Annotated in this window: 52 protein-coding genes (2 of these 52 only partly in view); 17 read left to right on the forward strand and 35 right to left on the reverse strand. The window is 58.7% G+C overall.

Annotation, left to right across the window (positions count from 1 at the left end; all coding sequences use genetic code 11):
• On the reverse strand, window positions 1-76 hold the beginning of the coding sequence (locus tag L53_RS08110; RefSeq protein WP_034813984.1) for a helix-turn-helix transcriptional regulator. 260 nt of this gene lie to the left of the window's left edge; only the first 76 of its 336 coding nucleotides appear in the window; the start codon lies at window positions 74-76; the stop codon falls past the left edge of the window.
• 54 nt (window positions 77-130) lie between these two features.
• Here L53_RS08110 and L53_RS08115 point away from each other — a divergent pair, with 54 nt between their 5' ends.
• The 4 genes from L53_RS08115 (at window position 131) to L53_RS08130 (ending at window position 3,310) form a co-directional block, all read left to right on the forward strand.
• Window positions 131-577 carry an SRPBCC family protein gene (locus L53_RS08115; protein WP_034813986.1) on the forward strand — a complete coding sequence of 149 codons (447 nt, stop codon included), beginning with the start codon at window positions 131-133 and terminating at the stop codon, window positions 575-577.
• Window positions 578-662: 85 nt separating this feature from the next.
• Window positions 663-1,364 (forward strand): VIT family protein, encoded by a 702-nt coding sequence (locus tag L53_RS08120; protein ID WP_034813988.1) that lies wholly within the window; start codon window positions 663-665, stop codon window positions 1,362-1,364.
• A 95-nt stretch (window positions 1,365-1,459) separates the two neighbouring features.
• Window positions 1,460-2,215, forward strand: coding sequence for a Sir2 family NAD-dependent protein deacetylase (locus tag L53_RS08125; protein ID WP_034813989.1), 756 nt, complete (start codon window positions 1,460-1,462; stop codon window positions 2,213-2,215).
• Window positions 2,216-2,326: 111 nt separating this feature from the next.
• The gene (locus L53_RS08130) at window positions 2,327-3,310 is read left to right on the forward strand and encodes a hypothetical protein (RefSeq protein ID WP_034813991.1); all 984 of its coding nucleotides are present in this window, start codon (window positions 2,327-2,329) and stop codon (window positions 3,308-3,310) included.
• Between the two features lies 1 nt (window position 3,311).
• Here L53_RS08130 and L53_RS08135 read toward each other — a convergent pair whose 3' ends face one another.
• Together L53_RS08135 and parC are read right to left on the reverse strand one after the other, a co-directional pair.
• Window positions 3,312-3,917 carry a hypothetical protein gene (locus tag L53_RS08135; RefSeq protein WP_156947858.1) on the reverse strand — a complete coding sequence of 202 codons (606 nt, stop codon included), beginning with the start codon at window positions 3,915-3,917 and terminating at the stop codon, window positions 3,312-3,314.
• A 93-nt stretch (window positions 3,918-4,010) separates the two neighbouring features.
• Complete coding sequence (gene parC, locus L53_RS08140; protein ID WP_034813994.1) at window positions 4,011-6,245, reverse strand: DNA topoisomerase IV subunit A; 2,235 nt, start codon at window positions 6,243-6,245, stop codon at window positions 4,011-4,013.
• Between the two features lie 127 nt (window positions 6,246-6,372).
• On the opposite strand from parC, the gene L53_RS08145 reads away from it, so the two are divergent.
• On the forward strand, window positions 6,373-7,056 hold the full coding sequence (locus L53_RS08145) for an extensin family protein (protein WP_034813995.1): 684 nt from the start codon (window positions 6,373-6,375) through the stop codon (window positions 7,054-7,056).
• Window positions 7,057-7,060: 4 nt separating this feature from the next.
• On the opposite strand, the gene L53_RS08150 is transcribed toward L53_RS08145, so the two are convergent.
• On the reverse strand, window positions 7,061-7,246 hold the full coding sequence (locus L53_RS08150; RefSeq protein WP_034813996.1) for a hypothetical protein: 186 nt from the start codon (window positions 7,244-7,246) through the stop codon (window positions 7,061-7,063).
• Between the two features lie 147 nt (window positions 7,247-7,393).
• Between L53_RS08150 and L53_RS08155 the strand changes: the two genes are divergently transcribed.
• Window positions 7,394-8,008, forward strand: a complete 615-nt coding sequence (locus tag L53_RS08155) for a glutathione S-transferase family protein (RefSeq protein ID WP_034814363.1) — start codon at window positions 7,394-7,396, stop codon at window positions 8,006-8,008.
• Here the strand turns inward: L53_RS08155 and recO are convergent.
• From recO to rpoZ, 8 genes are read right to left on the reverse strand one after another with little or no spacing between them, the layout of a single operon-like run.
• Window positions 8,005-8,736 carry a DNA repair protein RecO gene (gene recO / locus L53_RS08160; protein WP_034813997.1) on the reverse strand — a complete coding sequence of 244 codons (732 nt, stop codon included), beginning with the start codon at window positions 8,734-8,736 and terminating at the stop codon, window positions 8,005-8,007. The two genes, L53_RS08155 and recO, sit on opposite strands and share 4 nt — an antisense overlap.
• Window positions 8,733-9,680 carry a GTPase Era gene (era, locus tag L53_RS08165; RefSeq protein WP_034813998.1) on the reverse strand — a complete coding sequence of 316 codons (948 nt, stop codon included), beginning with the start codon at window positions 9,678-9,680 and terminating at the stop codon, window positions 8,733-8,735. Before era ends, recO begins: the two co-directional genes overlap by 4 nt.
• Window positions 9,677-10,432, reverse strand: a complete 756-nt coding sequence (rnc, locus tag L53_RS08170; RefSeq protein ID WP_084333245.1) for a ribonuclease III — start codon at window positions 10,430-10,432, stop codon at window positions 9,677-9,679. The genes era and rnc overlap by 4 nt, the downstream gene beginning before the upstream one ends.
• Window positions 10,429-10,839 (reverse strand): holo-ACP synthase, encoded by a 411-nt coding sequence (gene acpS, locus L53_RS08175; RefSeq protein WP_034813999.1) that lies wholly within the window; start codon window positions 10,837-10,839, stop codon window positions 10,429-10,431. Before acpS ends, rnc begins: the two co-directional genes overlap by 4 nt.
• On the reverse strand, window positions 10,836-11,579 hold the full coding sequence (locus tag L53_RS08180; RefSeq protein WP_034814000.1) for a pyridoxine 5'-phosphate synthase: 744 nt from the start codon (window positions 11,577-11,579) through the stop codon (window positions 10,836-10,838). Before L53_RS08180 ends, acpS begins: the two co-directional genes overlap by 4 nt.
• A complete protein-coding gene (gene pyrE, locus L53_RS08185) occupies window positions 11,579-12,160 on the reverse strand; it encodes an orotate phosphoribosyltransferase (protein WP_034814001.1) in 582 nt (193 codons plus the stop codon). Before pyrE ends, L53_RS08180 begins: the two co-directional genes overlap by 1 nt.
• Window positions 12,150-14,408: a bifunctional (p)ppGpp synthetase/guanosine-3',5'-bis(diphosphate) 3'-pyrophosphohydrolase gene (locus L53_RS08190; protein ID WP_084333247.1), complete on the reverse strand. Its 2,259-nt coding sequence runs from the start codon at window positions 14,406-14,408 to the stop codon at window positions 12,150-12,152. The genes pyrE and L53_RS08190 overlap by 11 nt, the downstream gene beginning before the upstream one ends.
• A gap of 8 nt (window positions 14,409-14,416) precedes the next feature.
• Entirely contained in the window at window positions 14,417-14,767 is a 351-nt protein-coding gene (gene rpoZ, locus L53_RS08195; RefSeq protein ID WP_034814002.1) for a DNA-directed RNA polymerase subunit omega, read from the reverse strand.
• A gap of 154 nt (window positions 14,768-14,921) precedes the next feature.
• Here rpoZ and L53_RS08200 point away from each other — a divergent pair, with 154 nt between their 5' ends.
• The 7 genes from L53_RS08200 to L53_RS08230 all read left to right on the forward strand — a co-directional run bounded on the left by L53_RS08200 (window position 14,922) and on the right by L53_RS08230 (window position 23,254).
• A complete protein-coding gene (locus L53_RS08200) occupies window positions 14,922-16,388 on the forward strand; it encodes a M20 family metallopeptidase (RefSeq protein ID WP_084333249.1) in 1,467 nt (488 codons plus the stop codon).
• A gap of 588 nt (window positions 16,389-16,976) precedes the next feature.
• Entirely contained in the window at window positions 16,977-17,996 is a 1,020-nt protein-coding gene (locus L53_RS08205; RefSeq protein ID WP_034814003.1) for a DUF2804 domain-containing protein, read from the forward strand.
• Window positions 17,997-18,320: 324 nt separating this feature from the next.
• Window positions 18,321-19,463 (forward strand): quinolinate synthase NadA, encoded by a 1,143-nt coding sequence (gene nadA, locus L53_RS08210; RefSeq protein ID WP_034814004.1) that lies wholly within the window; start codon window positions 18,321-18,323, stop codon window positions 19,461-19,463.
• Between the two features lie 67 nt (window positions 19,464-19,530).
• The gene (locus L53_RS08215) at window positions 19,531-19,998 is read left to right on the forward strand and encodes a hypothetical protein (RefSeq protein ID WP_034814006.1); all 468 of its coding nucleotides are present in this window, start codon (window positions 19,531-19,533) and stop codon (window positions 19,996-19,998) included.
• 3 nt (window positions 19,999-20,001) lie between these two features.
• Complete coding sequence (locus L53_RS08220; RefSeq protein WP_084333251.1) at window positions 20,002-21,540, forward strand: L-aspartate oxidase; 1,539 nt, start codon at window positions 20,002-20,004, stop codon at window positions 21,538-21,540.
• A complete protein-coding gene (gene nadC / locus L53_RS08225; protein WP_034814008.1) occupies window positions 21,537-22,394 on the forward strand; it encodes a carboxylating nicotinate-nucleotide diphosphorylase in 858 nt (285 codons plus the stop codon). Before L53_RS08220 ends, nadC begins: the two co-directional genes overlap by 4 nt.
• Window positions 22,395-22,444: 50 nt before the next feature.
• Window positions 22,445-23,254 carry an SDR family oxidoreductase gene (locus L53_RS08230; RefSeq protein ID WP_034814010.1) on the forward strand — a complete coding sequence of 270 codons (810 nt, stop codon included), beginning with the start codon at window positions 22,445-22,447 and terminating at the stop codon, window positions 23,252-23,254.
• A 6-nt stretch (window positions 23,255-23,260) separates the two neighbouring features.
• Here the strand turns inward: L53_RS08230 and L53_RS08235 are convergent, their stop codons facing one another.
• The 9 genes from L53_RS08235 to L53_RS08270 all read right to left on the reverse strand — a co-directional run bounded on the left by L53_RS08235 (window position 23,261) and on the right by L53_RS08270 (window position 34,483).
• On the reverse strand, window positions 23,261-24,340 hold the full coding sequence (locus tag L53_RS08235; RefSeq protein ID WP_233347662.1) for a cell wall hydrolase: 1,080 nt from the start codon (window positions 24,338-24,340) through the stop codon (window positions 23,261-23,263).
• Window positions 24,341-24,764: 424 nt separating this feature from the next.
• Entirely contained in the window at window positions 24,765-27,452 is a 2,688-nt protein-coding gene (ppdK, locus tag L53_RS08240; RefSeq protein ID WP_034814374.1) for a pyruvate, phosphate dikinase, read from the reverse strand.
• Between the two features lie 204 nt (window positions 27,453-27,656).
• Window positions 27,657-29,858 (reverse strand): glycine--tRNA ligase subunit beta, encoded by a 2,202-nt coding sequence (glyS, locus tag L53_RS08245; protein WP_034814011.1) that lies wholly within the window; start codon window positions 29,856-29,858, stop codon window positions 27,657-27,659.
• Window positions 29,859-29,943: 85 nt separating this feature from the next.
• Complete coding sequence (locus L53_RS08250) at window positions 29,944-31,809, reverse strand: caspase family protein (RefSeq protein WP_034814013.1); 1,866 nt, start codon at window positions 31,807-31,809, stop codon at window positions 29,944-29,946.
• A 70-nt stretch (window positions 31,810-31,879) separates the two neighbouring features.
• Window positions 31,880-32,776 (reverse strand): glycine--tRNA ligase subunit alpha, encoded by an 897-nt coding sequence (locus tag L53_RS08255; protein ID WP_034814014.1) that lies wholly within the window; start codon window positions 32,774-32,776, stop codon window positions 31,880-31,882.
• A 72-nt stretch (window positions 32,777-32,848) separates the two neighbouring features.
• Entirely contained in the window at window positions 32,849-32,986 is a 138-nt protein-coding gene (locus L53_RS16990; RefSeq protein ID WP_156947859.1) for a hypothetical protein, read from the reverse strand.
• Window positions 32,987-33,063: 77 nt separating this feature from the next.
• On the reverse strand, window positions 33,064-33,702 hold the full coding sequence (locus L53_RS08260) for a tRNA1(Val) (adenine(37)-N6)-methyltransferase (RefSeq protein ID WP_156947860.1): 639 nt from the start codon (window positions 33,700-33,702) through the stop codon (window positions 33,064-33,066).
• 89 nt (window positions 33,703-33,791) lie between these two features.
• Window positions 33,792-33,998, reverse strand: a complete 207-nt coding sequence (locus L53_RS08265) for a DUF2007 domain-containing protein (protein WP_034814018.1) — start codon at window positions 33,996-33,998, stop codon at window positions 33,792-33,794.
• The gene (locus tag L53_RS08270) at window positions 33,995-34,483 is read right to left on the reverse strand and encodes a hypothetical protein (protein ID WP_034814019.1); all 489 of its coding nucleotides are present in this window, start codon (window positions 34,481-34,483) and stop codon (window positions 33,995-33,997) included. The genes L53_RS08265 and L53_RS08270 overlap by 4 nt, the downstream gene beginning before the upstream one ends.
• A gap of 167 nt (window positions 34,484-34,650) precedes the next feature.
• Between L53_RS08270 and L53_RS08275 the strand changes: the two genes are divergently transcribed.
• On the forward strand, window positions 34,651-35,682 hold the full coding sequence (locus L53_RS08275; protein WP_034814020.1) for a polyprenyl synthetase family protein: 1,032 nt from the start codon (window positions 34,651-34,653) through the stop codon (window positions 35,680-35,682).
• On the opposite strand, the gene L53_RS08280 is transcribed toward L53_RS08275, so the two are convergent.
• The 4 genes from L53_RS08280 to L53_RS08295 are packed head-to-tail and all read right to left on the reverse strand — an operon-like array spanning window position 35,676 to window position 40,639.
• On the reverse strand, window positions 35,676-36,737 hold the full coding sequence (locus L53_RS08280) for a glycosyltransferase family 4 protein (protein WP_034814021.1): 1,062 nt from the start codon (window positions 36,735-36,737) through the stop codon (window positions 35,676-35,678). The two genes, L53_RS08275 and L53_RS08280, sit on opposite strands and share 7 nt — an antisense overlap.
• Entirely contained in the window at window positions 36,734-37,606 is an 873-nt protein-coding gene (locus L53_RS08285; RefSeq protein WP_034814023.1) for a 4-(cytidine 5'-diphospho)-2-C-methyl-D-erythritol kinase, read from the reverse strand. The genes L53_RS08280 and L53_RS08285 overlap by 4 nt, the downstream gene beginning before the upstream one ends.
• 18 nt (window positions 37,607-37,624) lie before the next feature.
• A complete protein-coding gene (locus L53_RS08290; protein ID WP_034814025.1) occupies window positions 37,625-39,382 on the reverse strand; it encodes a tetratricopeptide repeat protein in 1,758 nt (585 codons plus the stop codon).
• 51 nt (window positions 39,383-39,433) lie between these two features.
• Window positions 39,434-40,639, reverse strand: coding sequence for an N-acetylmuramoyl-L-alanine amidase (locus L53_RS08295; RefSeq protein WP_198019766.1), 1,206 nt, complete (start codon window positions 40,637-40,639; stop codon window positions 39,434-39,436).
• A 412-nt stretch (window positions 40,640-41,051) separates the two neighbouring features.
• On the opposite strand from L53_RS08295, the gene L53_RS08300 reads away from it, so the two are divergent.
• Complete coding sequence (locus tag L53_RS08300) at window positions 41,052-43,658, forward strand: ribonuclease E/G (RefSeq protein ID WP_034814026.1); 2,607 nt, start codon at window positions 41,052-41,054, stop codon at window positions 43,656-43,658.
• A gap of 96 nt (window positions 43,659-43,754) precedes the next feature.
• On the opposite strand, the gene L53_RS08305 is transcribed toward L53_RS08300, so the two are convergent.
• Window positions 43,755-44,162, reverse strand: a complete 408-nt coding sequence (locus L53_RS08305; protein WP_051607722.1) for a hypothetical protein — start codon at window positions 44,160-44,162, stop codon at window positions 43,755-43,757.
• Window positions 44,163-44,239: 77 nt separating this feature from the next.
• On the opposite strand from L53_RS08305, the gene L53_RS08310 reads away from it, so the two are divergent.
• Window positions 44,240-44,572, forward strand: a complete 333-nt coding sequence (locus L53_RS08310) for a hypothetical protein (RefSeq protein ID WP_034814028.1) — start codon at window positions 44,240-44,242, stop codon at window positions 44,570-44,572.
• A 74-nt stretch (window positions 44,573-44,646) separates the two neighbouring features.
• On the opposite strand, the gene L53_RS08315 is transcribed toward L53_RS08310, so the two are convergent.
• From L53_RS08315 to L53_RS08345, 7 genes are all read right to left on the reverse strand, one after another.
• On the reverse strand, window positions 44,647-46,881 hold the full coding sequence (locus L53_RS08315) for a 3-hydroxyacyl-CoA dehydrogenase NAD-binding domain-containing protein (RefSeq protein WP_034814029.1): 2,235 nt from the start codon (window positions 46,879-46,881) through the stop codon (window positions 44,647-44,649).
• Window positions 46,882-46,910: 29 nt separating this feature from the next.
• Window positions 46,911-48,116 carry an acetyl-CoA C-acetyltransferase gene (locus L53_RS08320; RefSeq protein WP_034814031.1) on the reverse strand — a complete coding sequence of 402 codons (1,206 nt, stop codon included), beginning with the start codon at window positions 48,114-48,116 and terminating at the stop codon, window positions 46,911-46,913.
• Window positions 48,117-48,142: 26 nt separating this feature from the next.
• A complete protein-coding gene (locus L53_RS08325) occupies window positions 48,143-48,571 on the reverse strand; it encodes a PaaI family thioesterase (RefSeq protein WP_034814381.1) in 429 nt (142 codons plus the stop codon).
• Between the two features lie 33 nt (window positions 48,572-48,604).
• Entirely contained in the window at window positions 48,605-48,889 is a 285-nt protein-coding gene (locus L53_RS08330; protein ID WP_034814033.1) for a hypothetical protein, read from the reverse strand.
• A gap of 1 nt (window position 48,890) precedes the next feature.
• Window positions 48,891-50,057 carry an acyl-CoA dehydrogenase family protein gene (locus L53_RS08335; protein ID WP_034814043.1) on the reverse strand — a complete coding sequence of 389 codons (1,167 nt, stop codon included), beginning with the start codon at window positions 50,055-50,057 and terminating at the stop codon, window positions 48,891-48,893.
• A 186-nt stretch (window positions 50,058-50,243) separates the two neighbouring features.
• Window positions 50,244-52,028 (reverse strand): acyl-CoA dehydrogenase C-terminal domain-containing protein, encoded by a 1,785-nt coding sequence (locus L53_RS08340; protein WP_034814045.1) that lies wholly within the window; start codon window positions 52,026-52,028, stop codon window positions 50,244-50,246.
• 115 nt (window positions 52,029-52,143) lie between these two features.
• Window positions 52,144-52,626, reverse strand: a complete 483-nt coding sequence (locus L53_RS08345; RefSeq protein ID WP_233347663.1) for a MerR family DNA-binding transcriptional regulator — start codon at window positions 52,624-52,626, stop codon at window positions 52,144-52,146.
• A 220-nt stretch (window positions 52,627-52,846) separates the two neighbouring features.
• Between L53_RS08345 and L53_RS08350 the strand changes: the two genes are divergently transcribed.
• Entirely contained in the window at window positions 52,847-56,224 is a 3,378-nt protein-coding gene (locus tag L53_RS08350; RefSeq protein ID WP_034814047.1) for a peptidoglycan-binding protein, read from the forward strand.
• A gap of 8 nt (window positions 56,225-56,232) precedes the next feature.
• Here L53_RS08350 and L53_RS08355 read toward each other — a convergent pair whose 3' ends face one another.
• Window positions 56,233-57,504: an amidohydrolase family protein gene (locus L53_RS08355; RefSeq protein WP_034814049.1), complete on the reverse strand. Its 1,272-nt coding sequence runs from the start codon at window positions 57,502-57,504 to the stop codon at window positions 56,233-56,235.
• On the reverse strand, window positions 57,501-57,671 hold the 3' end of the coding sequence (locus L53_RS08360) for an amidohydrolase (protein ID WP_034814051.1). 1,242 nt of this gene lie beyond the right edge of the window; only the last 171 of its 1,413 coding nucleotides appear in the window; the start codon falls outside the window, past its right edge; the stop codon is at window positions 57,501-57,503. The genes L53_RS08355 and L53_RS08360 overlap by 4 nt, the downstream gene beginning before the upstream one ends.

Consider the following 57,671-nt stretch of genomic DNA (forward strand, 5'->3'; position numbering starts at 1 on the left):
GCGCATCCATAATGCTCCGCCGGACCGGCGCGGCCAGCGCCCTGAAAATCAGGTCAGTTTTATCATCGCTTGACATGTTGTCTTTTTATAACATTTACTTGGATCTGGCAAGCGATATCGGGAGGCTGCGATGAACCTGAAATTCGAAGTAAGCGGGCGTATCAACCGCGCTGTCGAGGACGTGTTCGAGGCCGTTGCAGACCCCAAACAGCTATCTGGCTATTTCACGACTGGCGGCGCGAGAGGCCGCCTGGAGGCTGGCGCGACGGTCATATGGGATTTCCGCGACTTTCCCGGTGCCTTCCCCGTCAATGTTGTAGACGTCGAGGAAAACAAGCGCATCGTCCTGGAATGGGATGGAGATGAAACAGATGGCGCCAAGACAACCGTCACCATTCGGTTCGAACCGACCGAGGATGGCCGCACCATCGTCTCCATCGCGGAGGAGGGTTGGCCTTCCACCGATGAGGGACTCTCGAACTCGTATCGTAATTGCATGGGTTGGTCGCAGATGATCTGCGCGATGAAAGCGTGGGTCGAACATGGCATCAATCTACGCGACGGTATGTACGACTAGCACCACTGATCGGGACTGTGGCAGACCGCAGGCTTGACCTTACTGCCTATCTGTCGCCAGATTTGGTGCAATCGGGAGATATTCGATGGCCTCACCCTTTCCACTTGGCGAACACCATTACAGCCACCGCATCGGCTGGCTGCGTGCCACTGTGCTAGGGGCGAATGACGGAATACTGTCGACCGCCAGCCTGATGATCGGCGTTGCATCCGCTGCGGCCTCCACTGGCGCGATCCTGACCGCAGGCCTTGCAGGCCTGGTGGCCGGTGCGATGTCGATGGCCGCAGGGGAGTATGTTTCTGTCTCGTCACAGGCTGACACTGAAAAGGCCGACCTCGAGATCGAGCGCGCAGCGCTGCGGGATCATCCCGAAGCCGAACTGGTTGAACTTGCGCACATTTACATGAATCGCGGCGTCGAAAAGGACACGGCCTATGACGTCGCGCGTCAGTTGACCGAAAAGGACGCGCTGGAAGCCCATGCGAGAGACGAGCTTGGCATCAACGAAATTGTAGCAGCGCGGCCCATTCAGGCAGCTGTCAGTTCTGCGCTCAGCTTTTCCGTAGGCGCGGTCCTGCCTCTGTTGGCAGCCGTGTTCTCACCGGCGGATCTGGTCAAGCCTGTCGTGGCGGGCGTGTCCCTACTGGCGCTGGTCCTGCTTGGTATGGCTTCGGCCAAGGCGGGCGGCGCGGGCAAGTTCAAAGCCATTGTGAGAATCGTATTCTGGGGGGCTGCTGCCATGCTTGTCACCGGCTTGATCGGTGCAGCCTTCGGTACGGTCGTTTAGAAATTCGCGTGCTTCTTCCCAACGGCCCGTCTTTACAAATTCTTTCAAATCTTTAGCTGCTAGTGAGGGGAGGCGCAGACAGTAATGCATAGAAGATGCTCATGACGAATTCAGGCCAGCTCGCACGCATGATTTCAGACGCCCGCCGGGTGATGGTATTCACCGGAGCTGGCATCTCCACCGAGAGCGGCATTCCGGATTTCCGAAGTCCTGGCGGCGTTTGGAGCAAAATGTCCCCGATCTATTTTCAGGACTTCGTTGCGTCGCGTGATGCGCGCCGGGAATCCTGGCGGCGCGTGTTCAGTCGCGCCGAGGGTTGGACCGGCGCCAAACCGAATGTAGGCCACTATGCCATCGCCGATCTGGTGAAGCGCGGGAAGGTTAGCTCCGTAGTCACACAGAATGTTGACAACCTGCATCAGGATTCCGGTGTGCCAGACGATCAGGTCATCGAAATACATGGCAATGCGAGCTATGCCAAATGCCTGCAATGCGGAAAGCGCTACGAATTCGAGACGCTGAAGCCTCGCTGGGAACAAGACGAGGATCTGACCTGCATCTTCTGCACGGGCCTGCTCAAGAATGCGACCGTCTCGTTCGGCCAATCGATGCCAGAAGACAAAATGCTGCGTGCCAGCGAAGAAGCGCTACTCTGCGACCTTGTGATCGTGCTCGGCTCGTCACTTGTGGTCTACCCGGCCTCGGCCATCCCGATGGAAGCGAAACGCAACGGAGCGCGTATGGCGATCATCAATCGTGAACCGACCGATCAGGACCCGTTCGCAGACCTTGTCCTGCACACAGAGATCGGATCGCTCCTGACCGACACGATGGCTTTGCTGGACAAGTAAACTAGCCCCGCGCGCCTGCGATTAGAAGTTGAATTTCGTTCGCCCCATCAACGGGATAGAAACCTGCACGTGTTATCGTACCAGCGATCACGTGATGTGTGGGGGCTCAGAATGCGCAATATCGTACTGGCAACACTACTTCTGTCTGCATCAGCTTGCGGGAATGCAGGCGGAAAATCGATGCCAGCATCCACGCCGCTCGTTGTTATCGATGGTCAGTCTGCTGTGAATTATGGGCAAGTCACCATGGGTACGCCCTCTATCAACGTGTCAGACCTTCCTGCCCGACAGGAAGTCATTCGTACGAATACATCCTGCCGAACTCCTAGGGCCAGCGGGAATGCCCGCGCAGCCTATGTCTATACGTATAGCGGCGGGATCCGGACGCCGCTGCACCATATCAACCGAAAGGACACGCCAGAAGCGATTGCCGAGCGTAAGGCCATGATCCGGGAGAGGACAAAAAACGCCAAGACGGCCATGCAGCGCGAGGCGCTCGGCACGGCTATCGGAAATGCGGTAAATAACGCCCGCCAGATCGAGGTCCTTGTCACGGAGACCGATGCCCCGGTCTTCCTGTACCTCACATCCTATGACTCCGTCCTTTGGAACATTCAGCGCGCCCCCGGTGTAGATATCGACGGTGTGGTCATCAACTCCTATGAAGCGGGTGCCATTGCAAATGGAGTAGATGCCTCGCGAACGGGGATCATCTCCTTCGACAATTCACCCACTCGGAAATGTTACGTCTCAGCTCCGGGCCGCGTTATCCCGGTTGAGGGTCGGATCGCGTCAGCTAAGAAACTCAATCCGAACGTAGACCTCAGCCGATACGAGAAACAGTGGCAACAGGAATACCGCGACGCAAAACGGTTTTACGGTCAGGATATCAAGAACCTGACCGGCAAGCGACCGGAGTGGATCCTGGACAATGCGAGAGATGGCGAGTTCAACGCTATACTAGTCGGCCCGAAACCTACGGCGCCGTTCGAGGCCCAGGCGATCACCCGGCTGCAGATCCCGTCCCACATCACCCCGTTCTGGGGCACCCGCAAGGACGCCTATAAGGCTTTCGGCCTGAATGCGGAGAGCTGAGTCAGGATTTTAGTTCGGCAATCCCGTCCAGCACCTGCTGATGCAGGTTCAGCCACTCCGACCGGGGGTATTCCCCATCGAAGAAACTGTATTCGTACTGCTCGCCGGAATGCCCCAGCCACCAAGTGAAGCATCTGCGTCCCCTTGGCTCGCTATCGTAGTAGCAACTGAAAGCCACAGGGTTGCCCATGAGGGTAAACATCGTTGGGCTATCCTGTAAAAATATGTCGGCCGCTCCCATACCGACTGATCCGTTGCGCGAAGAGATAAATCCGTTTCCGGCATCCTGCATCTCGAACTTGGTCCAATCACGCGTCAAAGACAGGTCTTTGGCCCCATCACTTTGGGGAAAAATTCTCAGCTGGATGGAAACGTCAAAGTGATCAGCCGTCAGCTGCCTGCGGGGTGGCGTGTGGATTTCAAGCTGGGAGGCGGTCAGCACCAGTCCGTCCGCATTAGGACATAGCCTTTCAGAGGGCTGTTCCACGTCGGGAGATATGGTGTTTGGCTTATCCGGTGAATAAACCCGCACGCCCAGAAGACGGGAAGATAAGTCAAATCTGGCTTCGGCGATTACGACGGTACTTGCACCCGCCGTTTCGCACATTTCCACTCCGGGCTCCTGCTCGGAACCGCATGCAGCGACCAATGCGATCAGAACTGGCAGGAGGCCAAGCCGCCTCATGGGCATGCCCTCCGCCTAGCCGCTGAACGTGCCGCCGCGCGGGAAGCCCTTCGGTACGGCTTTGCCAGCCTGTGAGCGTTTGCCGATCCATTCTTCCCACTCCGGGAAGGCGCGGTGGCGACCGCCCGTCATGACAATCAGTCCGTCACGCTTGTCGAAGGTCATCAGGTCACGCAGCTTGAACTTGCCACTATAGGACTGCAGCTTGTTGCCCTTGCCGCGCGCCATCTCCGGCAACTCATCCAGAGGGAAAATCAACAGTTTCCGGTTCGATCCGACCACGGCCAGCATATCACCCTCAACCGGCACGCAGATGTTCAACTCACCCTTGCCGGTATTCACGGCCTGCTTGCCGGCCTTGCGGTTGGATTCCAGCTCTTTCTCTTCGACGACGAAACCATAGCCCTCGCTGGAAGCGACGACGCGTTTGCGGTCCGGCTCAAAGCGGAACATTGTGACAATGTCGACACTGTCTTCAAGGTCGATGGACAGGCGGATCGGCTCACCATGACCGCGTCCACCCGGCAGCTTGTCCGCCGGCAGCGTAAAGGCCCGTCCGTCGGATGCCATGAGAATAATCTTGTCCGTACTCATCACTTCTTCGGAAAGGTAGAGTTCGTCACCATCCTTGAACTTGGCTGATTCCGGATCGAGCCCGTGCCCCTTCATGCCGCGAATCCAGCCCTGTTGGGACAGCACAATAGTCAGCGGCTCCTTCGGCAGTGTGGCTTCCAGAGCGGCTGCGAGATCCACTTCTGCCATTTCGCCAAACGTCGCGCGGCGGCGACCGAGTTCAGAGTCAGGGTCGAAGGCCTCGCGAGCTTCTTTCAGTTCCTTGGAAACCTTGCTCCATTGGCGGCGTGTCGAGCCGATCAGCTTGATCAGGTCTTCGCGCTCTGCGCTGAGCCGGTCATGCTCGCCGCGAATTTCCATCTCTTCCAGTTTGCGCAATGCCCGCAAACGAAGATTAAGGATGGCTTCAGCCTGAATGTCCGTCAGACCGAAGGTCGACATCAACACAGCCTTGGGCTCGTCCTCATACCGGATTATGCGGATCACCTCATCAATGTTGAGATAGGCGATCAAATAGCCATCAAGCAGGTGCAGTCGCTTCTCGATCTTGTCGAGACGGAACTCGGCCCGGCGCACAACGACTTCGCGGCGATGATCGAGATAGGCCTGCAGCACATCCTTCAGGCCCATGACTTGGGGCGCGCCCTTGTGCAGCACGTTCATGTTCAGGCTGAAGCGAGTTTCAAGGTCACAGACCTTGTAGAGGCTCTCCATCAAGACTTCAGGCTCGACGGTTTTCGAGCGCGGCACCAAGACGAGCCGCACATCCTCGGCGCTCTCGTCGCGCACGTCGTCCAGCAGCGGCAACTTTTTCGCTTCGATCAGCTCGCCCAGCTTTTCGAGCAGGCGAGACTTCTGAACCTGGTAGGGAATCTCGGTGACGATGATCTGATAAGTGCCACGACCAGTGTCTTCGACTTCCCAGCGCGCACGCATACGGAAGCTGCCGCGACCAGTCTCATAGGCCTGAAGCATGGCCTCCTTGGTTTCGACGATGATGCCACCGGTCGGGAAGTCTGGTCCCTGGACGAAATCCATCAGTTCCGCCGTCGTCGCCTTGGGCTTTTCGATCAGCAGACGCGCCGCATCGATCAGCTCGGCAGCGTTGTGGGGCGGGATGGAGGTGGCCATGCCAACCGCGATGCCGGTCGCACCATTGGCGAGCAAGTTCGGGAATCCGGCTGGCAAGACAACCGGCTCTTCATCATTCTCGGCATAATTGGCGCGAAAATCGACTGCGTTCTCGTTGAGGCCATCCAGCAACAGCTCGGCGGCAACCGTCATGCGCGCTTCGGTGTAACGATAGGCAGCGGCGCTATCGCCATCAATATTGCCGAAATTGCCCTGGCCATCGACCAGCGGATAGCGAACGGTGAAGTCCTGCGCGAGACGCACCAGCGTATCGTAGATCGAGCTGTCGCCATGCGGGTGGAAGTTACCCATCACGTCGCCAACGATCTTGGCGCATTTGCGATAGCCGCCCTCGGGGTCAAGCTTCAGGACGCGCATACCGTACAGGATACGGCGCTGGACGGGTTTCAGGCCGTCGCGCACATCGGGCAGCGCGCGGGACGTAATCGTCGACAGCGCGTAAGCGAGATAGCGCTTGGAAAGCGCCTCGCTCATCGGCTCGTTGATGATCCGGTCTTCCGGCGTCCCGTCAATCAAATCGGACATTCTGGCCTCTTTGCAGTTCGTGCCACATTCTGGTGCAGGCCCTTGATTAAAGTCAGCGACTCAAGGGCCGGAGCACGTTAACACAAACGTCGCTTTGGTTAAGGAAAGGAAAAGGGCGCAGCTGCTGATGAGTGCAATCCGGGCATGGATCCTGTTGATAAGCCTGCCGGCGCTGGTGTTGCTGACCTTCTTCTGGCTGGCGCCTCCGCGCCACAATCCCTTTGCTCCGGTCGATTTGACCGAAACTCCCGGCATCGGGACATGGCACAAGCTGACCCGTGCCAAGCGAAACCGCGAAGTGTGTTTTGCCGCGCTGGACGATGCAGGCGTGCTGTACACACCGCTCGAAGACCAGCAGCTGGACGGCGGTTGCGGACTGACAAACGCCCTGACGCTGGACCAGACGCTGACGCCATATTCGGCGACGTTGCGCATGACTTGTGGTCAGGCGGCCGCGCTTTATTCTTGGGAGCGCCATATTGCTCGCCCGGCGGCAATCGAAATCCTTGGCTCGCCGATTGCGCGGATCGAGACCTATGGAAGCTTTTCCTGTCGCAATATCGCAGGCACACGACGGATGTCCCAACACGGGCTGGGCAATGCGATTGATGTATCGGGTTTCCGCCTTGAGGATGGCCGTCTCATCAGCGTCAAAACGCATTGGGATGCAGGAGGGGCGGAACAGAAATTCCTGCGACGGCTCCACAAGGGTGCGTGCGATTTATTCTCGGTGACGTTGGGGCCCGAATACAATGCCGCCCATGCCGATCATTTTCATTTCGACATGGGCGGAGGAAAAGTCTGCCGGTGACTAATCAGTCAAGGCATTTGAAGCCGTCTTCAGTGACTTCCTTCACGCGGCCTTCACCACCGCAGACGCGGAGCGCAGTTTCGGTATTTTCATACATGGCGTCGCGGCCGTGTTCGTCGGCATCGACGTGAATGCAGCCCGCAAGAGTAAGCGTGGCAATGGCGGTTACGGCAAAAACAGTTTTCTTCATGGCATCAGCCTTTTCGTCTGCACGGAACGCCCCAGTCCTCACCGGCCACCTAACACATCAGAAAATGAACGGCTTCTGAATATGACAGCCCTTGCGCGCGTTATCTCGCCGCGCAACAGTCAGCGCCACAAGAGGGAAGGAAACAGAATGAAATTGTATAATTCCGTAGGCCCGAACCCGCACGTGGTGCGCATGTTCATGGCGGAACGCGGCATCGACCTGCCCAAGGAAGACATCGACCTGATGGCCGGAGAAAACCGGCAGGCGCCCTATACGACCAAGAACCCGGCTGGCCAGCTGCCCGCTCTTGAGCTTGATGATGGCAGCATCCTGACCGAGATCACTGCCATTTGCGAGTATCTGGACGAAACCCAGCCCGGCGACCGCCTGATGGGGGATACACCCGAAGCGCGCGCCCAGAACCGCCGCTGGACACGGTGGGTGGACCTCAAGATCGTTGAGCCGCTGACCACAGCTTTCCGCGCCGCCGAGGGCCTGCCCATGTTCCAGGACCGGATGCGCTGCCTGCCGGAAGCTGCTGATGGCCTGAAAGCCTGCGCACAGGATGGGCTCGTCTTTCTGGACGAACAGATGGCTGACGGCCGTGAGTTTGTGGCAGGCAAGGCATTCGGCCTGGCTGACATACTGCTGTTCTGTTTCCTGGCTTTTGGCAGTCAGGTGGGCCAGCCCCTCAACCCCGATCTGAAACACATCGGAAACTGGTATGCGCGGGTCAGCCAACGCCCAAGTGTGAGCGCCTAGGGCCGCTTCAGCATGCGGCCCACCAGTCGCAGGCGCTCTGGTGGAATGCCCCGATTGAGACCCCCAAACAGACGCGCTTCCAAAAAATAGCCGGTGAGCTTCAAGCCATCGGCTATATCGGACGGCGCAACATGGGCTGTGGATTCGACAAGAAAAAGTGGCAGGCGAAGGAGGCGGTCGACATATTCCTCGGCCTCGGATCCTCGCACGGCCCGTCCGGTCTTTGGAGATACATGGGTCAGGCCATCATTCGCGCCGGACAACGCGCATGCATCCAGATCGAGCCCGAAGCCGAGCGCCGAGAGCAGGCCCAGTTCCCAGCGCACATAGAGCGCTGGCCAGATTTCCTGCGCCTCAATCTGGTCTAGCAAAAGCTCGGTAGCCTCAAACAGTGCAGAACCCGCGGCATCGCCTTCATCCAGTCCACCCCGCAGGATCGCGGTGATAGCCGAAATGGCGGCGAGGGCGGCTGGATCGTCCAATACACGCGCCGCTCGCTCCCGGCTGGCCTCGGCCACATCAAATCGACCCAGAGCCTCTTCAAGGCGCCCGGTCCAACTGAGGGAAACAGAATTTCCGGCTTCATATTGCGCGCGGCGCTTGCGCGAGGAACCGCCATAGACAAGACCGGACCGACGCCCGCGCATGCGGGTGAGAACGTCGAGGATGAGGCCACCTTCTCCAAAGCGGCGTGCGCCCAGGATTATGCCGTCATCCGACCAGTTCAAACATCAAACTCCAGGCCGAGCCCCTGGTAGCTCTCGCGGCGTTCCTGCCAGCGTTCATCCACCTTCACGAACAGGAAGAGGTGCACTTTGCGACCGAGCATTTCAGAGAGTTCTTCGCGGGCCTTGCGACCAACATCCTTGATCGCTGCGCCACCCTTGCCGAGCACCATGGATTTGTGATTGTCGCGGCCGACGACCACGACCTGTTGCACACGGACGGAGCCATCCTTTTTCTCTTCCCAGCTCTCTGTTTCAACCATCAGTTGGTAAGGCAGTTCCTGGTGCAGGCGCAGCATTAGCTTTTCCCGCGTCACTTCGGCGGCAAGCAGGCGCATCGGCAGGTCGGCAATCTGGTCCGGCGGGTAGAGCGCCGGGCTTTCGGGCATCCGTTTCGCGAGAGCCTTTTCCAGCGCGTCGACGCCTTCGCCATTTTCTGCGGAGATCATGAAGACCTCATCATAAACGCCCGTCTCGTTCAGTTCCGCAATGATCGGCAGGACCTGATCATGGGGAAACAGATCAATCTTGTTCAGGGCGAGGAAAGCTTTGCGGCCAATCTGCTGAAGTTGCTCGATGACCCGGCGATCATCTTCCAGAGATTTCTTCTGCGCACCATCTACCTTGCCTTCGCGCTCCGCGACCCAGGCCGAAGCGTCGATCAGGTGCACAATGGCGTCCGCATCGTCAGCGCCACTCCAGGCCGCCTTCACCATGGCGCGGTCGAGCCGGCGCTTGGCCGCAAAGATACCCGGAGTGTCCACAAGCACGATCTGCGTGCCGTCCACCTGCGCGACGCCGCGCACCGGGAAGCGCGTCGTCTGCACCTTGTGCGTGACGATTGCCACCTTAGTGCCGACCAGACGATTGGTCAGCGTGGACTTGCCCGCATTCGGCGCGCCGATAATGGCGGCAAATCCAGCATGGGTGATGGGAGTGTCTGTCATGGGGTTCCGGTCAGGCTTTCTAGGAGAAGGGCGGCAGCATTACGCTCAGCATCGCGCTTTGACGACCCCGCGGCAACAGCCGCACCCCGGTCGGCCACTTTAACTTCGACCTCATAAGTGGGTTCATGGTCCGGTCCCGACCGGCTCAGCACGTCATAATCCGGCAGTGGCAGGCCCTGTCCCTGGGCCCATTCCTGCAGCAGCGTCTTGGGATCCTTGGTCTGGGCCGGAGCCGCCTCGAATTGCGGCGCCCAACCTTTCTCAATGAATTTCCGGGCGGTGGAGAGCCCGGCATCCTGGTAGATTGCGCCTATAATGGCTTCGCAGGCATCGCCAAGGGTCGATTCCCGTTCGCGCCCACCGGCAGCTATCTCGCCATCCGACATGATAACGAATTCCGAAACGCCGAGATGGCGCACGGCATCCGCGCAGGCCCCCTTGCGAACAAGACTGTTGAGACGCGGAGCCAGATCGCCCTCACTCTCCATCCGGCGTCGGTCAATCAAGCGTTCGGCGATCACGAGGTTCAGGACCCGGTCACCTAGAAATTCGAGGCGCTGGTTGGACAGGCGGACTGACTCCGCAGAAGTTACAGCGCTTGGATGTGTCAGCGCACGGATTAGCGTCTCCGGGTTTTTGAATTTGTGGCCAAGAATGGACTCCAGTGTCCGGATATCCGCTTCGGCCAGTGAGGGTTGGCTCGCTTTTCCCTTCGACCGGAGGCGTGTGCGTTTGGGTCTTGCCGGTGTCATGCTGGCGTCACCGGCAAGGCTTCGATAATGACCTGGGCTTCCGCCCAGGGGTAATCATCCGTGATGGTCAGGTGAATAACCGCTTCATGGCCGGCGGGCATCATGGTGGCGAGGCGCTCCGCCGCGCCGCCGGTCAGCGCGAAAGTTGGCTTGCCCGTTGGCAAATTCACAACGCCGAGATGCTTCCAATGAACGCCGCGACGCGGCACACCCGTACCGAGCGCCTTTGCACACGCCTCTTTGGCCGCAAATCGTTTGGCGTACGTCTCAGCAGTCAGGCGACGGCGGCGCGCCAGCGCGATTTCGACATCGGTAAACACGCGTTTCTCAAACCGCTCACCAAATCGGGCAAGTGTCTTTTCCACACGCTCGATATTGCAGAGATCATTCCCGATACCGATGATCATGCGCGGGCCTCATCCATCAGTCGACGCATTTCCCGGATTGCGGCATCAAGACCGATAAAGATGGCCTCACCAACAAGAAAGTGACCAATGTTCAGTTCTGCGATCTCGTGGATTGCCGCCACGGGAGCAACGTTCTCAAATGTCAGGCCATGTCCGGCATGCGGTTCGACACCGCGCTTGCGCGCTTCTATCGCCGCGATCTTTAGCCGTTCGAGTTCTGGCGCCGCGGCCTCTGCACCGCCTTCGATCCATAGCTCAGCGTATTTGCCCGTATGGAGTTCGACCACAGGTGCTTGGAGCACTTCCGCAACCGCAATCTGAACAGGGTCGGGTTCGATGAAGAGTGACACCCGCGCGCCAGAATCATTGAGGCGGCGAACCACGGGCGCAATTTGGTTGTGCAGGCCCGCGACATCGAGCCCGCCTTCAGTCGTACGCTCTTCGCGCTTTTCAGGAACAATACAAGCTGCATGCGGGCGGAACTTGCAGGCAATCTCCGTCATCTCGTCTGTCGCAGCCATTTCGAGATTGATCGGAAGGCTGGAAGCCGCACGGATGGCCTCCAGATCGCCATCGCGTATATGCCGCCGATCCTCGCGCAAATGGATCGTGATGCCGTCTGCGCCGGCCTGAGCAGCAATTTGCGCCGCGCGCATCGGATCGGGATGATCCCCACCGCGCGCATTGCGAATGGTTGCAACGTGATCAATGTTCACACCAAGGCGCAACGGGCCTGCCATCAGGCGAGGCCCCTGGAGCCAGGCTTGACGGCCTCCATCGCGGCAAGATCTGGTGGCAAATCATTGGCGTCATAGTCCGGGAAATCAACCGCCGCGAGCGAAATTAGCTTGCAGCCAACATCAGCGCGGCCGTTCGACCGGTCGATGATACAGGCACCACCCACGACCTCGCCGGGCAGCGCATCCAGCGCTTCGACGGTTTCACGAAAAGACAGCCCCGTCGTGACGATATCTTCTGCGATCAGCACACGTTCGCCTTCGGCAATGGAGAAGCCCCGGCGGAACTGAAGCTGGCCATCGACCCGCTCGGCAAAGATCGACCGTGCGCCAAGCTGGCGCGCCAATTCATAGCCCGGAATGATGCCGCCGACAGCTGGCCCAGCCACAACATCAATCTTGCCGAACTCGGCGGTAAGCTTTTCCGCCAGCGCCTTGCAGAGTTTCTCGGACAGGTCAGGCTGGGAAAAGACCAACGCCTTCTGAAGAAAGACCGTGCTGCGGCGACCAGACGACAAAATGAAATGCCCCTCCAGCAAAGCCCCGGCCTCGCGGAATACATTCAGCACATCATCATTCTTCATCTTCGCCCTCCTGGTCGCGCACAGCTCTGTCGACCACAGCGATCGACCGGAGCGCGGCCAGTATCTGCGTCAGACGCTTGAGGTCTTCAACCTCAATTTCCATCAAGATTTCCGTGAAGTCCTCGTGGCGGTCTACCGTATGTATGGCTGTGATGTTGCCGCTGGCCTGTGCCACGGCAGCGCAGAGCTTGGCCAGTACGCCGCGCTCATTGGAGGCATTGATACGAATTCGGCCAATAGCCACCGCACCCGTGCGCGCCAGTTCGGTCCAGCGCAGGTCCACCCAGAGCTCGGGTTTATCGTCATATTCGGCGAGCTTTGGGCAACTCGCGACATGGACCACAATGCCCTTGCCCGGTTCATGAACCCCCATGATACGGTCCCCAGGCAACGGGCAGCAGCAATTTCCGAGATGAAGCGTCACGCCCGGTGACAGCTCCGTGCCGGATACCATGAGCGGCGTATGCTCACTGTCCATGCGGACCTTCGTGGGATCGTCCTCGCGTTCCGGCCGGTAACCCGGAAAGGCCGCCTGGATCACATCGTTTGACGAAATTCGACCGCGCCCCAGCGCTTCGGACATGTCTTCCATATCCTCAAAACCGGCGAGGCGGGCCGTATGGTTCATCTTTACATCAACCGGATCAATACCTGCCCGTCGCAGCGCCATATTGATCAGCCCCTGACCGAGGCGCCGGAACTCTGTTGTTTCCTTGTCGCGCACCAGCTTGCGCATCGCAGAGCGCGCGCGCCCGGTGATCGCCAGCGCTTCCCAGCCATGAATGGCGTGAGGCGCTTTGCCCCGGATGATCTCGACAACGTCTCCATTTTTCAGCGGACGGCGTAACGGCTTCACCTCGCCATTGATCTTGGCGCCAACACATGTGTCACCCACCGCCGAGTGCACCGCATAGGCAAAGTCCAATGGCATGGCGCCGGCTGGCAGGATGATCAACTTGCCCTTCGGAGAGAAAGCAAAGACGTGCTCGCGATACATTTCGAGCTTGGCGTGCTCCATGAACTCGCTCGGATCGCCGCCATCCTGAAGCAATTCTGCGAAGGCTTCGAGATTGGCGGCAGGGTCAAGACCGGCAGCACGCGCCGAATCGATGTCAAAGCCGTAGGCGCGGTTCTTGTAGCCCCAATGCGCAGCCACGCCGAACTCGGCGGTGCGGTCCATCTCTTCAGTGCGTATCTGGAGTTCGACGCGCCGGTTGCCGGAAGCGCGTACGGTTGTGTGCAGGCTGGCATAGCCGTTTGGCTTGGGCACGGAGATATAGTCACGGAACCGGTCAGGGATACACGCCCAGAGTCTGTGGATTTCTCCCAGCACCCGGTAGCAATCCTCAACGCTCTCCACGATCACGCGGAAGGCAAACAAGTCGGCGACATCCCGGAAGGAAATCGATTTCTTCTCAAGCTTGCGCCATAGCGAATAAGGTTGTTTCCGACGACCCTTGATGCGGCAAGGAATTCCGGAAACCTCCATCAATTGCTCAAGGTCCCCCCGGATGCGCTCAAGATCATCGGCATTTTCGAGCGCGAGCTCGTCCTGGCGATAGAGAATGGCACGACGCGCTTCTGGGTTTAGCTCCTGGAAAGCCAGATCCTCCATCTCAGCAGCAATCTGGTAAAGACCGACGCGGCGGGCGAGCGGGCCGTAAATGTCCATGGTTTCCCGCGCGGTGCGTTCGCGGCTGGATGCCTTCTTCCGAAAGTGCAGCGTGCGCATATTGTGAAGCCGGTCGGCCAGTTTCACCAGCAGGACTCTGATGTCGCTGGTGGTGGCGAGAATGAATTTCTGGAAGTTCTCGGCCTGAGCCAATTCCTTGGAACTGTATTCCAGCTTATCGAGCTTCGTGACCCCATCGACCAGTTCGGCCACGTCCGCACCAAAGCGCACTTCGACATCGCCAATATCGATCTCGGTGTCCTCGACCACATCATGGAGCAGGCCCGCGACGATGGTAATCTCGTCGAGTTTGACGTCAGCCAGAAGGCTCGCGACTTCGACGGGATGCGAATAATATGCATCGCCCGAATCCCGCATCTGTTCGCCATGATGCGTTTTGGCAAAATCGTAAGCGGCACCGAGAAGTTCGGATTTCACCCGAGGGTGATAGGCGCGAACCTTATCGATCAGCTGTTGCCGGGTCAGGACATCTTTAGGTTTTTCCGCAGCCGGTCGCTCTGTGCCAGCCATGTCGCCAGCCCCTTCATCCTTTGCGGATAGGGTGCTGCCGTCCATCTGGCCTCCTACAGCCGGTCGTCCCGTCCGGACTCCAGCTCGGCCTGATAGGCACGCATGACGTCTTCTTCGGTTGCAGCAGGTGCAGATTCCAGAGCCAAACGGTCGGCTTCGCGCTCGTTCTCTTCGCCTGGACGAATGTCCTGCAGATTAGAGATCAGCGCTTCCTTGACCACTTTCAGATCAATCGACTCGTCAGCAATCTCGCGTAGCGACACAACTGGGTCCTTGTCATTATCGCGGTCCACAGTAATCGGCGAACCTTCGCGGATCATGCGGGCACGATGTGCAGCAAGCAGGACAAGCTCGAAACGGTTTGGAACCTTTTCGACGCAGTCTTCAACGGTAACGCGGGCCATGAGCAGATAATCTCCTTTGGACCGCCCCTTATATGCAGCGCAGCACGCCGACGCAACCCGGCGATTGCCGTAGAATGTAGGACATTTTCGCCCCCTTGGCAGCGCTGAAAACGCCGCTACGGTGCCTCCTTACCTTAGCCGGAGGCCGAAACCCATGTTCCGTACTGTTGCCATCTCTTCTCTCGCGCTTGCGCTCGTTGCTTGCGGAAACGGAAATGACGCCGCTGAAACGCCGCAACCGGTCGCCTCCGACACAGGCGCAACGACCGAGGCCGAAGCATCGAATACGGTCGCCCCGGCCTCATCCGCGGCCACTCCTTCAGCAGAAACCAACTTGCCAAAGGCTGATGCAGAACTGATCGAAATCTACAAACAACTTCACGCCAATCCGGAACTTTCTTTCAAGGAAGCCAAATCGGCCGCTCTGATGGCCTCTGAACTTGAAAATCTCGGCTTCGACGTTTCCACCGGCATTGGTCAGGACTGGGTGGTTGCCAAGGCAATGAAAGATGTAGGTGAGGTCAAGGATGGCGTCGGCGGACACGGCGTCGTTGGCGTATTGCGCAATGGGGATGGCCCGACCGTCATGATCCGCGCCGATATGGATGCCCTGCCCGTTCCTGACCAAACGGGTTTCCCGTTTGCCTCAGAGGTCCAGTCGACCACATGGACTGGCGTCGAGAGCCCGGTCATGCATGCCTGCGGCCACGACATCCACATGACCAGTTGGATCGGCACCGCCCGCGCACTGACTGCCCGCAAGGATCAGTGGAGCGGCACACTTGTAATGATCGCCCAGCCAGCCGAAGAAATCGGCCTTGGCGCCCAGGCCATGCTGGCCGATGGTCTCTATAGCCGCTTCCCTCAGCCGGACTACAATTTGGCGCTGCACGTTTCCGCAGCCGCGCCCGCTGGCACGGTTGTCTATACGAAGGGCTATGCCATGGCGAATGTCGACAGTGTCGACATCACCGTGAAAGGCGTCGGCGGGCATGGCGCCTACCCGCACACAACACGCGACCCGATCCTGATCGGATCTCACATCGTCGTAGCTCTGCAGAGCCTCGTCTCGCGTAATACGAACCCGCAGGACTCTGCCGTTGTTACAGTCGGCTCGTTCAAGGCCGGCGCAAAGCACAACATCATTTCCGACGAAGCAACGCTGCTCCTGACGGTGCGCTCCTATGACGACGCGACCCGTCAAATGCTCTTGAGCGGCATTGAGCGCATTGCCAAGGCGCAAGCCGAAGCCTTCGGGGCGCCTGAACCAGAGATCACGATCGAACAGGACTATACACCATCGCTCTTTAACAACGCCGACCTGGCCGAAACAGCCATGGCGGCCATCGCGGATGCAATCGGCGAAGACAACGTCAAGGAAGTAGCCCCGGTCATGGGCGGTGAAGATTTCAGCCAGTTCGGGCGGACGGAAGAAAACATTCCCGGCCTCCTATTCTGGGTCGGCGCAGTTGAGCCTGCGCGCTATGAGGCCTCCAAAGACAGTTCCCTGCCCCTGCCCTCGCTGCATTCGCCATTCTTCGCTCCGGATTACGACCCGACCATTGCCACAGGCGTCGAGGCTATGACTGCGGCCGCGTTGGAACTGTTCAAGGAGGGGTGAGCCTGCGCCCCTGGCTGGACACGCAGTTGCGGCCCAGCAGGTGCTCCTCGATTTCGCACAGCTAAACCTGAGTCCTCCTACGCCTCGTCCAACTTGGCATACACTAGGCAAGGGAGCGCTGTCGCGAGCAGCGCGGGAAGATCGCCAGCTCCACGCCGTCCGGCAGGTCCGCCACAATTTTCGGCCCCCGCGCCTTCAAAGGCGCAAATACGATATGCAGCCTTGTCGCGAGTAGGACTATCAGCTGCCGGACGACCTGTTCCACCTGCTTTACCCGTCCATTCGCCTTCGCCCGCCGCTAGCGCGACATCTTTACCGGATGCAGCTTCAAATCATCGCCCGCGATTGATTCGATCAGCGCGCGGCACGCCTGCTGAAGGCTAAAGGAGAGGAAGTCTGTGTCCGCACAAATGTGGAAGAGTATGAGGGCACAGATTCTCAGACGAATTCGCGAGGCACTTTCCCATGCGGCACAGGAAAGACGACATGGAGTGACCTAACGTCGAGGGTAGAAGCCACGCCCACCTTATCTTTATATGTCTTCCACAAGCTCCGAAATCTCAGAAATCCGGCGCGACAGGAGGGAGAATGCAACACAGAATGGGCGAAGGCCCTCTACTTGATGCGCGGGGGCGATTGGTCGAACGAGGATATGCGACCAGCGAGGTCAGGACATATGATCGCTCTGCCATCAAAGCGGGCGCCCTGCGCATAAAGGAGTGGGACTATTACTGCATCCTGACACCCCGGTTCGGGCTGGCTCTGACTGTCGCTGACAATGGCTATCTTGGGTTCCTAGGCACATCCTGGCTCGACCTGGAACAGAAAACAGCCACCAATCATGGAGCTATCATCCCGTGGTCGATGGGTAAGATGAAGTTGCCAGCCAGCGCCGATAGTGGCGACATTTCCCAGCGCAAGGGCGATCTGGAACTGAGCTTTCGGCATGATGCAGGAGGGCGGCGCCTGACGGTGAATGATCCGGCTTTCGCCAACGGAAAAGGACTGCACGGGGAATTATGGCTCGACCAGTCCGATATGGACCGGATGGTTATTGCCACACCGTTTCCAAAAGCCCCGAAGGCTTTTTACTACAATCAGAAAATCAACTGCATGCCCGCGCGCGGGAAGATCACCCTGGGCGAGGAGACGTATCAGTTCTCCCCTGAGAGTGCCTTTGCTGTACTGGATTGGGGCCGCGGCGTCTGGACGTACAACAACACATGGTATTGGGGCTCTACCTCCGGCCTGATCAAGGGGCGGCCATTTGGGTTTAACATTGGCTATGGGTTCGGCGATACATCCGCCGCCAGCGAAAACATGCTGTTCGTGGATGGTAAAGCCCACAAGCTCGATCATGTCACATTCCATATGCCTGAAGGTGCGCCTGATTCCGCACTATGGAAATTTACCAGCAATGACAAACGATTTGAGATGGATTTCGCTCCCGTCATCAATCGTCACCAGACGACCGACCTTGGCATTTTGAAGACTGCGCAGGACCAGGTCTTTGGCCTATTCTCAGGACGTGTCATTCTTGACGATGGCAGCCAGATGACCGTGAAGGACTTGCCCGGATTTGCCGAAGAAGTGCGAAATCGTTGGTGAACGGAGAGCAGGCAAGGTGGCGTTGAGAGCGGTTATAGGGCGGATCATGACCCAACCATCGCAACGGGCGTAGAGGCCATGACAGCCGCCGCGCTGGAACTGTTCGACGAGGGCTGACGCGGGATTTACGCCAAAATTGGCTTGCCTGATCTTTTCACAGGGGTTAAACCCCTTTTGCTCAGAGTGCGTATAAGCTTCAAGTTTCTGTCGCACGAGCAGCCCGAACTCCTGACGTTTGAAGGCCTGCCCCCTTGAAGCGCCAGATTTCAGGTCCATATTATACTCAGATCGAGCATAAGTCGGTCTGCTACGAAGGAGGACGACATGGCACGTCTTATTGATTCCGGCCCCGGTTGCCCAACGCCAACTCCGCTGCGCGGCGCCTCTGCCGCTGAAACACGCGGCCTCGTCTATGATGACGCGGTGAAGCTGGAGACTGACGGCCTGTACCCGCTGGTCCAGGATTTCATCACTCCGATGGAGTGGCCAGCCATTGCGCCCCTCGTCGCGGCGATCAAACGGCTCAAGAAAGAGAAGAACGCCGTCATCCTGGCACACAATTACATGACGCCGGACATCTTCCAGCTTGTCGGCGATTTCCGTGGTGACAGCCTCCAGCTGGCCCGTGAAGCTGCCAATGTGGATGCCGATATCATCGTGCAGGCCGGAGTGCACTTCATGGCCGAGACCTCGAAGATCCTCGCGCCTGAAAAGACCGTCCTTATTCCGGATACCCGCGCGGGCTGTTCGCTGGCCGCCTCGATTACGGGCGCCGATGTGCGCCTGATCAAGGAGAAATTCCCGAATTACCCGGTCGTGACCTATGTGAATTGTACCGCAGAGGTGAAGGCCGAATGCCACATCACCTGCACCAGCTCGAATGCGGCGCAAGTTGTCGAAGCCATCGCTGCTGAGTGGAATACTGACACGGTAATTCTCGTGCCGGACCAGTACCTCGCCAAGAACGTGGCTGCCCAGACCGGCATCCGCGTCATGACCTGGCCGGGGGCGTGTGAAGTGCACGAGATGTTCAGCGCCGACGATGTCGAACAGTTGCGCGAAGCCCACCCAGGCGTCGTTATCCTGGCTCACCCGGAATGTCCGCCGGATGTACTGGAAGCCGCCGACTTTGCCGGCTCGACGTCCGCGCTGGCCAATTACGTTGCCGAGGAAAGCCCGAACAAAGTTGTCCTGCTGACGGAATGCTCGATGAGTGACAATGTCGCGTCAGCCAATCCGAACGTGAACTTCATTCGTCCATGCAATCTCTGCCCGCACATGAAGCGCATCACGCTGGAAAACATCTATGATTGCCTGGTCACGGGCGAGTACGAGGTGCTCATCCCGGAGGATGTCCGCGTGCGCGCCAAGGAAGCCCTCGACGCCATGATGGCCCTGCCGAAAATGGTCAAGCCGCTCGCGTTCAAGACCGGTTTGAAACCACTTGAGCTTGAAATGGTCGTCTAGCAGCCAGACAGGTTGTGCAATCGCGGGGGAGCGGCGTAATGTGTCTCTGGGCGCAAGGAGAGGTAGAATGGTCCGAGGCATATACGGTCTCGCGGCAATGGCGATCGCAGGCCTTTTGGTCTGCACTCCCGCTCATGCCGACAGCAAACGCGAGGGAGATTCATCGGATGTCCTTGGCACCTGGAGCTTCCAGACAAAACCCTATCGCAATGGGGAGTGCATGATGTCTGGCACCATGTATCTTTCTCCGCACCCGGATGAAGGCCAATATAGCTGTGAGCTCACAGCGGTTGAAGTCTGCTCAATGTGGGGCCGGTCGGTTGTACGCCAATCCTGCAAGGCTCGCCGCTTCGGAGACCAAATTTCGATTCGGTCCCAGATCGAGGAAATGCTGGAAGCCAAGGTCGAGGGCCTGATCTATGTACCAGACAATTTCACGCTCACCATCCAATCCGCTGACCGCATGTTTGGGGCGCTGGTATCTGCTGTTACGGCGCCAGCGGAATTTCGCCGCGCAAATGACGGCATTTCCTAGTCTGTGACCGCTTCCATTCCGCAAACCCTGACGGCCAATGCGCCAGTCGATGATGACGTTCTGATCGTGGGCGCAGGCCTCGCCGGCCTCTTCCTCGCGCTGCAGCTCGCGCCGCGCCCGTGCACCGTCATTTCACCCGCACCACTCGGTCAGGCTGCCTCGTCCGCCTGGGCACAGGGTGGTCTTGCCGCCGCCATGCACCCTCTCGACAGCCCGGAACAACACGCTGCTGACACGGTGGCGGCCGGCGCAGGCCTGGTCGACCCCATCATTGCACGACTTATCGCCGAAGAAGGGCCCGCACGTGTCCGTGACCTCGTCGCGCTAGGAGTCCCGTTTGACCGCACGCCGGATGGCGCATTGGCGCTCTCGCTTGAAGCAGCACATTCCCACCCACGTGTAGCACGCGTTGCCGGAGACCTTGCGGGCAAGGCCATCATGGATGCGCTGGTCGCGGCCGTTGCCGCCGCGCCACATATCACCATCATCGAAGGCGTCCGCGCCACCGGCCTGATGCAGGATGCCAATCTTCAGGTGGCAGGCGTCATATTGCGGGACAATGCCGGAACGCTCTCCACACGGACCGCGCGGGAAACGGTGCTGTGCACCGGCGGTTCCGGCGGCCTGTTCCAGGTTACCACCAACCCACCCGAAGCGCGCGGCGACGCTGTTGCGATGGCCTGGGAAGCGGGCGCACTGATTGCAGATCTAGAATTCGTCCAATTTCATCCTACGGCCATCGACATTGGCCGCGATCCTGCCCCCCTCGCGACCGAGGCCCTCCGCGGTGAAGGCGCCACGCTCCATAATCGAGACGGCACGGCCTTTATGGCAAGCTACCATGAATTGGCCGAACTCGCGCCGCGCGATGAAGTGGCGCGCGCCGTGCACACAGAGCGCTTGTCTGGCCGAGGCGCATTTCTCGATTGCCGCACGGCTGTGGGTGAACACTTCCCGGACCATTTCCCAACAGTATTTGGCACTTGCAAATCTGCCGGCATCGACCCACGCACCGAATTGATCCCGGTTGCTCCAGCGGCGCACTATCATATGGGTGGCATCGTCCCAGACTTCTGGGGGCGCAGCAGCCTCGATGGACTGTCCGTCTGCGGCGAATGTACATCTACCGGCGTACACGGCGCAAATCGCCTTGCATCCAACTCTTTGTTAGAAGCTGTCGTATTTGCCCACCGCATTGCCGAGCGCCTGCGCGAAGCTGAGTTCGCCACCCCTAACGCATCAACAGGTCATGTTCCAGGGGCGTTACCCGTTCCAGCCCTGCAGGAATTGCGCGGCGCCATGTCCGAAAAATGTGGAGTTGTGCGAAATGCCACCGGCATGACCAGCGTGCTTGAGCTGATCGAGCGCTTGAACACCATACATGGGCCGGCTCGCGCGCTGACCACTGCGAGACTGATCGTTCAGGCCGCAATCAATCGCAAGGAAAGCCGGGGCGGACATTTCCGGTCTGACTATCCAGACATGATCGAACCGGAACGCCAGTTCCTGCTGAGAGATTTTGAGGAGACCGTCCGCGTATGAAACTGCTTCCCCCGCCGCTGCCCGCGATCATCCTCGATCCCATCGTTCGGCTTGCCCTGTCAGAAGACCTTGGCCGCGCAGGTGATCTGACCACGGACGCGACCATTGCGCCGGAAACCCAACTCAGCGTCGTTATTGCAGCGCGCCAGCCCGGCGTGATCGCAGGTCTCGACGCTGCGGCCCACGCGCTTACCCTGATCGATCCAAGCGTGGAACTGGATGTTCGGATGGATGATGGCACGGCAGTAAAACCCGGCGATGTTGTCGCGCGCCTTGACGGCAGCGCGCGCTCTATCCTGACGGCTGAGCGCACGATGCTGAATTTTATTGGACGACTGTCAGCGGTCGCCACGATGACGCGCAACTACGTCGCAAAGATTTCTCACACGTCCGCAACAATTGTCTGCACCCGGAAAACGACCCCAGGTCACCGGGCGCTGGAGAAGCGCGCCGTTCGGTGCGGCGGAGGTACAGCACATCGCTACGGCCTGGATGATGCCATCCTGATCAAGGACAATCACATCGCTGCTTGCGGTGGCTCCGTGGCGCTCGCACTGGAACGCGCCAAGGCCTATGCGGGCCACCTGCGCATGATCGAAATTGAAGTCGATACACTCGACCAATTCGCGGAAGCGCTGAAACATGGGCCGCATGCCGTCCTGCTCGACAATATGGATACCGACACCTTGCGCCGCGCCGTTGAAATGAATCAGGGCCGCGTCACGATCGAAGCATCTGGCGGAGTCAATCTGGGTACCGTTGCGGCAATCGCAGAGACCGGTGTGGACTTTATTTCCGTGGGGGCGCTAACGCATTCTGCTCCCAATCTTGACGTGGGTATGGATGTGGCCTGACACTGCTGAAAAGGGCGATCAGTCCCTGATATCAGCAGGAGGGAAAGCCCATGACGCGAGCGAGCGGGCGAAAGAGTATCTTTATTACGGGCGCAGCATCCGGCATCGGAGCAGAGACCGCGCGCTATTTTGCAAAACGCGGCTGGTTCTGCGGCCTCTATGACGTGAACACTGCTGGCCTCGATGCCGTCGAAGCCGAGATCGGATCCGAGAACTGCCTGAAAGCCAGGCTTGATGTTCGCAACCGCGAGGACTGGGCCGCTGCCACCAAGGATTTCAGCGAAGCAACTGAAGGCGCAATGAACGTACTCTTCAACAATGCGGGCATTGGACGTCATGGCTGGTTCGAAGACATCGCAGGCGAGGATAATGACGCGATCATCGACATCAATGTGAAAGGTGTAGTGAATGGCGTGCAGGCTTCACTCCCCCTTCTGAAGGCGACATCAGGCGCACGCATTGTGAACACGGCCTCTACCGCGGGAGTTGTCGGCTCACCACAACTGGCTGTTTATTCTGCAACCAAGTTCGCTGTGCGCGGTCTGACCGAAGCGCTCGACGCCGAATTTCGCGATCTTGACATTCGCGTCACCAGTCTGATGCCGTGGTTCATTGAAACGCCGATCCTCGAAATGGGGGATCGCGACGGCTCGAACCACAAGATGTCTGACCAGCTCAAGGAAAACGGCATGAATGTGTATCCGGTTTCCATGGCTGCGGAACGCGCCTGGGACGCCGCTCATGGTAAAGATACACATTTCATGGTTGGGAAAGATGCTGAGCGGGCACGTTTCATGGCGCGCTGGTTGCCAGGCGCTATCCAGAAGCGCGTGAAGGCGGGAGTGCCCCCACGCGACTAATGTTTCCTAGTTCATGGCGCCGGCGGCTGAAGCGGAGCTTCTTACCGCCGCCTGCGTCACCTGGGCTGCCGTATAGTCGGAGACCTCGGACGATTTACGCATCGTGTTGAACTTCGGGGCACCATTGGTGATCGTGCGCGTAGAGGTGGTCACAGAGGCCGGCGACAGAGTTGGCGCCGGGGCATTCACGGCCACTTTCTCAACCTTGGCATCGTCGGTGGTCTTGATCACAGACGTCGCTGCTGCATTCACGTCAGTCTCGGCCGCCGCCGTGATGACGCGCTCACGCTTGCGATTGTAGTTCTGGCGCACTTGGGCCCACTCGGCGCCGCGCGGGAACCGATAGAAGATGTGCAAACCAATCTTGTCGGTCTTGATGAGGCCAGCGCTCCAGATCGGGTCAACATAAGTGGCATGATAGTGCGTCGCGCCGCCTGTGCGTTCCTCGTTGAGGTTCATCAGCACGTGTGCTGCGACCTTCTGGGCAGTGTCCCAGTTACGGCCGCGTGGCTCGCGGGTCATGGCGCCGTCACAGGTAAAGGTGAACTGGCAACCGGTTGTGCGAGTCGCACCCTGAAAAACGACATCACAGACGCTGTCAGGATAGCGATGGTCGCGAACGCGATTCGCGATGACTTCGGCAACCGCCATCTTGCCACCCAGCGATTCTGTTCCGGCCTCATAATAGATGGCTTGGGACAGACACTGCGCCTCGTCGTTAATCTTTTCGGCGCGTTTGATGTGCTCCGGACGGAACGAAACCAGCGATGAAAGTGCGGCGCCATCGCGGTCGCGCATCGCATAACGGCTCATTGAAGCGCCGGTATCGCGCTTGAGCGTGTACTCGACGGTACGGATCCAAGGCGTATCCAGCAAGCTTGGCGTCATCGGATCAGCGCGCACGGTGACGCCGCCGTCTTCAATAGAAGCCAGGCGTACCGCTTCCGCATGGAAATCAGCTTCGGCGCGCTTCTCCATCTGGAGTTCGCCAATCAGGGGAAGAGTTACAGTCGCAGCCACAGCGCAGACCGCAACGGTCGCCCCGCGAATGACAATATCTCTCTGCTCTTCGTTCGTCATAGCCATCCACCAACGCTTGAGCTGCTCTTGGAGCCCACGCATTGGCGATAGAGTCGCCCTTCGTGGTTGAAGAACCCTTAACATCACCGCTCCCCAATCCCCCGGCAGACGGTATATTCCGTCCTACGAACCCCGGGTGTTGTTGGTTTGACTAAAAATTATGAGACCGTTTCTGGCCCCGCTTCGAGTTGGATATCCATCTCTCCCGGTACCTAGCAAGAAGCTGGCCAGATACGTGAATGACTTTTCTGTCAGGATAGATACGCCCCCGATTTTTGATTTAAACCGTTACATCAGGAAAAACCGGCCAAGCCTCTGTAATACAGTGGAATATTTCTGCAAATTTCGTGAAATATTTCGCACTGCACAAAAATGGGTGTTGCCCGGAAACAACACCCAAATCCTGCCGGTTTCTAGCGGACAGTCGTCTTTATTTGGCTTTCAACGCCGCATGTGCCGCAGCGAGACGCGCGATTGGCACACGATACGGAGAGCACGACACGTAATCGAGTCCCGCCAACTGACAAAAGTTAATCGAAGCCGGGTCGCCGCCATGCTCACCGCAGATTCCGAGCTTGATTCCAGGACGTGATTTACGACCCCGCTCAGTAGCAATTTTGACCAATTCTCCTACGCCGACCTGGTCGAGCGTCACGAATGGGTCTTTTTCGTATATGCCTTTGTCCTCATAAATCTTGAGGAAACGGCCTGCATCATCGCGCGAAATGCCGAGTGTCGTCTGGGTCAAGTCATTCGTGCCGAAGGAGAAGAACGCCGCTGATTGTGCAATTTCAGCAGCCTGAAGCGCCGCGCGTGGCAGCTCGATCATAGTGCCGACCATGTAGTCCAGTGTGACCCCCGTCTCGGAGAAGACCGATAGGGCGACTTCGTCCACAACCGCCTTCAGGATTGCGAGCTCCTTGTGCGTGGCGACCAGTGGGATCATCACTTCCGGAATTGGCTTGCGACCCGTCTCCTTTGAAACATTAACGGCGGCTTCGAAAATCGCGCGCGCCTGCATCTCATAGATTTCGGGATAGGTGATACCGAGACGGCAGCCCCGATGACCAAGCATGGGATTGCTCTCATGCAGTTCTGCAGCCCGGCGGCGCAACTCATCCGCGCTAACGCCAGAGGCCTTGGCCACTTCGTCCATGTCCGCATCGGTGTGCGGCAGGAATTCGTGGAGTGGTGGGTCGAGCAGCCGGATCGTGGCTGGCCGATCTTCCAGAATGCGGAAGATTTCCTCGAAATCGCTGCGCTGCATCGGCAAGAGTTTGTCGAGCGCAGCGCGACGGCCACTCTCGCCATCCGCGAGGATCATCGCCCGCACTTCGGGGATACGCTCTTCTTCAAAGAACATGTGCTCAGTGCGGCAGAGGCCAACACCTTCGGCGCCAAATTCAACCGCCGTACGCGTATCCAGAGGCGTTTCAGCATTGGCGCGCACTTTCAGCGTGCGCACCTTGTCAGCCCAGCTCATCAGCAAACCGAAATCACCCGACAGATCAGGTTGGCGCATTTCGACGGCGCCCATCATCACCTGGCCGGTCGCCCCGTCCACAGTGATCACATCGCCTTTCTTGATTTCACGACCCATCACGCGGAACACGCCCGCCTTGGTATCGATCTGCAGGCCGCCGGCGCCGCAGACACACGGCCGGCCCATGCCACGGGCCACCACGGCGGCGTGGCTGGTCATGCCGCCGCGTGCCGTAACAATGGCGCGGGAAGCATGCATACCCTTGATGTCTTCAGGGCTGGTCTCGATGCGCACGAGGATAACGTCCTCGCCCTTTTCGGCCATGGCCCAGGCGTCTTCGGATTCAAACACGACCTTGCCAACGGCCGCGCCGGGACTGGCCGGAAGGCCCATCACGATTACGTCGCGCTTGGCATCTTCCGAAATGGTTGGGTGCAGCAACTGGTCCAGCTGAGACGGCTCAAGGCGCAAGATCGCCTCCTCTTCCGTCACCAAACCTTCGCGTGCCATGTCGACAGCGATCTTGAGCGCTGCAGCAGCGGTACGTTTGCCGTTACGGGTCTGCAGCATGTAGAGGCGGCCATCTTCGACCGTGAACTCAAGATCCTGCATATCCTTGTAGTGTTGTTCCAGCGTGTTCGCGACTTCGCGCAGCTGGGTATAGACTTCCGGCATCGACTCTTCGAGCGGCGCATCGGTCGAGCCCAGCGTATCTGCGCGCTCGCGCGAAATCGGTGCGGGCGTACGAATGCCCGCCACCACGTCTTCGCCCTGAGCATTGATCAGGTATTCGCCGTAGAAGACCGGGTCACCATTCGACGGGTCCCGCGTGAATGCAACGCCTGTGGCAGACGTCTCACCGAGATTACCGAACACCATGGCCTGCACATTGACCGCCGTGCCCCATTCTTCAGGAATGTCGTTCAGCTTGCGATAGGTAATCGCGCGGTCATTCATCCAGGAGCCGAACACGGCCGTGATCGCACCCCAGAGCTGCTCCTTCGGATCGTCCGGGAATGGACGGCCAAGATTGTGCTGAACAGCAGATTTGTAGAGCGTGATGATCTGCTTCCAATCATCGGCCGTCATCTCGGTGTCGAGATCATAGCCCTGACGATCTTTGTAGTCGTCCAGGATATGTTCGAACTCGTCATGGCTGATGTTCAACACGACATTGGAATACATCTGAATGAAGCGGCGATAGGAATCATAGGCGAAGCGTTCGCCAGCCTTCTTGGCCAGTCCCGCCGCAGCTGATTCGTTCAGGCCGAGGTTCAGGACCGTGTCCATCATGCCCGGCATCGAAGCGCGCGCACCTGAGCGTACGGATACGAGCAATGGATTTTCGGGATCGCCGAAGCCCTTGCCGGTTTCCTGCTCCACGGCCGCGAGCGCGGCATCAACCTGCGCTTCCAGAGCGGCCGGATATTGGCGCTCCAATTCGTAATAAGCAGTACAGACTGCGGTCGTCAGCGTGAATCCCGGCGGCACCGGCAGGCCCAGCTTCGCCATTTCTGCGAGGTTCGCACCCTTGCCCCCGAGCAAATTCTTCATTGAGGCATCGCCGTCTGCGCTCCCGCCCCCAAAAGCATACACCCAGGTTTCGTCTGCTGGTTTCAGTGCTGCTTCACCCATGAATTCTGCCTTCCGATACATATGTCGTGTCCCCCAAGTTAACGGGGGGCGAATTGCAATTCCTATGCTGCATTGCAGCGCCATTGGCCAGTGTCTGAAAGGGCACGCAGGGTGTGACAACGTTGTTCGTGACACATTGGCGCGTTCCCGTGCAGGCGGGCCGTTTCAGTCTGACACAGGGGCACGCGAGCGCCCTGACCTGCATCAGCCATCAATGCGGGAAAAATCCGCTACGCGGTGAAGTGTTCCACGGATTTTTGTGAGCAGCGCCAGACGATTCGCGCGCACAGCGGAATTCTCGTCATTGACCATGACGGCCTCGAAGAAAGCGTCCACCGGGCCACGCAATTTGGCAAGTTCGGCCATGGCCGCTGTGAAATCTTCGGATTTCAGCGGGCCTTCAATGGCGGCCTCGACATCGGACAGGGCTTTCGCCAGAGCCTGCTCCTCGGCCGGCCCCTTGGCGATGAGGGCGTCATCAACGGAGAGATCAGCAGGCAGATCGCCCTTCTTCTCCTCGGCCTTCAGGATGTTGGCCGCGCGCTTGTAGCCCGCGAGCAGGTTGGCGCCGTCTTCGGTCTCCAGAAACGCCCCCAGCGCCTCGACGCGGCGCGTGATGAGCACGAGGTCATCTTCGCCGAGCGCGAAGACGGCGTCTATCAGGTCGTGGCGCTGCCCCTGATCACGTAGGTATTGCTTCAAACGGTCGGCCAAGAAGGGAACAAGGTCCTCTGCGGCGCTATGAGTTGCTTCAAATTCAACAACACGCTGCCCGCCAAACTGCTTCTCAACGACATCACGCCTTTTTTGGAGGTCGTCGTCATATGCAAATAGAGGAGCGTCGACATTCGCTTGAGAATTCTCCAACTGAATTATGCGGTCAAACGCAATTTTCGTCGCAGCAGACCGCAACGACTTGCGCACCCCGAGGCGCACGTCGCCCTCTAGAACAATCCGCACGAGACCCAACGCCGCTCTGCGCAGCGCGAATGGGTCTTTCGATCCGGTTGGCTTCTCATCGATCGCCCAGAATCCAACCAGCGTATCCAGCTTGTCGGCGAGCGCAACGGCGATGCCCACCGGATCTGTTGGCACGGAGTCGCTCGGCCCCTGAGGCTTGTAATGGTCGCGGATGGCGTCGGCGACAGCGGCGGGCTCGCCCGCTTCCAGCGCGTAGTAGCGACCCATCACGCCCTGCAGCTCCGGGAACTCGCCGACCATCTCCGACACAAGGTCCGCCTTGGCGAGGCGTGCCGCCCGTTCGGCCAAATCCGGATCAGCGCCCACTTTCGGGGCCAGTTCCCGCGCCAGCGCCGCGACGCGTTCCACCTTGTCGCCCAAAGAGCCCAGCTCAGTCTTGAACGCAATCGTGGACAGCTTCGCCGCCATTTCTTCCAGCGGCGTGGCCTTGTCTTTCTCCCAGAAGAAGCGGCCATCATCGAGACGTGCCGACAAGACGCGGGAATTTCCTTCGGCCAGTTTCTTGCCGCCATCGGCCGCGTCGATGTTCGCGACCACAATGAAGTGCGGCGCCAGCTTCCCGGTCTTTTTGTCATTCACCGCGAAGTATTTCTGGTGCGTTCGCATGGACAGCTGGATCACTTCTGGCGGCAGAGCCAGGAAGGCCGGGTCCATGTCGCCAAGCACGACAACCGGCCATTCAGCAAGGCCAACCACCTCTTCGAGCAGGCCCTTGTCTTCAATCCATTCGAGGCTGGCCTCGGCGCAAACCTTCTCAATGCCGGCAAGGATCACCTCGCGCCGCGCATCGCGTGTCAACTTCACATGGCCAGCATCGCTGAGCTGACTCTCATAATCCTTGCGAGAGGTGATCTTGAACGGCCCACGGCCATGAACGCGGTGGCCTTCGGTCTCGTCGCCGCTGGTAATGCCATCCACTTCAAATGGCACCACTTTCCCATCCAGCACACAGACAATCCGCTGCAGCGGGCGTACCCAGCGCAGCTCCCCGGTGCCCCAGCGCATGCTCTTGGGCCAATGGAAACCACGAATGATGGCTGGCACAGCCTCGGCGATGATGTCGGTCGCATCGCGCCCCGGCGTCTCGATCACGGCAACGTAGAAGTCGCCCTTCTTCGGATCAGAGCGCACTTCGGCCTGACTGATATCGCTGAGGCCTGCGCCACGCAGGAAGCCTTCAACGGCCTTGTCCGGCGCGCCGACCTTCGGGCCCTTGCGCTCTTCCTTCACATCCGCAGAGCGCTCTGTCAGGCCCTCCATGAACACCGTCAGGCGACGCGGGCCAGAGGCCGTTTCCAGATTCGACCAGCTCAGCCCCGCCTCGCCCAGCGCCTTTTCCAGCGCAGTACCGAGATCGCTCTCGGCCTTCGCCTGCATGCGCGCGGGAATTTCCTCTGAAAAGAGTTCGAGAATCAGGTCTGCCATGAAGGGGTCCAGCCAGTAGTTGCAAGCCTGCACGGCATACTAGCGCGGGCGGCAGGGTCAAGCACCGGACGTGCAGATGGGGCGCTTAGTTAGCCCCAAAAGTGAGCTGCCAGAGCTGCAATGCGCCGCCCTTCATGGACACGACCAGCTTCTTGCCATCCGGCGCGAACTCAATCCAGTTGGCTCCGAACATGCTCAGATCCTGCACCCCGGCAAGCAGGGCTCCGGTCTCGGCATCCCAGATCTTGCCGGACAAATCCATCGCACTGGTCGCCACGAACTCACCGTCTGCACTGAAAGCGGCATTCCATAGTGGAGCATCATGGCCAGTCAGTTCGAGAACTTCACCATCCGCGCTCCATATACGGGCCGCCTTGTCCGCTGAGGCGACAAGAATGCGGTCTCCATCCTGACTGAACGTGGCGTAAGTAGCCGGAACTTCTCCGGATTCGACCATGCGGAGCTGCTCGCCCGTCTCCGTATCCCAGACGCGGACCGTACCATCATTCGACGCTGTGACGATCCGGCTTGCATCAAAATTGAACCGCGCGGAACGGACTGCGCCGGAGTGCCCTGTCAGGCGCAGCACCTCCTCGCCCGTTCGGGCGTCCCAGATACGTGCGGTTTCGTCATATGAGGCCGTAACCACCCGGTCCCCGAAGGGGCTGTATTCAGCATAGGAAACAACGCCCAGATGTCCATCAAGCACCAGCCGCGCCTCCTCGCCCAGCGAGCTCCATATGCGCGCCGTGCCGTCTTCGGACGCCGTGATGAGGCGCTCTTCATTTGGGCTGAACCGCACAGTCAGGACCGGCGCGGTATGGCCTTTCAGTTCGGTCGACTGGCCATAAAGGCTTGGCGTCATGCCGACGATCCAGAGACGCGCAGTGTGATCGGCTGATGCACTTGCCACGTAGCGTCCGCTCAGGCTGTAGTCTACGCCATAGACTTCGTCTGTGTGGCCGTCCAGGTCTCCGAACCAGGATACAGATTTCAGCTGCAACCGCGTTCGGGCACAGGGAGGATTAGCGAGGTTCCGGCGCGCCACCTCGGCGAACTTCCCGTCGGGATATTGCTCCAGATGGCGGGCGTATTTGGTGCAAGGATCGACGGTTGTATAGCCCACGCTGGAGATTTCGACCCAATCCATCGTCTCCTGGTCCAGCACCGTCTTCAGGCGGCACTCCCCGGAAAAACAATAGTCGAGCGAAACGTCCGAATAGATTGCGGGGCGCTGCTCATGATTTATGGAGGAGGCCAGCATCGCGACCTCGCTGCGAGTTTCGTCCACGCTGCGCAATAAGGGATTGGCCGGATCGCTGAGGCGCGGCAACAGGCTGCGCGTGAAGACCGAATACGGGGACTCATCCTCCGGCCCCAGCCGGTCGAGCGCCTTCTGGCGGGTGCCTGCCGCATAGACCACGAGTGTGCCCGGCACGATCTCCAGCCGCGACAGTCCGCGCGTCACGCTGCGGGTTCCTGTATCGAAGGGATTGTCCCGGCAAGCATCCACGATGGCAAACAACAGGCCCGGTTTGCGCGCCTTGATCTCTGCCAGCACGTCAGTCGATAGCGACACAGTCTGGCGGCGCAGCGCGAATTCGGACGATTCCAGCGGCGCATCGGTCATCGCCAGAAAATTGTCGGCGCCATCCGACCAGCCGTGTCCGGAAAAGATGAAAGCGACTTCGTCGCCGGGCTCAATGGATTGGAGAAAGCCGTCCAGCGCCTCGAGAAAGTCAATCGTGCCAGGGTCGATCAGGCGCGTGACTTCAAAGCCCAGCTCGCCCCCAAACGCTTCGGAATAGCCCGTGGCGTCTCCGGTCGTCTTTTGCAGGTCTGGCAATTGCTCATAGTCGCCGACACCGACGATCAGAGCCCGCTTGGTCTTCGCGTCCGCGCCAAGCACGAGACAGAGACCGACAAGGCAAACGAGTATCCAGCGTAACATGACGCGTCCTCCCACAACGGAAGAGACTATCCCCATGAAGCCGAATGACCAAATCAGTCAGAGGTTAAATCTAGGTGGAAACGTCTTCCTGCTCGGCCCATTGCGCAGCGGCGCCGCGGGCGAGGTCTCGGACGCGGGCGATATAGGCCTGACGCTCGGTCGGGCTGATGGCGCCGCGTGCGTCGATCAGGTTGAACGTGTGCGAGGCTTTGAGGGCGTAATCATAAGCTGGCAAAGGCTTGCCTGCATCGCGCAGGGCATTCGACTGGTTCTCGCAATCGGCAAACCAGCGCTTCAGCATCTCGACATCGGAATGCTCGAAATTGAACGCTGATTGTTGTTTTTCGTTTTCGAGGAACACGTCGCCATAGGAGAGCGGCACTGCGCTGTCCGGACCGTTGAAGGGCAGATCATAGACATTGTCGACGCCGAACACATACATGGCGAGGCGTTCGAGCCCGTAAGTCAATTCGCCAGAGACCGGGAATACATCCAGTCCGCCAACCTGCTGGAAATAGGTGTACTGGCTGACTTCCATCCCATCGCACCAGACTTCCCAACCAAGGCCCCAGGCGCCGACAGTCGGGTTCTCCCAGTCGTCTTCGACGAAGCGAATATCGTGAACAGTCGGGTCGATGCCAATGGCGTAGAGACTTTCCAGATAGAGGTCCTGCAAATCGTCGGGATTAGGCTTCAGGATGACCTGGAACTGGTAATAATGGCCGAGCCGGTTGGGATTTTCCCCATAACGCGCATCCTTCGGCCGCCGCGAGGGCTGGACATAGGCCGCACGCCAGTTCTTTGGCCCCAATGCCCGCAGCACAGTCGCCGGGTGCAAGGTGCCGGCGCCGACTTCCATGTCATAGGGCTGCAGGATCGCGCAGCCCTTATCGGCCCAATAGGCCTGAAGTGTCAGGATGAGGTCCTGAAAGGATTTCGGTTTGGCGTGCGCTTTGGGTGCGGTCATGGGGCAGATCCGAATATCGATTGGGTGTCGGGTTACAGCCGTGCGCAGGGCGAAGCAAGCACGGGAATGCGATCAGAATGACCCACGAGATTCATCATGATCATTTGACCCTGCCCCGCGCCCGGTGACCATGCGGTAAAACCCGCCATGCCCCAGCAAGGCCAAGACCAGACCAATGAACAGAAAGCCGAAGAACAACAGGCCGAACATGGCCAACTCCTTTTTCTATGCCCTTACCTCAATTCAGACCCTAGCCTGCAAATGTGGCAATTCCCAGAAAATCTGGATTACCAGTCGATCGCCCTGCCATGACGGATCGCATCCAGCGCTTCACTGGCCTCACCGTCGGCGGTGTGAGTGATTAGGGGCGCGAGCAAACGTACCTCTCCCCGTCTCAATCCCTTGCGTCCCCGCACCAAAACCCGGCGCGCATCTTCGCCATGCTTCGGCGCAATGGGCAGAACGGTAATCTCTCCCGTCAGGCGATCCAGCACAGCGAGAATTCGGGCGAGTTCGGCAGCGCGATGAATTATCACAATGGGCGCACGCGGCTTGGCCGCAAACGCCATCGCCTTGATCCAACCATCGAGGCTGAGGGATTCGAGATATGCTCCAGCTTTCTCCGCTCCCGGCGCGGAGATCCTTCCTGGCTCGAAATATGGCGGGTTTGCAAAAACCAGATCGAACCGATTTTCCTTGTCGCGTACCCATTCGGCGGCGTTGCCAGTCTCGACACTCACTCGGTCTTTGAAATTGTTTGACGAGACAGATTGCCGTGCGAGGTCAGTCATGACCGCATCAATATCCACGCCTGTCACCTGCATCTGCGACAATCGAAATGCGGCCGTCATCAGCGCCCCACCGCATCCACAGCCTATTTCAAGGGCCGCGCCGCCGGACTTTTCGGGAAGGGCCGCGGCCAGCATCAGCGAGTCTGTGCTGGCTCTGAAGCCCTTTTCAGGTTGGAATAGGGTGACCCGACCTTGGTAGAGGGTATCTTCTGTGATCTGCCCCACTAGCCGCGTTCGACTTCGGCCAAGGCTGCCTCGGCAGCAGGCAACAATTCCTCCGGCACCATCACGCGCCTCGGAAACGCGCCGATATTGCCCTCGACAGCGGAGATATGCTGATCAGCGATGAAATATTCGATGCCCGCCTCCCGCAGCAGGTGCTCAATATAGCTCAGCTTGACGACGTCATTGGTGCGAAAGACTTCCTTCATTCGGTCGCCGAACCGCGCAGATTGATATCCACAGAGCGGGCATCATAGACACTCGGCCGATCAGGTTTGTCGCCTTTGCCGGTGACGATTTCGAGGACTTCGGTAACCGACCCGCTATTGCCACCCCCTAGCGGAATGCCGATCCCTACGCCGACCCCGACGCTGCTGTGGCCGCGAGAGCCCGATGAACCGCCAATGGAGACGCTGGAACCACCGCTACGGCTGTCTTCACTGCGTTCGGCAAAGCTGCTGGTTATCTCAAACCAGTCAGAGCCCTCCAGAAGCGTCAGTTCAGCTGCACGCAGCAAGGCCCGGTCACGCGCCTTCGACGGACTGGAGTCGGTATAGGAGACCTGGTATCGGCCCGTTTCGATCTGCTGGCTGGAATAGCCCATCGCTCCGGACTTGGATGCGGGCCCGTAGGCCGCGTTCGACGTACATGCAGCGAGCAGGCCAGCGGCGAGCAGAATTGCATATGGCTTCATGTGGGAACCCTTCCTTGTTGGAATATTCTCAACGGCCCAATTGCCTGAATGTTTCGCACACACGGCGAGGATTCGCCACAACACTTCGCTGTGAGATGCGTCGGGGTGCCACGTCGCGCTTGATGCGAACCCGTCCTACGACTATTTCCCATTTCGTCAGAGAAATGATGGGAGCCAGTGAAAACGTGACCCTTGCGCCAAAACCAAGAGGCAAAGAGGCAGTCGGTTCCATTGTGGATCGGATGCAAACGCTCGTGGCCAAGGACCTCGGTGAGGTCGAGACCTTGCTGGCGACCCGCGCAGCAAGCCCGATATCGGTCATTCCGGATCTGTCCGGTTACATTGTGTCGGCGGGCGGCAAACGCCTGCGACCATTGATAACCCTCATTTCTGCACATGCCGTGGGCACGCCGAACAAGGCAACACATGCTCTTGCAGCGGCCGTGGAGTTCATCCACACCGCCACGCTGTTGCACGATGACGTGGTGGACGAAAGCGATCTGCGACGCGGGAAACCTGCTGCCAAGGCAATTTGGGGCAACAAGGCCTCCATCCTGGTGGGGGACTTCCTGTTTGCGCGCGCGTTCAACCTGCTGGTTGAAACCAACAGTCTCGAAATCCTGAACCGGCTCGCCACAGCATCCACGGTGATTGCCGAAGGCGAAGTTCGCCAGTTGGCCGCGATGCAGGCCCGGGATCTGCCAACCGAAGACTATCTGGCAATTATTGAAGCGAAGACTGGCGCGCTGTTCGAGGCCGCTGCCGAGACCGGCGCCATGTCAGTCGGCAGTGATGATCACGCTCATGCGCTTGCCACATACGGCAAGAATCTGGGTCTCGCCTTCCAGATCATCGATGACGTGCTGGACTATGGTGGCACCACGTCGGTAATTGGCAAATCAGTCGGCGATGACTTCCGCGAATGCAAAATTACACTGCCCGTCATCGTCGCGAAGCGACGCGGCTCAGATGAAGACCGTCTGTTCTGGGACCGAGCCATGAATTCCGAAACGCAGCAGGACGCCGATCTGGCTCACGCTGTTCATCTGATCCGGGCCACTGGGGCTGCAGACGCCACCGTTCAGGAGGCCGAGGCCTATGCTGCGCTGGCCAAGGGCGCGCTAAGAACGCTCGAAGAGTCCCCCTATCGCAGCGCACTCGAAGATCTGGCCGATTTCTGCGTAAGCCGGGCCTACTGAGTCCGCGAGCGTTCGAGCCACCAAAAGACTGATCCGATAGCAGCAAGGGCAACCAGTGCCGTCAATTGCAGAACCGGGAAATCATCGGCCTGGTCAGTGGACTCTGCTGCGCCAAACATGGTGACCACACCCATCACCGCGCAAATCAGTGTCATACTCCACCAGAAGGTCGCGACACTGAGGTGGCCCCAACCGCGGGCAATCAGCCGCTGATAGGCGTGATCGGTGTGCGCCTGAAGAAGATTGCGCCCCTTGAATGTACGCCACGCCAGCGTCAGCAAGACGTCAATCAGAAACGGCAGGGCAAGCGTGAGCGCCAGAAGCGCGGCGCGAACGCCGTCCATGCCGTCGCCAAGGTGGTAAACGGCCATCAAGCCAAACAGTCCGCCGGCGCCTAGAGATCCGCAGTCTCCGGCATACAGCCCGCCTCGCAAGTTCCACACAAGAAAGCCTAGCACGGCTCCGAACATGGCGAACTGGGCGATCATGGCAAATTCCCCGATCGGGTCGGGTACACAGCTACCAAAGCACAGCATCAGCACGGCAAAGAGCGGAAACAAAGCCACATGCATGATCGCAATCGATCCCAGCGCGAGGCCGTTGGCGCCGTCCATGAAATTGACCGCATTCGTAATCACGATCAGCCAGACAATGACCGCAATACCAAGGAGCCATCCACCTGCCCCGCCCGGCATGAAGAATGGTATGGCTGCAATGACAGCCCAACCGCACAGCAGCGCGAGCTTCAACAAGGCTGACAGGCCGAGCCAGTCATCAAGGAAGCCGATTGCCCAAGGCGTGACGGCTAGCACAACTGCAAACAAAACCCTGCCCGTGGGCATCTGACCCAATGACGAGGGTACTGCCATGACCGCGAACGCACCCAGTGTAATCAGGATCGCGCCGAAGATACCGATCCCGCCCGTGCGAGGCACAGGCGCTGCCTGCTGCTTACGGCCACCATCCGGAGCATCGAGCAGCGGCAAATGACGCGCCAGGGTGCACAGGACGAAAGAAATCAACGCCGCTCCGGCAACGAGGTAGAAAATCGTCATCGCGCGTCCCCCAAGCTTGTTGCACGAATCCACCACTTGGGATGGGCGCGCTCAAGATCCCTTGCCGCAGACTGTGCGTCGTTATCGGTTGCAAACAGCGCGAAACAGGTTGCGCCCGATCCACTCATTCTTACGAGACGACTTCCCGGCACCACATTGAGGACGTCAAGCACCTCCCCGATAGCTGGTACAAGGCGCACCGCTGGGGATTGAAGATCGTTACGTTGGTGCGCCAGCCATGCGATCAACTCTTCCGACGAACGCATTTCAGGCACGGCTTCGAGGGCGCTGAAAGCACTTATGCCCCCTTTTGCGTCAAAGGCCCGGAAAACCGGCCCGGTCGGGCAGTCGACCGCTGGATTCACCAGAACAGCTGGCAATCGAGGAAGGTTCTTTTGCGGGCGAACTTGTTCGCCTTCGCCCTGCATCAACGCCGTCCGCCCTTCCAGCGCAACAGGCACATCGCCGCCCAGCGGCACCGCGACCTGTCGGACAAGATCGCGCTCCAATGACCACAATTTCTGAAGAACGCGCAACGTCGCGCCGGCATCCGCCGAACCGCCGCCAATTCCCGCTGCCACGGGAAGATGCTTGTCGAGCGTCAGCGCTACACCGTGCGATCTGCCCTCGGCCACGCACAGAGCTTGCGCTGCGCGCAGGACGAGATTGTCACCACCGACTTCCAGGCCGCTGGATCGTGGCCCCGTGAGACTGAGGGTCAGAGTATCTGCGGACTCAGCAGATACCCGGTCGGCCGCTTCCGGCCCAGCGAACATGACGAGCGAATCGAGCGGATGACGGCCGTTTTTTTGTACGGTTCCGACATGCAGGAACAGGTTTACCTTGGCGGGCGCGAGAGATGTCGGCATGTCAGACAGCCACAGCGACTAGGGACGAACAGGCTTGGGAAGTTGCGCGCCTGCTCCAGATTCAGCCTGTTTGACCAATGGCACGTTCGGACCGGCGACCAGCTTGGCTTCAATTCGGTCGCGCTCGCCATCCGCAGGATCTAGCGTCAACGAACGCCGCCACTGGAATCGCGCCTCAAGCTTGCGGCCGGTCTGCCAATAGGCGTCACCCAAATGATCGTTCAGAACAGGATCGCCAGGCTCAAGCTCGACTGCGCGTTCCAGATGCTGCGTAGCAGTCTCGTAATCGCCCAGCCGGTAATGCGCCCAGCCAAGGCTGTCGATGATATAGCCTTCATTTGGCTCAATCTCCGCAGCCCGTCGGATCATATCCATAGCGAAGTCGAGGTGCTCACCCCGATCAACATAGGAATAGCCGACATAATTCAGCAGTGATGCGTCATCCGGCTGCAGAGCCAAAGCCTTCAGCAAGTCGCGCTCACCTTCGGGCCAGTCGCCGAGCTCTCCACGTGATACACCGCGCGCATAGAACAATCGCCAGTCCTCACGCTGGTGGCTTGCATCATCCCGGATGATCTCTGTCAGCAAGGCCTCTGCCTGTTTCTGTCTCCCAACAGCGCGATAGAGGTCTGCAATCTGGATCTGCAAACCCCTGTCGGGAGAATGGTCCAGAGCCTCAGCGGCGACGGCGAGGGCGGACTGACTGCGTCCACTGCGTTGCAGAACCCATGCTATCTGCCCCCGCGAAGTAGCATAAAAAGCCGACGTCTCAGGCACACGCGCCAGCACACCGATGGCTTCGTCCCAGCGTTCGGCATTTGAAAGAGATTGTGCCCACAGAGAGCGTGCGACATGAAGCTCCGGATCGAGTGCCAGCGCCAGCACGAAATACACGGCTGAGACGTCATCGCTTGTCTGACTCATCAAAGCGGCCGCCGGAACATAGATGGCCAGTGCGGCGCCCTCATCCGGGTTCAGCCGCCGAACCTTGATCTTGTCGCCCGATGCTATCGCTTGGCTCAGGCGCGCAATCGAGGCGTTATGGCCAACTTGTTCGTCGAACGTGTTCAGGATTTCCAACGCCCTGTCTCGTTGACCACGGGAGGCCAACAGCTGGGCATGCGCCTCCACGCCAACAGCAAGGCGGGCGCTCGAATCCCATAGCGTGTCAAAAACCGACAGCGCGGCATCATCATTGCCAGCCGACATCTCGATCAGCCCCATCATGTAGAGCGTTGCACTATCCAGTCGTGGATCGCCCGACAGGCCGTCTTCGAGATACCGGACAGCCGCATCCGTCCCATGCGTATCGACCACGCGCCAAGCCGACAGGCCGCGCGCAATCATGCGGTTGAACGGCCCAAAGCGAGACTGCTCAAGCATTTGCTTGGCGTCATCTTCCCGACCAATCCGAAGCGCTTCCACAGCAAGGGTCAATCGAACGAGAGCGGCCTCGCTGCCGAGGGTATTTGCCCGTTTCGCCACCCGCACGCCTTCGCGATAATCGCCAGACAGAAGCGACGCAAACAGAGCACGATCCGCAATACCGGATTTCTCTGGTGCAGTATCAATCGCCAGGGCGTAATGCTCAGCTGCCTTTTGGGGATCATTGGTCATCGCCGCAAACCGGGCGATCAGGAAATCACTGTACGCCTCGGCTTCAGTCGGACGACCATTGTGGACAAGCGAAGAATCCAGATGACTCAATCCGCCACTTGAACACGACGCTGACAGCGCCAGAAGCGACGACACCACAAGGAAACGCAACAATATCATAGGAGGCAACTTCTCAGTAACGGTGCGCCGCTGCAAGGGATTTCCCCCGCTCTAGCCCTGTCCCGCCAACAGGATATCCTGCTTGTCAAAAAAGCGGTCGATGCCGCGCTTGACCGCCGACATGACATTGCGCAGGTCGCGGTCGGATTGCAGGCGCTTTGCGTCGGCCCGATTTGTCACGAAGCCCATTTCGAGTAGCACCGCCGGAACATCCGGCGCCAGCAAAACATAGAAGCCCGCCTCGCGGTGTGTATTGCGCAGCACGGGGCCGGACTTCTCCAGTTCAGGCAGAAGCATTTCCGCAAATTCAGACGAATGCGTCTTGGTTTCGCGTTTTACGAGATCTTCGAGGATGCCACTGACACGTTGCGGCGCGCCGTCCTCGAGCGGGATGCGCCAGTTGTTGCGATTGGCTTCCTTGTCGATCCGGCGTTCACCACTCGCGCTGATCGTATAGACGGAGGCGCCGGCAACGTCGCGACTAGCCGCCGCATCCGCATGTAAGGATATGAACAGGTCAGCGCCCCAATCGCGCGCCATGCTGACGCGCACCTCATGGTCGACATAGACATCCGTGTCGCGTGTCAGCCGCACCGTATAGCGGGGGTCCGCCTGAAGGATATTTTTGAGTGCGAGCGCCGCACGTAAAGTGATGTCCTTTTCCACACCGCCTGTAATAGCCATGGCGCCCGGGTCCTTACCGCCATGCCCAGCATCGATGACAACCGTGTAGGACTGCTTTGCAACGCGCTGGGACACTGGCAACGGAGCGTCAGGCCTCATCGACGCAAGCTCAATTGCGAGTTCTTCCTTGCGCTTTTTGGCCTGATAGGAGGCAAGCTTGCGCATATCTTTCTTCGCCACGCTGCTGAAGCGCGCGGCCGACACGGTCTGAAGGTCAACGATTACCCGGTAGGATGGCTCGTTGCCCGCAGGTGGCAGGGACAAGGTCCGCGCGACCATTAACGGGCGCTCAAGCGCAAAGCTGAGCGTTCCCTCGGAGAGCGCCCAGGTGGCAACACCACCACCCCCATCACCCACAGCAGGTGTCACTGGCCCATCAACTGGCAGCACGAGGCTGCGAGCGTTTCCCGATTCGGCAAGGAAGGCGCGACCTTCCTGCTCAGAATCTGCCCACACAGTGATTCGAGTCGGCTCTCCATTGCCAACAACCTGCACCCGGCTGACATCGGCGGATGCGGCAAAACCCGCACCCAGACAGGCAATCACAAGGCAAACAAAGCGTAAAATAGTCATCAGGATCGCATGTATTCCAGATTCGAAGGTTTTCCCTACCAGACCGATTATTAACCCAGCATTGACCATAGGTTACGTATTACACAGCCTCAGCGCCCTTTTTGGTCTTTTCTTGACGGTCAAAATTGGGCAGTATCATCAGGTAGCCGCCAATCAGGCCTACCAAGCAATTTTCCCAACGTCGCGACAGCGATCCCGGCTTCACCGAAAAGGCAAGCGGGCGCCGCGCTCCGGAAAGCAGAGAAGATGTACGCGGGTGCAGTAGTCAAAACCGATTTTCCTGTACTGCCCATGGGGCAGTCGGGTCGGCGTGACCGTATCCTCCCCCTAAATTTACAGACCGGCCCTGCGGCTGGCTTGAGGTGCGTTGACGCATCCAAAGCTGCTGCGCCGGCTCATAAGGTTCCTTTACATGAGCAAACTCATGCTAATCGACGCCTCGCACACGGAAGAGACCCGTGTTGCGATCGTCAACAATGGTCAGGTCGACGACTTTGACTTTGAAACAACTGGCAACGAACAACTCCGCGGAAACATCTACCTCGCAAAAGTAACGCGTGTAGAGCCGTCGCTTCAGGCGGCATTCGTTGAGTATGGCGGCAATCGCCACGGTTTCCTGGCCTTCAGCGAAATCCACCCTGACTATTACCAGCTGCCCGCGGAAGACCGCGAAGCCCTGCTGAAGGAAGCAGCCGAAGAGGCCGCTGCCCAGATCGAAGACGACGATGATGAAGATGGCGATGCAGTCGACATCGACGATGAAGACGACGTCGACAACGATGCAAGCGACGATGACTCTGACGAGTCGGAAGACTCCACCGATAATGAAAGCGGTGAAGCCAAGGCTGCCGCCGCACCCCGCCGGAAGAAATCAAGCCGCGCCTCGATCTCCAAGCGCTACAAGATCCAGGAAGTCATCCGCCGCCGCCAGGTGATGCTGGTCCAGGTCGTGAAGGAAGAACGTGGGAACAAGGGCGCCGCCCTGACCACCTATCTCTCCCTCGCTGGCCGCTACTCTGTCCTGATGCCGAACACGCCGCGCGGCGGTGGCATTTCCCGCAAAATCGTCAATGGCGCGGACCGCAAGCGCCTGAAATCCATCGTATCCGAGCTGGACGTGCCGGACGGCATGGGCCTGATCGTGCGGACCGCAGGCGCCAAGCGCACCAAGGCCGAGATCAAGCGTGACTATGAATATCTTTCCAAGCTTTGGGAAAACATTGTCGAGAAGACACTGACATCCGAAGCTCCAATGCTGATCAATGCCGAGGGCGGTCTCGTCCACCGGGCAATGCGCGACATGTTCGACAAGGATATCGAGGAGGTCCTTGTTCATGGTGAAGAGGCCTATCGCGAAGCGAAGGATCTCGCCAAGCTCATCATGCCGAGCCAGTCCAAGAAGGTTCAGCAATGGAAAGAGGAAGACCCGCTTTTCGTGGCCGAAGCGGTCGAGCAGCAGCTCGACTCCATCTACTCCCCGACCGTCCAACTGAAATCCGGCGGCTATCTCGTCATCAACCAGACCGAAGCCCTGGTTGCGATCGATGTGAACTCCGGCAAGTCCACACGTGAGCGCAACATTGAGCAGACGGCTGTGCGGACGAACCTCGAGGCAGCTGAGGAAGCCTGCCGCCAGATGCGCCTGCGCGACCTGGCTGGTCTCATCGTGATCGATTTCATCGACATGGACGAGAACAAGAACAATCGCGCCGTCGAGAAAAAGCTGAAGGATCACCTCAAGGTGGACCGGGCCCGCGTCCAGCATGGTCGCATCTCGCAGTTCGGCCTGATGGAAATCTCACGCCAGCGTCGCCGTCAGGGCGTGCTGCAGGCAACCTCCGATCCGTGCGAAGCGTGTAACGGCACTGGCCGTCGCCGCTCTATCCCGTCGGCGGCACTTCAGCTGATCCGGGCCATCGAGGCCCGCGCCTCCATGGGCGGCCTGAAAGCCATTTCCGTGAAGGCTCCGACCGATGTCGCGCTCTACCTGCTAAACAACAAGCGCGAAGCGCTGGTCGAAGTCGAACAGGTGGCCGGCTTTGCTGTCTCGATTCACTCGTCAGAAGACATGCTGCCAGGCGATTTCGTGATCGATGCAGAGCGCGACCCGAATGGAAAGCCGAAGAAGCGCAAGCCACCACGCTCGCTCGCCAAGCCGAGCAAGCAAATCGTCAGTGATGACGAGGATGAAGATGACGAGAGCGAAGACGACACGTCCGAAGCCTCTGCTGATCAAGATGACGAATCCACAGGCACCCGCCGCAAGCGCCGTCGGCGCCGAGGCGGTCGTGGCCGCAAACAAGAGGCAGCTGAGTCGCAAGACGATGAATCCCGGCTCGACGGCGAGGACGCCGAGGATGACGGCGATGACACCGCCGAGGCCGCGTCAGACAGTGACGACGATTCAGAGGATGGCGCCCCTCGCAAGCGCCGCCGCCGGGGCCGTCGCGGAGGTCGTCGGCGGCGCCGGTCTTCAGACACCCGCACCGAGGCAGCCGATGGAGCGCCAGCAGATGGCGGCGCCTATCTGGACGGCCTCGCTGCGAGTGCTCCGGAAATGCTGGACGATATTCCGCCGAGCGAAGCCAAGGTAAGCGAAGAACCCGCAACGGAAGCCACGTCGGCCAAGGCACAGGCTGAAGAGACCGCTCCGTCTGAGGCCCAGGCGGAAGATGCCCCAGCCGACAGCGAAGACAAGCCGACCAAACCGAAGCGCCCCCGCCGCTCACGCGCCAAGAAAAAGGACGCAGCCATGGCCGCTGAAACCGGCGGTGAGGCAGAGGCCAGTGAACCGGCCAAGGCCCAGCCTGCGCCAGAAGCTGAGCCGGTCGTTGAAGCCAAACCAGCCCCCGTGGCCGAAAAGCCTGCGCCGGAACCAAAGCCTGAGCCAGAGGCCGAACCCGCCATGGCCGACCAGGCTGCGCCCGAATCGGCCCCTGAGCCCGCAGCCAAGTCGACCAAGTCGGCCAAGAAAGCCGAGCCCAAACGCTCCGGCTGGTGGTCCCGCGCCAAGCGCTAGGCGGTCAGTTCCCCAAGACAACAAAAAAAGGCCGGAGCAGAAATGCTCCGGCCTTTTCGATACACCATGTTATATTTAAAGATCAGACCACTGAATTTAATCTGCGTTTGCGTCGCGGACTAATTGCTCAGCAGTTGCCTGTGAGGCTTCCATTTCTGAGCCCGAGGCGACGATAGCTGCATCGGAACAACCACGCTCAACTTGAGTCGCCTTGATGCTCATTCTACGTTCACTCAGCGCTTTGGCTGCTTCCGACTTTGCCATCGCATTCCCAATGCCATAGTCCCCCAAAAATCCTGCCACGGATCTCCAATCGGTTGTCGCAGTATCAATAATTTTCGCTTCAACTTCGTCTGTTTTCGCGAGCTCAATTGCCAGTTCTCTACAATTCAGCGCCCTCTGCTCCACAGCCGATAGATTCGTCGCAATTGGATACCGTTTGGTCGCGCATCCAGTTACCGCGGCAAAAGTCGCCAATGCGACCAATGGATAAAGTTTTTTCATTTCTTCCTCTCGATTCCCATTACAAATTGATCACTGCTTATAGTTGGTGATTGCGTCAATCTCTTGGAGAATATTTTATGGGAGTACAAACCGATTTCTTTCGTGCCATCACGCTTGCTACTTGTATTTTCACAAGCGCTTGCTCAAACAATGAAGATATCGCAAAGAATTCCACCGAATCTCAAATTTGCAGGGTTCACACATTTGGCTCTCAGGATGCACCTGAATGCGCCTGCAAGATGCGCGGCATACGAGAGGCTTTTGGTGACGAAAGCGTAGAAAACCTTTACGCGGTTTTGAAGACACAATCTGTGAAGGACGCCGAATTCTATCTTATTGAGCTGGCGGTAAATAATCCAATGGCTGCCGCCCAGATTCAAAATCAGACCGACACCAATTGTTATAAATAACATTGAGGGCCACCCAACGAGCGTGGCCCTCAATAATTTCCCTCAGCCATTCATATGCCGAGCACTTGACTGATTTAAGCCGCGGCTTTCTCAGCTTTCCCGGCTGGCGGGAAGCGGTCGTAGAAGCCTTCGCCCTTGGCCGCCATGTCGCGGAGCAGGTCGCCCGGACGGAACCGGTCACCATACTTGTCCGCGAGCTTGTCGGCCTCGGCGACGAATTCCTTGATGCCCCACATCAGGTCGATATAGGAACAGCACCCGCCCGTATACGGCGCAAAGCCCCAAGCGAGGATGGAGCCAATGTCGGCATCGCGCGCATCGGTGATAACACCCTCTTCAAAGCAACGGGCAACCTCCACAGCCTGACGGATCAGGAAACGGTTGGTCAGCTCTTTCTTCAGGTCTGGTGGGCATTCGTCCACCTTCACTTCCAGCTGCGTGTTCAGGTCTGGCCAGAGGCGTTCCGGCTTGCCCTTTTCGTTGTAGTCGTAGAAGCCCTTGCCAGCCTTGCGGCCCACACGCTCCTGGTCCTCGACGAGCCAAGCGAGGAACTGCGTCCGGTCATCCGCCTGCAGATCGATACCAGCTGCCTCAGCGGTTGCCCGCGTCACTTTCAGGGCTGTGTCGAGGCCAACCGAATCGGAAACTTCCAGCGGGCCCATCGGCATTCCGGACTGTCGGCCGACATTCTCGATGATCGCTGGCTTGATGCCTTCTGCCAGCATTTCCATGCCCTCGCGCGTATACGTGCCGAAGCAACGGGAGGTATAGAAGCCGCGACTATCATTGACGGCAATCGGCGTCTTGCGGATGGCGAGCACATAATCGACCGCCTTGGCGAGGGTCGCTTCGCTGGTCTTTTCACCGCTGATGATTTCGACAAGCCCCATGCGCTCAACCGGCGAGAAGAAGTGGATGCCGATAAAGTTCTCAGGGCGCTCCGATGCTTCAGCCAAGCCTGTAATTGGCAATGTGGATGTGTTTGATCCGAAGACGGCATCCTTGTCGAGAACAGCTTCAGCCATCTTGGTGATCTTGGCTTTCAGTTCGACATTCTCGAACACGGCCTCGATGACCAGGTCAGCGCCTTTGACATCATCATAATTGTCGGTCGTCGTGATCAGGTCGAGCAGTGCGTCGCCCTTCTCCTGTGTGGACTTGCCACGCGAGACGGCCTTTTCGACGAGACGGCGGGAATAGTCCTTACCCTTCTCGGCATTCTCTTTCGAGACATCGACGAGAACAGTCGGGATACCAGCCTTGGCCTGCACATAGGCAATGCCCGCGCCCATCAGGCCCGCACCGACGACAGCGATCTTCTTGAATTCGGTCTTCGGATGACCGGCCGGGCGGTTGCCGCCCTTGGACAGTTCCTGCATCGACAGGAACAGGGACCGGATCATGGCTTTCGCTTCCGGGCGCTGCTGCGTGTTGATGAAGTAGCGCGTCTCGATCCGGAGACCCGCATCGATCGGCACCTGAATACCTTCATAGATGCAGGACAGGATGTTCTTCTGCGCCGGATAGTTGCCGTAGGTCTTGGCCATCAGCATGGCGTTGGACATGGTCGCGACCTGGCCCGCACCGGGGCTGCGATGTACGACGCCGCCCGGAACCTTGAAGCCCTTTTCGTCCCAAGGTGCCTGCGCCTTCGGATTGGCCTTGACCCAGGCTTTTGCCTTGTCGACCGTTTCGGACGATGGAGCGAGTTCTTGAACGACACCCATGGCGAGCGCCTTCTCGGCATTGAAGCTTTCACCTTGCAGGATCAGTGGCAGAGCGGCCTGAACGCCGATCAGGCGTGGCAGGCGCTGGGTGCCGCCAGCGCCCGGCAGGAGGCCGATCTTGGCTTCCGGCAGGCCGAATTGCAGCTTCGGATTGTCATTCGCCGCAACGCGATAATGACAGGCCAGCGCCACTTCGAGACCGCCGCCGAGGGCGAGGCCATTCAGCGCAACGGCCACCGGCTTGCCGCAGGTTTCCAGTTCACGCAGAGTTTTGTTGAGCGAAAAGCCGCGATCGAATTGCGCCTTTTTCAGCTCTGCTTCGGACATGTCCGCAGGCGACTTGCCGGCGCCTGCGTTCTGGTTCATTTCACCAAGGTCTGCCCCGGCGCAAAAGCCGCTCGGCTTACCGGACGAGATCACCAGGCCCTTGATGGCGTCATTGGATGCGACTTCCTTGGAGATTGCGATGATATCAGCGACAGCTTTTGCCGTCAGCGTGTTCATGCTGCGGCCTGGCACATCAAAGACTGCGTGCGCAATGCCGTCACCATCGACGTCCCAACCGAATGTTTCGAGTTCCATATCGTGTATTCCGTTCGTCTGTATCTTGATTAAACGCGTTCGATGATCGTGGCGGTGCCCATGCCGGCGCCGACGCAGAGGGTGACAAGAGCGGTTTCCTTGCCGGAGCGCTCCAATTCGTCGACCATCGTGCCAAGGATCATGCCGCCGGTCGCGCCGAGCGGGTGGCCCATAGCGATGGCGCCGCCATTCACGTTCATTTTTTCATGCGGGATGTTGAGGTTCTGCATCATCAGCAGGACGACCGATGCAAAGGCTTCATTCAGTTCGTACAGGTCGATGTCGCTGGCTTCCATGCCGGCCTTCTTAAGGACCTTCTGGGACACATAGGTCGGGCCGGTCAGCATGATGCCCGGCTCGGAACCGATGGACGCCATGGCGCGGATGCGTGCGCGCGGTTTGAGGCCGAACTTCTCACCCATTTCCTTCGAGCCGAACAGGACCGCTGAAGCACCATCCACGATACCGGACGAGTTACCGGCATGGTGCACATGATTGATCGCTTCCAATTCAGGATAGCGCTGCTTGATGACTTCATCGAAGCCCATAGCGCCCATGCCAGCGAAGGAGGGGTTCAGTGCCGCGAGCGACTGCATGTCAGCGTCAGGGCGCATGTGTTCATCATGGGCCAGCTGGATGCCGCCCATCTGGTCTTTCACCGGAACGATGGATTTGGCAAAGCGGCCTTCTTTCCAAGCCGTTGCGGCGCGCTTCTGGCTCTCGACCGCAAACGCATCGACGTCATCGCGGGAGAAGCCATACTTGGTGGCGATCGTGTCAGCGCCAATGCCCTGTGGGGCAAAATAGGTCTTGAGGGCGACTTGCGGGTCGGAAGACCACGCGCCACCGGACGCGCCCATTGGCACGCGGCTCATGCTTTCAACACCGCCGCCGATGGCCATATCTGCCTCGCCGGTCATGACTTTGGACGCGGCCATGTTACAGGCCTCGAGGCCGGAGGCGCAGAAGCGGTCAACCTGAACGCCCGCGGTCGTTTCAGCATAATCAGCATTCAGAACGGCGACGCGCGCGATGTCTGCGCCCTGCTCGCCCACCGGGCTGACGCAGCCAAGAACCACGTCATCGACATTTGATGTATCGAGTTCGTTCCGGTCACGGATGGCTTGCAAAACTTGGGTCGCAAGGCTGAGCGCGGTGATCTCGTGCAGTGATCCGCTTTTCTTGCCTTTACCGCGGGGCGTACGCACCGCGTCGTAGATATAGGCTTCAGTCATTGGAGAGGCTCCTTCTAAACGTAAGATCAGGTTGCCGGTTTCAGTACCGGATTGAGGGTCAGGCTCGCGGTGGAACGGGCAGCTTCCTTGCCGCGAGAATCAAACAGTTCGGCTTCCGCGAACAACATGGCACGGCCGACATTTCTCAGCCGCGCTGTAACTTCGATGACGCCCTTCCGGACAGGGCGTAGAAAATGGGTGTGCAAATCAACCGTCGAAGGCAGCTTCGTCTTGCCCGCCTTCATTCCGGCGAGCATTCCGATTGTATCATCCATCATGGCGACAAGATAGCCGCCCTGGATAACGCCTGCCGGATTGCAGAACTCCGGGCGGCCCTCAAAGCGCACCCGGGTTGTCAGCGCTTTCATGTCGAGCGCCAGGAGTTCAAAGCCAAGCGATGTCGAGGACGGGCTCGGCGTCGGAAAAACGTCGCGGATGAGATGGCTATCAGGCATGATCAGGACTTCGAACCTCGAACGTGTGGTCAATCACGGCCAAAACAACTCCCTCAATTGTCGGCGCACTTCTTTTATCACCTTCCGATCATTCACGAACCCTCTTATGCCCTTCGAAGCGAGCTCGCGCCATTCGCGCTCTGATCGCCACTTAACGTACATAAGAAGTCCCAAAAACATGGTTACGGCAAATGCAATCGCCAGGTTGAATCCCCAGCCCATAATTGTTTCTCCTCGTTGCACTTTGATGAAAGCTAAAATCAAGTTAGCAGGCACCAAGAGCAAAGTAAGGGTCAGACCAATTCGGCCAGTCTGCATACTATAACGTCCTCGCAATCAGCATTTTCATGACTTCGTTGGCGCCGCCATAGATACGCTGAACGCGTGCGTCTGCATACATCTGAGCGATGGGATATTCGTCCATATAGCCGAACCCGCCATGCAACTGCAGGCACTCATCAATGATCTTGCACTGAAGGTCAGAGATCCAGTACTTCGACATCGATGCGGTCGAGGCATCGAGCTCTTCCTTGAGCAGGCGCTCCGTACAATGATCGGCAAACACTTTGGCGACGGTCGCTTCGGTCTTGCATTCCGCCAGTTTGAACTGCGTATTTTGGAAATCGAAAATCGTACCGCCGAACGCCTTGCGGCCCTTCACATATTCGACGGTCTCGTGAATTGCACGTTCAATCATGCCGACGCCCTGAAGGCCGATTATGTGGCGCTCCTGCGGCAGTTTCTGCATCAGCTGGATGAAGCCCTTGCCCTCGACTTCGCCAAGAAGGTTGGAAGCTGGCACACGCACTTCATCGAAGAACAGCTCCGATGTATCCGCAGCATGCTGGCCAACCTTTTCAAGGTTCCGGCCGCGGCGGAAGCCTTCCACCTTGTCTGTCTCGACAACGGCAATCGAAATGCCCTTGGCGCCCTGGGTCGGGTCCGTCTTCACGCAAACGAGGATCAGGTTTGCGGTCTGGCCATTCGAGATGAAGGTCTTTGAGCCATTGATGACATATTCGTCGCCATCGCGCTTGGCGGTCGTTTTCATGCCCTGCAGGTCAGAGCCTGCACCGGGCTCCGTCATCGCAATGGCGGTTACGAGTTCGCCCGAACAAATGCCGGGCAGCCAACGCCGCTTTTGCTCTTCGGTGCCATAGGCGACGATATAGGGTGCAATAATCGCATTGTGCAGGGTTATGCCGAATCCGTCGACACCCTTCCACTGCTGTTGTTCGATGATGATGGCTTCATGACGGAAATCACCACCCGCGCCGCCATATTCTTCGGGCACGGATGCGCCGAGCAGGCCCATTTCGCCAGCCTTTTTCCAGATTTCCATCGGAACAATACCGTCCTTGCGCCACTGGGGCACATGCGGCACGCATTCCTTTTCGAAGAACTGGCCAACAGCGTCAGAGAAAATCTCGAGCTCTTCGTCCTGGCGCCAATTGGCCTTCGGGACATCTAGTGGGCTGGCCTGCATTCGTCTTCCTCCGCTATGGGCGGCTTTTGCTTGCCGCTTACGTTCACGTAAACATGTAAGCGTCGCTCCGAGGAATTCCCAGCCCTCTCCCAACGTCAGAACGAGCGGAATCGCATAATTTTTTTGTGTGATAGCGCGTGAAACCCACTTATTTGGGCCACGCGCCATCAAAATCGGACTGGCGCGCTAAAACGCCTCCGCTGGCAAGGCCATCATCGACTTCGCGCCGGTCTTCACCTTGGCTAGGTGTGCAGCACCATCCGGCACCATCCGGTCCACAAAATAATAGCCGGTTGTGAGCTTCTCTTCATAAAAGGGATCGCCCGCCGCCTTCTTCTCCAGCGCAATCTTGGCCATTTTCGCCCACATGAATGCCAAGCCTGTGAGGCCAAACAGGTGCAGGTAATCGTGGCTGGAAGCGCCCGCATTGTTGAAATCGGTCATGCCATTTTGCATCAGCCAGGTTGTGGCCTCTTGCAACTGGGCCTTCAGTGTCGTCAGGCCCTCGATAAACGGGGCCATATCGGCATCGCCATCGGCTGAATTGATGAATTCGTCAACTTCACCAAAGAAGCTGAAGACAGCCCGGCCACCATTGGACGCCAGCTTGCGGCCAACGAGGTCGAGCGCCTGCACGCCATTGGTGCCTTCGTAAATAAGAGTGATACGGCAATCGCGGACGATCTGCTCCAGACCCCATTCACGCGTAAAGCCAGAGCCGCCGTGAAGTTGCAGCGCCTGATTGGCTTTTTCAAAGCCCATATGGGTCAGGTATGCTTTGATGACCGGCGTCAGAAGGGCCATATAGTCGCCCGCCTTTTCCCGCACTTTTTCATCTGGAGATTTGTGCTGAAGGTCACCCTGGAAGGCCGTCCAGTAAGTAAGCGCGCGCGCGCCTTCGAGGAATGCCTTCTGGTCCATCAACATGCGGCGCACGTCCGGATGAACGATGATCGGATCGGCAGGCTTTTCAGGTGCCTTTGGCCCGGTCAGGGAACGCCCCTGAAGACGGTCCTTCGCAAAATCGACTGCATTCTGATAGGCGACGACGGCTTGGGACAGACCCTGCAGGCCCACGCCGAGGCGCGCCTCATTCATCATGACGAACATGGTGCGCATGCCTTTATGCTCTTCGCCAACAAGAAAACCTGTCGCGCCGTCATAATTCATGACGCAGGTCGCATTCCCGTGAATGCCCATTTTTTCTTCGAGGCCACCGCAGGAACAGGCATTGCGCTCGCCCAGCGAGCCATCTTCGCCCACCATGTATTTCGGCACAACGAACAGGGACACACCCTTGATGCCTTCCGGCGCGCCTTCAATGCGGGCCAGCACAAGGTGGATGATGTTCTCGGTAAGGTCCTGCTCGCCACCGGAGATCCAGATTTTCTGTCCGGTGATCTTGTAGGAGCCATCGCCCTGCGGCACGGCTTTTGTTTTCATCAGGCCCAGATCGGTGCCGCAATGCGGCTCGGTGAGGTTCATCGTTCCGGCCCATTCGGCCGACGCCATCTTCGGCCCGTACTTGGCCTTGAGTTCATCGGAGCCACCCGCCATCAGCGCCTGATAGGCACCGTGCGTCAGCCCCGGATACATCCCGAACGCCATGTTCGACGATGATACCATTTCAGTCCAAGCAATGTTTACAACGTGCGGAAGCCCCTGACCGCCCATGGACGGATCGGCCGACAACAAAGGCCAACCGTTTTCAACGAGTTGTTTATAAGCTTCTGGAAAGCCATCCGGGGTTTTTACACTGGCGTCATCGCCGCGCACACACCCTTGCTCGTCGCCCACAGCGTTGAGCGGAAACAGGACTTCCTTGGCGAATTTGCCTCCCTCCTCGAGGATGGCATTCACCAGGTCCGGCGTGGCCTCTTCGAAACCCGGCAGGTTTGAATAGTTCTGGATCTGCAACAGGTCCTGCAGGATGAATTGCATGTCGCGGATCGGCGCGTCGTAACGTGGCATTTTGTATTTCCTGTCAATAAAGCACGAAAATCGCAGATATCTGCGGCGCGCTTGTACAAATTAATTTGCCCCACCGTAGCATCTGCTGGGTGGGGCACAATTTGGTCGATGCAGATCAGACTTCGTCGAGCTGCCTGCGGGCAATTTCGTCATATGCCGCAAGCTGTCGCTTGTTCTCATCAGACGGGCCGGTATTCGCAATTTGCGTTTCCAGCCAAGAGATGCCCTTGCGCAGCTCTGTCAGGGCGGTGTCGATATCGCCCCTCTGGATTTCAAGTTCTTTCACCTGCTTGCGGAACTTGTCGAGCGACATCCGCATCTGGGCACGCTGGCCATCATCAAGCACGTAAAGGTCGAGAATTTCGCGGATATCCGCGAGCGGCAGGCCGAGACGTTTCAGCCTGACGATAATTGTCAGCCGCGCACGATCCCGGTTGGAATAGACGCGCGTCATCCCGTCACGAGCGGGATGCAGCATGTCCTTGTCCTCATAGAAACGCAGCGCCCGCGGCGTCACACCGAACTCGCGAGCAAGCTCGGAAATTGTGTAGGTGCGGGAGTCCGCAGCGGAAATCTTGGAGAGCTTGTTGTTCATCATTCCGCAAATCTAGATCAAGGCTTACGCGAACGTCAACGTAAACTTTTTTAGCCCGTTTCGTTTCCCTGCGGATTCCTTTGGTAGAGTTACCGAATTTGGAGGTTTTCTTTACCTTTAACCTGCCCTTAATCCGGGTCCTGTCATCACCGATGCTGAATCTAAATGATTTTGCCCGAAGTATTAACAATCGCGGGCGAAATGAGTGCTTAGGAGAGTGGGGATGAGCCAGACGGGGCCCTGGAGCGTCAAAGGAATTGACCAGCGCGCGCGCGACGCCGCTCGCGAGGCAGCGCATGCTGAAGGCATCACCTTGGGGGAATATCTGAACCGGTTACTTATGTCGGTCGATGCCCCCCGACCAAACGAAGTTGCGTACCCTTTCCAGAATCGCCGACCAACGGCAAATGCGGCGAACGACACGCTCGACACGTTGACGCGCCGCATCGAGGCAACAGAAGCACGCTCCACACTTGCCATAACGGGCATGGATCACACGATCCTCGGCCTGGTGGCTCGCCTGGAAGAGGCCGAGCAAAACTCTTCTGCCGTAGCTGGCCATGTGGACAGCCTGATCGAAGAGCTGAAGGACACACATTCCGCTTTGCAGGCAAAAGTGCAGAAGCTCGAAGCCGACGACACGACCCGCGAAAACCTTGAAGCGCTGAAATCACTCGAACAGGCGCTTGGCAAACTTGCCAGCCATGTCTTCGAAGAAAGCGAGCTGGCTCAGAATGAGGCCCAAGCCATTCAGGGCCGGGTCGAGACAGGCTTCACCGAACTGACCGACCGCGTTGAGAACATGGAAGTGAAGGTCGAACAGACCCTGTCCGACGCGGCCTCTCGCGTCGAGCGCGCCGTGGACCAGGCCGAATTGCGCGCCGAAGGCACAGCCCGCGAGCTCGCCGATCGCCTATCCAACCTGGAAACGCATGTGAACCTCCGCCTGTCTGAGGTCGACAAGAATGATGAGCGTCTGGAAAGTGTCGAGACGAAAATTACAAAGTCCCTGGCTACCGTGGAAGACACACTGGCTCAAACACAGGACCGGTTGAACCGAGCAGAAACCACCACGGATGCGGCCCTGCTCAGCCTTGAGTCCACATTCAACAATCTTGACGCCAAGATCGAGACCCTGTCGAAAACAGTCGAACCTGATTTGGCGGACCGGCTTCGGGCAGAGTTTGAATCGCGCTTCGACGAGATCATGACGACTGTCCGCAGTACCGTTGACACTGCCCGCGCAGAACTGGCCGAAGAAATATCTCGCGCGGCTTCGGGCCCCAGTGAGGAGGCCGTAGTAGAACTTCACACCGGTCTGGAAGAAGTCCGCGAAAAACTTATCGCAGGCGAAGGTCGTCAAACTCAGGACATGGACAAGGTCTCGTCCGAGATCGGACGGATTGGTGACCTGGTCGGTACACGAATGGAAGAATTTGGCGCGAACCTCGACAAACGGGTCAATGCAAGTGAGCAACGTAGCGCAGAGGCAATTTCCCAGATTGGGGACCAAGTTGCGACCGTCGCTGATCGCTTGCAAGCGCGTCAGGACAAGGCTCTGCAGACCTTGGCTACAGAGATTGATGAGAACCGCAAGCGCGCAGACCTGAAACTCTCTGAGGCGATATCGAGTGTCACCGACAAACTCGAAGAGGCTCAAACCCAAACCAGCGCATCTCTCTCGCCAATCCAGAAGGCGATGGCGTCACTCGCGACGCGATTGGAAATGCTCGAAGACACGGCTACGCCTTCCAAGTCTGGCACAGGCGAGCCAACTGATCTGGCAACGATGAACGCGCTCAACGAGACTGATCGCCTGCTCGAAGAATTCCAGGAAGGGGAAGACGCGTCGTCTGATCTTCTCTCCGATGAATATGATGCAGTGTTCGAACCCGGCCTGCCCGGAGACATTGCAGATGACGATACCGGCGACGCATTCCTCACAGACTGGACCGAGACAGAGGAAGTCGAAGAAGCCGAGGCAGAAGCCGAGCCGACCGCCAAGTCAAACGCTTATGACGAAGACTACGATCTCGTCGAGGACGAGTTCGAAGTTGATGCCGATCTGGACAACGCAGAAGACGATTTCTACGAAGCATTCGCCGATTCTGACGAGACGCCTGCCTCCGCAGAATTTGATGCACTTGCCGAGCTTGAGGACTACGGGGACACGTCTACCGAGCCGCGTGAATCGGATATCTTCGAAGACGACGAATTCGACATGGAGATCGATCCGGCCGGAGAAACACTTACCGATCCCGAATTTACGGATACGCTGGAAGACGAGCCTGAGGCCGCGCCGCCGGCTGCGAACTATATCGATATGGCCCGCCGCGCTGCGATTGCAGCCTCATCAGGTCGCAGGGATACTTCTCCATCACTTGCACCTCCAAGTGATCAGGCTGACAAAGGCTTGCGCTTCGGAACCGGAAAGCTCCCACTCTATGCTGCAGCCTCGGCCGTTATCATAACGGGCGCCACTGTGGGCGGGTACCTTTATCTGCGCGGTAAGCAGGCCCCGACTTCGGTGACCGAACTGGCCGCTCCCGTTGATATGGCGGCTGCGAGTCCAACCGAGACAGAATTGCCACCCGCCGAAGCCACCGAGTCATCCGACGAAGCCATTCTGTTCGAGGATGATGTCGCGCTGCCAACTGACACAGAGACTGCGGCCGCAGACATGACCGATGAGGTCACATCATCTCAAGAGCCATCCGACTCGATCGCTGAACTGGTTGAACCAACGCCGATGATCGCGACCGTGCGTGTTGAGCCAGCCACAAACTTTGCGCCGATCCCCAAAGTCGACACACTGGCAAATGCCGCGGCATCCGGGAACGGCATTGCGCAATTCCAACTAGCGCAGCAACAGCTTGCCGATGGTGATTTGAAGGGCGGGGCTGCCCTGATGCGGCAAGCCGCAGAGAAAGGCCTGCCAATTGCTCAGTACACGCTGTCAAAGTTGCACGAAAAAGGCACGGGTGTGCCGAAGGATCTGACACTGGCCCGGGAATGGACCGAGCAGGCCGCAAGAGGTGGTAACGTAAAGGCCATGCATGACCTCGCCGTATTCATGGCTGAGGGCGAGGGTGGAGAGCAAACCTATGCCGGTGCCGTTGGATGGTTTCGCAAAGGCGCGGAGTTTGGCATCGTCGATAGCCAGTACAATCTTGGCGTACTGTACGAGCAAGGCCTCGGCATCAGCCCAAACCTGACTGAAGCCCTTTATTGGTTCATGGTCGCCGCAAAGAATGGCGACGCTGGCGCACCGGCAAAAGTCATGGAAATTTCCAAGCGTGTTTCACCAGAAGCGGTGAACCATGCCCGTGTACAGTCTGAGGACTGGAGTGCCTCCCGCGCCAACGCAGCAGCCAATGGCCGGTTCGGCGCGCAGTCCTGGAACATCGGCAACGCGGCTCAAGTGCGCGCGACACAGCAGGCCCTGACGGTACTTGGGTTCAACATTGGCTCTGCCGACGGAGCCCTTGGCCCGGATACAGCGGCCGCCATTCGCGACTATCAAAATGCTGAGTCTCTCGACGTGACGGGAACCATCACGCCGGAACTGATCGAAAGCCTGAATGCCCGCGCCAATTCTTAGTCTTACTGTTAAGGCCGTGTATAAGCGCGCGGCCGCTCACTCTCCTCAAGGCTGAGATAACGATCACGCAGACGCGTTTGGCGGGACTCAAGTGACTGCTGCTCGCCGGCTATGATAACGGCGATGGGTGCAGACACGACCTCTAGTGGATCCCCGTCCCAGCCAACCACATCGGCAGGTGCGCCGGGCGCGAGGCGACCATACCCCGTCAGGCCGAACATGTCCGCTGGGGCACTGGTTAGCGCCGCCAAGGCATCGTCGAAGCTCAGTCCGTTGGCAACCGCATTGCCAGCCAACTGTGTCGCAAGGCGCGCCTGATGGCTGCTGTCCCCAACATTGGCGATAGCGAATGTTACGCCCGCTGCGGCCAGTCGCGCCGCATTCTCCGACGTCGCCGCCAATTTCTCAAACGAGCCCGGAAGGTTGGAAAACGCATTGATTATCACAGGAATATTCATCTCAGCCAGCCGCGGTGCCACGCGCCACGCTTCGTCCGCGCCGACAATCACGATCTTCAGTGACGGCTCCTCCTCAGCCAGATCCATTACGGCATTCAAGTCACTGGCGCGACTCGCTTCAATCAAGATCAACTGCTGGCCCCGTGCGGCGGACGACAGCGCCTGGGCATCAATCCGGTTCAGAACCGCGCCATCATTCTGCGTGATGTAGCGCGCTGGATAACTCCGCGCATCATCCAGCGCAGCCCGCAGCAGCGCCATGGCGGACTGCCGGGAGCCGCCAGCGAGGCTCGCACCTGCTTCACCGAGCTTGATGAAAGTAAATGCCTTCTCATCCAGCTCCGTATCGAGATCACCGCTTGTATCAGCCACGAAACCCTGCCCGGCAAACAGCGCATTGCCAGTATTGGGTACGACAACCAGGCGCGTGAAACCTTCGATCCGCGTGACATCAATCGCAGTGGCGTCCGGATTGAACCCATCGGCTGCATTTAGCGCCGCTGAAAACGGAGACATCGCCGCCGCCGTGTCATTCGTGGAATCTTCCGCGCCAACTTCAACCAGGCCTGTACGGGCAAAGGAGGCGATCAGGCCAGGTGTCACCCATTTAGCGGAAATCTCGGTGGCGCCACCTGGCACTTCAGTATCTGCCCCGCCGACCGTGACAATTCGGTCGTCCTCGATGACAACAACACCATTTTCGATCGTACCTTGAGCGGTGCCGGTCCAGACTGTTTCACCGCGAATGACGAACGTATCGGCGAACGCGGGCGCCGCTGCGAGACCCAAGGCCGCAACGCTTGTAAATAGTGTACGGATCATTTGCGATCTCCTTCACCAGGTTGGCCGATTTCAAAATCCATCACAGGATTGGTCTCAGGATGGTCGCGGTCAAACATAAGCGCGCCGTCAATAAAGACCTGGTCTGCCTTGGCGTAGACGCTGAACGGGTCATCGGACCAGACGACGACATCCGCCATCTTGCCGGG

It is taken from the genome of Hyphomonas sp. L-53-1-40 (assembly GCF_000682775.1).
Classification (GTDB): Bacteria; Pseudomonadota; Alphaproteobacteria; order Caulobacterales; family Hyphomonadaceae; genus Hyphomonas.

Bases quoted from the DNA above. Each gene is read 5' to 3' on its own strand.
- L53_RS08115 (WP_034813986.1), top strand. From the start codon at position 131: ATGAACCTGAAATTCGAAGTAAGCGGGCGTATCAACCGCGCTGTCGAG.
- L53_RS08120 (WP_034813988.1), top strand. From the start codon at position 663: ATGGCCTCACCCTTTCCACTTGGCGAACACCATTACAGCCACCGCATC.
- L53_RS08125 (WP_034813989.1), top strand. From the start codon at position 1,460: ATGCTCATGACGAATTCAGGCCAGCTCGCACGCATGATTTCAGACGCC.
- L53_RS08130 (WP_034813991.1), top strand. From the start codon at position 2,327: ATGCGCAATATCGTACTGGCAACACTACTTCTGTCTGCATCAGCTTGC.
- L53_RS08135 (WP_156947858.1), bottom strand. From the start codon at position 3,917: ATGTGCGAAACGGCGGGTGCAAGTACCGTCGTAATCGCCGAAGCCAGA.
- parC (WP_034813994.1), bottom strand. From the start codon at position 6,245: ATGTCCGATTTGATTGACGGGACGCCGGAAGACCGGATCATCAACGAG.
- L53_RS08145 (WP_034813995.1), top strand. From the start codon at position 6,373: ATGAGTGCAATCCGGGCATGGATCCTGTTGATAAGCCTGCCGGCGCTG.
- L53_RS08150 (WP_034813996.1), bottom strand. From the start codon at position 7,246: ATGAAGAAAACTGTTTTTGCCGTAACCGCCATTGCCACGCTTACTCTT.
- L53_RS08155 (WP_034814363.1), top strand. From the start codon at position 7,394: ATGAAATTGTATAATTCCGTAGGCCCGAACCCGCACGTGGTGCGCATG.
- era (WP_034813998.1), bottom strand. From the start codon at position 9,680: ATGACAGACACTCCCATCACCCATGCTGGATTTGCCGCCATTATCGGC.
- rnc (WP_084333245.1), bottom strand. From the start codon at position 10,432: ATGACACCGGCAAGACCCAAACGCACACGCCTCCGGTCGAAGGGAAAA.
- acpS (WP_034813999.1), bottom strand. From the start codon at position 10,839: ATGATCATCGGTATCGGGAATGATCTCTGCAATATCGAGCGTGTGGAA.
- L53_RS08180 (WP_034814000.1), bottom strand. From the start codon at position 11,579: ATGGCAGGCCCGTTGCGCCTTGGTGTGAACATTGATCACGTTGCAACC.
- pyrE (WP_034814001.1), bottom strand. From the start codon at position 12,160: ATGAAGAATGATGATGTGCTGAATGTATTCCGCGAGGCCGGGGCTTTG.
- L53_RS08190 (WP_084333247.1), bottom strand. From the start codon at position 14,408: ATGGACGGCAGCACCCTATCCGCAAAGGATGAAGGGGCTGGCGACATG.
- rpoZ (WP_034814002.1), bottom strand. From the start codon at position 14,767: ATGGCCCGCGTTACCGTTGAAGACTGCGTCGAAAAGGTTCCAAACCGT.
- L53_RS08200 (WP_084333249.1), top strand. From the start codon at position 14,922: ATGTTCCGTACTGTTGCCATCTCTTCTCTCGCGCTTGCGCTCGTTGCT.
- L53_RS08205 (WP_034814003.1), top strand. From the start codon at position 16,977: ATGCAACACAGAATGGGCGAAGGCCCTCTACTTGATGCGCGGGGGCGA.
- nadA (WP_034814004.1), top strand. From the start codon at position 18,321: ATGGCACGTCTTATTGATTCCGGCCCCGGTTGCCCAACGCCAACTCCG.
- L53_RS08215 (WP_034814006.1), top strand. From the start codon at position 19,531: ATGGTCCGAGGCATATACGGTCTCGCGGCAATGGCGATCGCAGGCCTT.
- nadC (WP_034814008.1), top strand. From the start codon at position 21,537: ATGAAACTGCTTCCCCCGCCGCTGCCCGCGATCATCCTCGATCCCATC.
- L53_RS08230 (WP_034814010.1), top strand. From the start codon at position 22,445: ATGACGCGAGCGAGCGGGCGAAAGAGTATCTTTATTACGGGCGCAGCA.
- L53_RS08235 (WP_233347662.1), bottom strand. From the start codon at position 24,340: ATGGCTATGACGAACGAAGAGCAGAGAGATATTGTCATTCGCGGGGCG.
- ppdK (WP_034814374.1), bottom strand. From the start codon at position 27,452: ATGGGTGAAGCAGCACTGAAACCAGCAGACGAAACCTGGGTGTATGCT.
- glyS (WP_034814011.1), bottom strand. From the start codon at position 29,858: ATGGCAGACCTGATTCTCGAACTCTTTTCAGAGGAAATTCCCGCGCGC.
- L53_RS08250 (WP_034814013.1), bottom strand. From the start codon at position 31,809: ATGTTACGCTGGATACTCGTTTGCCTTGTCGGTCTCTGTCTCGTGCTT.
- L53_RS08255 (WP_034814014.1), bottom strand. From the start codon at position 32,776: ATGACCGCACCCAAAGCGCACGCCAAACCGAAATCCTTTCAGGACCTC.
- L53_RS16990 (WP_156947859.1), bottom strand. From the start codon at position 32,986: ATGTTCGGCCTGTTGTTCTTCGGCTTTCTGTTCATTGGTCTGGTCTTG.
- L53_RS08260 (WP_156947860.1), bottom strand. From the start codon at position 33,702: ATGCTGGCCGCGGCCCTTCCCGAAAAGTCCGGCGGCGCGGCCCTTGAA.
- L53_RS08265 (WP_034814018.1), bottom strand. From the start codon at position 33,998: ATGAAGGAAGTCTTTCGCACCAATGACGTCGTCAAGCTGAGCTATATT.
- L53_RS08270 (WP_034814019.1), bottom strand. From the start codon at position 34,483: ATGAAGCCATATGCAATTCTGCTCGCCGCTGGCCTGCTCGCTGCATGT.
- L53_RS08275 (WP_034814020.1), top strand. From the start codon at position 34,651: ATGGGAGCCAGTGAAAACGTGACCCTTGCGCCAAAACCAAGAGGCAAA.
- L53_RS08280 (WP_034814021.1), bottom strand. From the start codon at position 36,737: ATGACGATTTTCTACCTCGTTGCCGGAGCGGCGTTGATTTCTTTCGTC.
- L53_RS08285 (WP_034814023.1), bottom strand. From the start codon at position 37,606: ATGCCGACATCTCTCGCGCCCGCCAAGGTAAACCTGTTCCTGCATGTC.
- L53_RS08290 (WP_034814025.1), bottom strand. From the start codon at position 39,382: ATGATATTGTTGCGTTTCCTTGTGGTGTCGTCGCTTCTGGCGCTGTCA.
- L53_RS08295 (WP_198019766.1), bottom strand. From the start codon at position 40,639: ATGACTATTTTACGCTTTGTTTGCCTTGTGATTGCCTGTCTGGGTGCG.
- L53_RS08300 (WP_034814026.1), top strand. From the start codon at position 41,052: ATGAGCAAACTCATGCTAATCGACGCCTCGCACACGGAAGAGACCCGT.
- L53_RS08305 (WP_051607722.1), bottom strand. From the start codon at position 44,162: ATGAAAAAACTTTATCCATTGGTCGCATTGGCGACTTTTGCCGCGGTA.
- L53_RS08310 (WP_034814028.1), top strand. From the start codon at position 44,240: ATGGGAGTACAAACCGATTTCTTTCGTGCCATCACGCTTGCTACTTGT.
- L53_RS08315 (WP_034814029.1), bottom strand. From the start codon at position 46,881: ATGGAACTCGAAACATTCGGTTGGGACGTCGATGGTGACGGCATTGCG.
- L53_RS08320 (WP_034814031.1), bottom strand. From the start codon at position 48,116: ATGACTGAAGCCTATATCTACGACGCGGTGCGTACGCCCCGCGGTAAA.
- L53_RS08325 (WP_034814381.1), bottom strand. From the start codon at position 48,571: ATGCCTGATAGCCATCTCATCCGCGACGTTTTTCCGACGCCGAGCCCG.
- L53_RS08330 (WP_034814033.1), bottom strand. From the start codon at position 48,889: ATGCAGACTGGCCGAATTGGTCTGACCCTTACTTTGCTCTTGGTGCCT.
- L53_RS08335 (WP_034814043.1), bottom strand. From the start codon at position 50,057: ATGCAGGCCAGCCCACTAGATGTCCCGAAGGCCAATTGGCGCCAGGAC.
- L53_RS08340 (WP_034814045.1), bottom strand. From the start codon at position 52,028: ATGCCACGTTACGACGCGCCGATCCGCGACATGCAATTCATCCTGCAG.
- L53_RS08345 (WP_233347663.1), bottom strand. From the start codon at position 52,626: ATGATGAACAACAAGCTCTCCAAGATTTCCGCTGCGGACTCCCGCACC.
- L53_RS08350 (WP_034814047.1), top strand. From the start codon at position 52,847: ATGAGCCAGACGGGGCCCTGGAGCGTCAAAGGAATTGACCAGCGCGCG.
- L53_RS08355 (WP_034814049.1), bottom strand. From the start codon at position 57,504: ATGATCCGTACACTATTTACAAGCGTTGCGGCCTTGGGTCTCGCAGCG.